Source organism: Paenibacillus rhizoplanae, from assembly GCF_042684125.1.
GTDB classification, from domain to species: domain Bacteria; phylum Bacillota; class Bacilli; order Paenibacillales; family Paenibacillaceae; genus Paenibacillus_AQ; species Paenibacillus_AQ rhizoplanae.
Window position 1 is genome coordinate 118,585 of sequence record NZ_JBHUKY010000054.1, and the last position, 57,671, is coordinate 176,255.

A 57,671-nucleotide genomic window follows, 5' to 3' on the forward strand; every position below is an offset into this window, starting at 1 on the left:
CCAGATCACCGGGATTGCAGATGGCCAGGGCCAGATGCGCCAGCCCATCCTGCGAGCCCATCAGTGACACCATTTCCTCCTCCGGATCTACCTCTGCGCCAAATCGCCACTGCATCCATCTCGCCGCCTGATTACGGAACGCCGCACTCCCCTTGGATGACGGATAAGCATAGCTATCCTCCCGAAGCACCGCTTCACTTAACGTCTGACGAATCTCGGGCAGAGGCGCCCGGTCGGGGCTGCCAATTCCAAGATCGATGATGTCCATTCCAGACTGCCGGGCCTCGGCCTTCCAGGCAGCCACCTCAGCAAAGATCGATGATCCCAGATGAGCCAGCTTGTCTGATCTCCATTTATGCTGCTTGCTGCTATGAATCAATGGACTCCCTCCAGCGTATGTTTTTTCAATGCAGTTTCCACTTGATAGTATAGCACGGGTCAAGAACCTTGAAGCGGAGAAAGCATAGACGAAACCTCCATGAGGATAATAATTCCATTAAAATTATATTATTCTAGCAAAATCACTCTATTTAAGGTGACAACTAGTGCGAGAAGTCATATAAAAGTTGATCTGAAGTGAAACAGCGTATAATTTATGTTATACGCTGTTTTTTTCGATGTTATTATCCGCCTTCATAGCTCTCTTTTTTAATTCGCTGTCAATCATATGCAGGAGCTCTTTTATGATGACATCAATCTCCTTGCCGTTCGTATTCAGCTTTTGTGTATTCATTTCTTTGTAATTTGCTAACCTGTTAATGCTATTTTCAATTTCACTCTCGCTCCTCTCATCCTGACGCATACGCTTTATCAATTCTTCCTCAGAGCACATTAACGTGACTTTTATTAGCTCATATTCATTTCCTTTTAAGCCTGCAAGAATTTCATCGAATATACTTTCCTTATGAATCACCCAAGAGAAGAAGACATACTCGAACATGGAATTGTCAAGGTACTGATTGAGCATATAATGGATGTTATTCATTACCATCGTTTTGTTCTCTTCGGTAACCTTCCAGGGGTTCATTAGCCAGCACCAATCTCCATCAAGCCACACTGAATGTTGTAATTCTTTATACAGCTTACTGACAATCGTACTTTTTCCGACTCCCATGGTTCCGTTTACGATCACAAGCTTTTTCATAATGCCCTCCTTCGAATGATTTTTCAGCTGAATAAAGCATAGGATAGTGTATTACAGATGAAAGTGGGAATTCACATGTCCAAGAATAAGCGTGGCAAAGCACTTTATACCACCCCTTCCCGGGCCAGGGGCACCTGTCCGATCTGCGGGAGCACCCGGATCAAGCTTTTGTATTTCGGCAAAGGCCCGGAGGGTGAGAAGCTGACGGTCTGCAAAAAATGTGACGGTAAGCAGCAGCAAGCGGTCTGAATTACGGTGTAACTTTAAATGTACCATACAAAAAAAACGGCCTACCTCCTCCTTCAGGAGAACAGCCGTTTCTTTGTGTCTACTGAAACCCCGATTTCACCCACAGCTTGGAGATATCCAGAAATCCGAAGGAACCGGGTTCCAGTCCGAACAAGTTCTGACTTAATTGCGCCTTTTTATTCATATGACAGCCATACAGTACCCAGCCGTTATCTCTCAGCTTGCCTTCGGCCAGCTCCAGTACCTCTGCCCTCTCCCCGGCGGCCAGCCGGGCGAAAGGCTTCAGCACCTCTGTCAGCTCAGATTTCTGGCTGTCCAGCAGCAGGTGATGCAGATAATTGGACTCATTGCGAAAATAATTGATCATCCCCCACTGCCAGTCATCCTCCAGCACTTCTTCGCAGATCACAAGATCCGCATGGTTCACCAAGTCCGGCAGATCATAATCTGCTAAGGGATGCAGCTCAAGCTGTAATCCAATCTTCCTGCAGCGCTCCTGCAGCCAAATCGCCTCATCCTGATCCTCTTTACAGGGCCGGTAGGCCAGCTTCACTACCTCTCCTCTGTATCCGCCTTCCTCAAGCAGCGCCCGCGCTTCCTCCAATTGCGGCTCAGCAAACTCATACTTACTGCTCTGCCAGGGAAGGAAGCTGTCTGCCGGCATAATCCGATTGCCTCCCAGCTCACGGATCAGCGCAAGCTGATTATAGAGGATACGCATAGCCTGCCGGACAGCGGGATGATGGTGAACGCCTTCTTTTCGAAAATTAAACAGCATGTACCTGCACCCGACAGCCGGATAATCGATACTGTGGCTCCTCCCTTCTTCTGCTGCGGCCACACTGCTCAGACTGGTACTGGCACCCGTCAGCTGATATTGACGTACCCCCGAGGCTAGATGCGGCAGGTACCAGATCTCGACCCGGTCCAGCAGAGGGCGGATTCCATAGTAAAGATCGTAAGCGCTGAGTACAAGCACATCCTGGCTCAGATCTAGTACCTGATAGGGCCCCGTGCCGACCGGATGCGCTGCGAAATCCACATCATACGGAACAATCGACATATAGATCGAGCTGAACAGATGCAGGAAGAACAAATTAGGCTGCACCAGATCAAACCGGATAACGTAATCCCCTTCCAGCTCCACATGAATGATATCCTCAAAATGACAGATCGCCGGACTTTTAAGTCCGATCAGACGCTGGAGGGTTTCTTTTACATCCCGTGAAGTCATCATCCGGCCGTGGTGGAATCGCACCCCCTTGCGCAGGTAGAACAGGTAACTCGTACTGCTCTCGTTAGCCTCCCACGTGTGGGCCAGCCCCGGCAGGAAAACCCCGTTCTGTGCATCATAGGTTATCAAGGTACTGCAAATATGCCCCAGCAAATAAGTCTCAAAAGCGGTGTATACGCTAGCCGGGTCCAGCTTCTCCATCGCACGGTTACGGGAGATTCGCAGCACCTCCTGCCCGAATGTGGAGCCGGTTTCGCTCCAGAAGCCCATTTGCTTATCGAGAACCGCCAGCAGGCGCTCTTTGAGCGGCTCGTTAACCGGGTATTGACCAATTAATTCGATGGCAGACTTAATCCGGCCTTTGCTGACCAGCTCCTGAAACCTCTCCTCCAGCACCTCATCTATATGACGCAAAAAAGTCATCTGCGAGCGGTTCCCTCTCCCTCTTCCGGGTATCCAGGCAATTAGCTGCTGCTCCTCCAGCTTCCGCAGAATAAACTTCACATTACGCGGTGTGCAGTGTAGGATACCGGTCAACTGCTCAATCGTCACTGGAATCGGCTGCTGAAGGCTATATGCGGGAGACAGAGCTGCGGCCAGACAGAGATAATGCATGCTGCTGGTGTCCATATGATTAACCTCCCTTTAAAAGGTGAAAAGTTACATGTAATCCTTACACTTTTATTTCCCCCTTTGTTCTATACAATTATACTTAATCATTCGATAAGAAGCATGCTTCAAATTCAAAACATGGACTAGGAGACAGGGATTCAAATGAAACAACATCTGCGCCACATTCACCCGCTGGCCTGGACCATCATCATCGGAACGATGTTCGGCCGGCTGGTTACTTCAATGAGCATTCCTTTTCTCTCTATCTATCTCACGCAGGTGCTTGGCGCTTCCGCTACCCAGACGGGGTTGACGGTGGCCGTCAGCTCGCTGGCAGGGGTAATGATCAGCTTTTACGGCGGTTATATCTCGGATGTGATCGGGCGCCGGATCGTCATGCTGGTCTCGGTATTCGGCTGGGCCTGCGTATTCTTCGGCTTCGCCGCAGCGCAGCATTTATGGGTGTTTTTCTTGGTGAACACGCTCAACGGACTGTGCCGCGCCGTATTTGAACCGACTTCACGGGCATTATTGTCGGATATCACCCCTCCAGATCAAAAATTACTGGTCTACAACCTGCGGTATGCGGCAGTGAATCTGGGTGTGGTCTTCGGCCCTATTATCGGCCTCCAGCTAGGCTCCGCCAAGTCCACCTTCCCGTTCATGATCGCCGGGATCGTCTATATCGCCTATGGCCTTGTTCTGTTCCTGCAATTCTCGGTGCACCGTGCCAGCCTGCCTGTTCATGGAGAAGCCCGGACGCCGAAGCTGCTCGATGCGCTCGCCGTCACCGGAAGAGACAAGGTGTTTCTGCCCGTGCTGCTGGGAACCATCTTCTGCGTCCTCGGGTATGGACACTTCAGCTCTACACTGGCGCAATTTCTGGCGATGAACACCCATTTCAGCAATGGCAGCCAAGTTTTCTCTTATATGCTGTCGCTTAATGCAGTCACGGTGCTGGTCGTACAGTATCCCATCGTGCGTACAGCCAGCAAGTTCGCGCCGATTATCCCGCTCATTCTGGGCAATGTCTGCGTAGCGCTTAGTCTGCTGCTGTTCGGGATGCCCGGAGGGGTTCCCCTGCTGATGTTCAGCGTGGTCCTGTTCACTGTCGGGGAGGTCCTGCTCTTCACGATGATGGATATGCTGATCGACCGGATTGCCAAGCCGGAGTGGAAAGGTACCTATTTCGGCACGATTGGCTTCAATAATATTGGCAGCGTCATGGCGCCTATTCTTGGAGGATTGCTGCTGGATCAGTTCGGCGCTCTGAATGGGCCCGCTGTATTCGTACCGCTTGCGCTGACCACCGCGCTCGGCCTTCCTTTCCTGATTACCGCGCATAAAAGACTCCGCATCCGGGAGCTTTCCGAAGCAAGTGCGCAGCGTGAGCTTGGTGTGTGAGGTATTTGAGACGAAAATAAACCCCAGACCTGCTGTAAAGCGGGTTTGGGGTTTATTAATACATACTTATCATTGTTTTTAACTCTTGTGATCGTCAATAAGTTAACATAATAATTATTATGTTTCAAATAATGATTATACTGCAACTAAACGCCGCTGCCTAGCCGAATGTAATCGGTTTTCCGACTACATTCCCGCTCCGCAGCTCTATAATACAACCCCATCCCGCTTCAGCTGTTCCTGCAGCTGCGGGATGTCAAGCGCCTGTGGCTTCACCCCCGCAGCCGCAGCGAGCGCCGCAGCTGTTCCGGCCGCCTGGCCCGTGGCCATGCAGCTTGGCGTCAGCCGGGTCGTGGCCAGTGCTTCGTGCGAAGTCGAGATGCATCTGCCTGCGGCCAGCAGATTGGACACATTGGCTGAGAGCAGGCAGCCATACGGAATATCGTATGCGCCGTCTCCGGCGATGAAGGAGGCTGTTACCCCCTTGCCTGACGGATCGTGAATGTCGATCGGGTAGCCGCTGCGGGCAATGACATCACTGAACTTCCGGCCTTCTACGACATCTTCTTGGGTCAGCTGGTAATAGCCTTTGATCCGCCGCGATTCGCGGATGCCGATCTGCGGCGCAACCGCTGAGATTGAGGCCCGTTCGAAGCCCGGAACGTCGCGCTTCAGAAACTCGGCCATGAGCAGCACCTGCTTGCGGCCCTCCTGTTCCGCCAAGGTCAGATCCTCCGCACTCGTTGCGTCCAGCCCCTGGACGCGGGTGCAGTTGATCAGCACCTCGTCGTCTGCAGGACCGGTAAAGAACAAAACCTGATCGCGGTTGATCGGCACCTCAGCCCGCTTCCATTGCGAGTAGAATCCGCTTACCCCGGTGAGCGGCAGGTCCGGCAGCTCGGCAATCGGCGTTTTGCTGTAGAATTCTTCGGGATGGCTGATCATATAAGCTTTGACCTTGTGCAAATCGACGCCGCGCATTCTGAACTTCATCGTCATCGGCTGGGAGCGGCTGTCCCCCTCCCGTCCCTGCAGCGTTTCGGCCCCGGACAGCTTGGCTACGTCGGCATCTCCGCTGCAATCCACGAAGATGCGCCCTTTTATAGGCGTACGCCCGGATTTATTAGTCACTACCACATGTTCGATCACGCCGTCACTGACCATCACCTCATCCACAAAGCTGTGCAGAAGCAGCTTCACTCCCGCTTCACGCAGCATATCTGTAGCTACCACTTGATAAATCTCAGGATGGTAAGGCGTCAGTGTATGCACGAAGCCGACCGTATCCCGCAGGTGGCCCGGTGAACCGCCGTTTGCCTGCAGCCGGTCTACAATTTCCTGGGCGATGCCCTTGATAACCTGCTCGCCACTATCCGTATGAAAGGTCATCCACGGATAGACCATAGCAGCGGTGGACATTCCGCCCACGAACCCGTAACGTTCAATGAGCACCGTCTGTGCCCCCAGCCGTCCGGCGGCGATGGCCGCCGTGATTCCTGCCGGGCCTCCCCCCACGACAACGACATCTGCCTCTATTACAGGATTCATATCATCTACTCCTTTTCAGTGTGTGCTATTCCTTCAGCCCCGTCATAGCTACGCCCTCGATGAACCGCTTCTGTGCCATGAAGAAGACGATCAGCAGCGGCACGGTTGCCATAACGGTGGCGCTCATCAGATAATGCCAGGAAGTGCCCACTTCATCTGTAAACAACGATAATCCCAGCGGCAAGGTCATCAGTTCACGCGTATTAATGAAAATAAGCGGGTCGAAGAACTCATTCCAGATGGACACGAACGTGAAGATCGTCAGTGTCGCCATGCCGGGACGGGCAATCGGCAGCATAATTGTCCAGTAAATGCGGAACCGGCTGCAGCCGTCAATCATCGCCGCCTCCTCAAGCTCAGTGGGTACAGTAATGAAGAATTGCCGCATCACGAAGATTCCGAACACGCCGCTTGCGCCGAAGATCGGCAGCAGAATCAGCGGCAGATGCGTGTCAATCCAGCCCAGGTCGCGCATGAACAGGAACATCGGGATCGCCGTCACTTCATGCGGGATCATCATGGCGCTGAGCAACACCAGAAACACGGCATTTCTGCCGGTGAAGGGAATTTTGGCAAAAGCATAACCGGCCAGCGAAGCGAAAAACACCGTTCCCGCCACGACGACAAACGAGATATAGACGCTGTTAAAATAGAAGCGGTGAAACGGGATCAGTGTAAAGACATCCACATAATTCTGAAACTGGAAGACCGGCGGAATCAGCTGTGGCGGGTAGGTAAAAATGTCCTGCGGCCGTTTGAAGGAGGTGGACAGCATCCACAAAAACGGAACAAGCATAATCAGCGATACCGCTGTTAATGCAGCATACACTCCTGCTACAGACCACTTTCGGCTGGGCTTAAGCGTCGCTCTCATTGAATACCCACCTCTTTCGCAGCTGCCACTGCAGCAGAGTCAAGATCAACACGACAAAGAACAACACAAATGCCAGCGCTGAAGCGTAGCCCATCTGGAACAGCTTGAACGCTTTTTCCCAAATGTAATAGACCAGTACCTTGGTACTGTTACTCGGCCCGCCCTGGGTCATGACATAGATCTGGCCGAATACCTTCAGCGAGCCGATTACGGTCATCACCACGGTCAGAAATACGGTTGGCGTAATCATAGGCAGGGTCACGTTGAAAAAGGTTTTGGTCTTACCTGCCCCGTCCAGCTCAGCCGCCTCATATAACGAACGCGATACCTGCTGGATCGCTGCGATAAATAACACCATATTTAGGCCCACGTTCTTCAGTACACTTGTCACGATAACGGCCGGCATCGCCAGTCTCTCATCATACAGCCAAGCTGCCCCTTTAATGTTGAACAGCATCAGCAGCTGATTGATCAGCCCGGAATCGGTGGCGAACATGTACTTCCAGACGATGGACCATACGATCAGCGAAGTCATTACGGGAACGAAGATCGCGGTACGGAAGATGCCGATGCCCTTTAAGCTCCGGGATAACAGCAACGCCAGCATCAGAGCCAGCACAATGTTAAACGGCACCAGACCCAGCGTGAAATATGCCGTATTGCCGAAAACCTTCCAGAAGAGCGGGTCCACCGCAATATCCTTGTAATTATCCAGACCGACGAACCGGTGCTCGCCAAGCAGCGGCCAGTCATTTAAGCTCATATAGAGCGCTTTCCCCATTGGAAATAACAATAATAACGTGAAACCAAGCAGCATTGGCGATATAAAAAGCCATCCAGTCACCTGTGCCTCGCGGGCAAGCGGACCCTTGTTTCGTCTCTTGACCTTTCTGTTCATGCCGGAATTCACCGCCCCCTAGCTCAATTTGTCTATTGCACCACGGAACGAGCTAACCGCACGCCGCAGCTCATCTTCTGTCTTGCCCGTCACCACTGCACCTAACATGATTGCTTTCACTCCCGCGCGCTGTAAGGACGGTACATCTCCTGTAACCAGCTTACGCTGGGAAGGCACCAGCACAGGAAGACCGGAATGGTCGGCCAAATACCGGTATTTCAGCAGGTCTGCGAAGCTAAGACCCGTACCGTATTCGCTGCCAGGCACAATTGAAGCTTCAAGCGCCGTGATCCCGAACTGCGCCCCCTCCCGAACCTGACTGAGATCATAGGTGTCATTAATGGCAAAAGTCCGGTCCAACCCATGGTCCTCCAGCATAAAGGACGGCAGATGATGGGCATAGATCGAATAAAAATCGAACCCGAGCGGAGCAAGCCGCTTAATCTCTTCCTCCGCCACACCCTCTAAACTGCCTGAAGGCACTACACCAAAGGGACCGTCAAAGGCAGACCGGATCTCGCTAAAAATATCCTCATAGCTGTCAAGTGGACCGAAGTGCGTACCACTGGCCCGGTGCCCGACATTAAAATGAACCTTCAGAGCATCCGCGCCTTCCTCAAGCGCTGCCTTCGCCAATCTCACATCATTGGCAGGAAGGCTGATGATCAAGGACAGGCCGCTGTGCTCCAATCTCTGTTTCAATTTACCCATGGTTTTCGCTCCCTTGCCGGGCGGTCCGTCAAGCCGGATGCTCCATGGTCCCGCACACCGGTTGACGGCCCCTTGCCCGGAATCTTATTTCAAAATGGCCTCGACATCGGTCTGCATCTGCTTCATGTTGTCCTTGGCGGACGCTGATCTGCCGAACAGGCGGTCAAAGCCTTGCAGCACCGCATTATCGATATCCTGCCAGCGGATGTGGCCCGGAATGATACGCGCTTTAGGCATTTCATCGATAACAGCTTGCACGATGTGCTCGGCTGGCGGGTTGTTCGGCTGATTCAGGAACGCATCAGAATTGAGCACAGATGTGCGCGGAGGTACGAAATATGTGGATGTCGCCTCAATGCCTGACTGACTGGCGAACAGTTTGAGCAGCTTTTTGGCTTCCTCCGGATGCTTACTGTCCTTGAACAGCGTATAGCCTGCTTGGCCCAGCATCGGAACACTGCCGGCGGAGCCGGACGGCATCGGCGCAATGCTCCATTCAAACCCTGTAATGTCACGCGCTTTCGAGACATAGCTGTAGTTGTCGAAGAACATTCCCAGATTCCCTGCATCGAAGCTGATCTGTTCGCCTGCTTTCGGGTGGGATTCGTCCTCGTACATCATCCGCTCCAGCAGTTCCATGGTCTCCACGCCGTACTGGTCATTCCAGGTGAACGCGGTCAGATCCTCATTGAACGGGCCGCTTCCGTAAGACCAGGCGTACGAAGACAGAATGGCCCAGGTCTTCCAGTCACGAAAGAAGTTCGCGCCATATACCCGGCCTTGCGCGTCTTTGACAGCAATCGCTTTGGCGGATTCCTCAAAGGTCTTCCAGGTCCATTTTCCTTCGGAGGCCAGCGTATTCGGGTCGGTCAGGTTCGCCTTGTCGAACAGCGTCTTGTTGTAGAACATGACCACCGGCGGGGTCGAGAATGGCAGGCCAAGTAATTGATCCCCGTCCCGGAACAAATCGAGCGTGCTCGGAATATAATCGTCCAGATTAAAGGACGCATCGTCTTTGAAGGAGGAGACGTCCGCCAGAATGCCGTTGGCCTTGAACTGCGGGATCATCCGCTCCGATACCCAGGCGATATCCGGAAGGGATTTCCCTGCGGCCAGCACGGATATTTTCTGCTGATAATCCGTGAATGGCACCGAATCCATAGTCACCTTAATGCCCGGATTGTCTGCTTCAAATTGGCTGATCAGCTTGTTGTACACATCCATATGCCCTTGATTGCCCCACATCAGAAACTTTAACTCCACATCTTCCTGTTTCCCGGGACTCTCGGCATTTCCGCTTGCTGCCGGCTTGGCACAACCTGCCATCAAGCCCAGCAGCATGGCTGAAAGAAGCACTACTCCTGCTTTTTTCATGAATATCCCCCTTTGATATGTTAGTTTTAATGACTCTTTTAGTATAAAGGAGACTCATCTGACGGATAAATCACCCAGAATACAGGAAAGGTTCGTTTTGTTTATGATTTATGTTAGATTAATTAACGTTTCATTCCTAATGATTAAATTGATTGCGGTACTCTCCCGCCGTCACCCCTGTCTGCTGTTTGAACACCAGCATGAAATGCTTCGGGCTTTGATGGCCGGAGAGCCGGGCGACATCATAAATTTTGAGCTGGGTATGGCTGAGCAGCCATCTCGCACGTTCCATCCGGGAATCGGTTACATAGTCTGAATAATTGCAGCCCGCCTCCCCCTTGAACAGTTGGCTCAGATACGTAGCGTTCAGATTGACATGGGAAGCTACCGTCTGCAGCCGCAGATCACCGTCAATATGCAGTCTGACATACTCCTTAACATCCCGTATGATCTTGCGTGTATCCCCTCCGCTCTCCACCCGCAGCGGGCCTGGCGTCTGTTCCAGGGAAGATATGCCATGACGCTTATCGAGCAGCAGACGAGCTTTTTCCATCACGCTAACCAGCTCGTGACGTTCTACGGGCTTTAACAGGTAATGGAGAACGCCGTATTCTATGGCTTTTTGGGCATATTCAAATTCGCCGTATCCGCTCACAATGATGACGAGCAGCCCGGGGTACATCGACTTCACCTTCGCGGCCAGCGCCAGTCCGTCCATTTCCTTCATACGGATATCGGTAATCATCACGTCCGGCAGCTCGGATTTTAAGTACAGGAGCGCCTCCCGTCCACCCGGCATTTCAGCCGTCACCTCGAAAAAGGGCGCCGACCGGCTAATCAGCTCGCGCATCCCTTGTCTAATCACGATTTCGTCCTCTACGAGCAGCACTTTATACATCCTCTTCTCCCCCTGATTCCGGTATCGTTATCGTAATGGTCACGGCCAGTCCTTGCCCCGGACTTCCGTCAACCGTGAGGCTCCCGCCTTCCCCGTACAGCAGCTTGATCCGCTGGCCGATATTGCGCAGCCCCAGACTCTCCTCCTCGCTGCGCCTGAGCGAATCCATGGAAGGATCTTGTTCGATCTCCCGGTTCAGCGCCGTGAGTTCCTCTTCCTCTAAGCCGTTCCCGTCGTCGCGCACGGTAATCAATAGCTCGTTGTCAAAACGCAGCGCTGACACCCAGATCGTCCCTTCTTCGCGCCCGGCGATCCCGTGATCAATAGCATTCTCCACCAGCGGCTGAATGGTGAGCTTCGGAATGCGCAAATGCAGTACTTCTTCTTCAATCTCGTTATGCACCGTCAGCTTACCGCCGAAACGAATCTGCTGGATACGCACATAGGAGTCTACGAACGCAATTTCCTCTCCCAGCGATACAAGCCGGCCGGCCTTGTCAATCGTATAACGAAGCAGCTTGCCCAGTGCGGATACCATATCCGATACCTCATCATGCCTGCGCTGGACGGCCATCATATTAATTGATTCCAGCGTATTATAGATAAAATGCGGGTTGATCTGACTCTGCAGGGCGGACAGCTCAGCCTCCTTTTCCCGGAGTCCAATCACAAGCACCTCATGAAACAGGCGGTTGATTTCGTCCATCATCTTGTTGAATCCGCGCCCGAGCTGCCCGAATTCATCTCCCCCCAGCGGACTGACCCGCATGTTGAAATCGCCCCGCTCCACCCTGGACATATTGCTCTTGAGCTCCACCAGAGGGAGGGTGATCCGGTACGATACCGCATAAGCCAGCAGCAGCACTGTCACCAGGCAAAAGAGGGCAAGCCATAACGTGAAAATCATCATCGCGCGTGATTCCTTCAGCATGACTCCAATGGGGGTCAGGCCGATGACGGACAAGCCCGAATACGGGGACTTATGGCTGATAAACAAATAATCTGTGCCTCCCAGCCTCTCCCGCTCCCCGCCGTGCAGCTCCTTGATCCGCCCGGAGCCCATAAGCTCGCCGTAGGCCGACTGCCCATTATCCGGCTTTTGCTCATACAGCAGCCGCTGGTCTCCGTCCAAGATCATCAGGTTGGTAGACTCTTCAATCTTCAGCTTAGAGAAGACGGAGCCGAAGGCTGACTGCTTAGCGTCGATAAGGATGTAGCCCAGACGCCTCAGCGTTCTGGGTTCCTTGATCACCCTTGCTACCGAAATATAGGATGAAGGGTCGGTTCCAGCATAATAAGATGGATGATGCGGAGGAAGAATGATCCACTCGCCGTCCGACCGCTTGAGTGCGTTGAACCATTCGTCATGCCTGCCATCCCACGAGGTGTTGACCGCCAGCGGCTCCACGTTGGAGAACAGGGTTCCGCTGTTGCTCAGCAGGTGAATGCCCCGGATTTCCGGACGATCGTAGGCCTGTGCGGAGGTATATAGCTTCATTTTCTGATAATCGTCAGACAGCGCCCATGTGCCTGAGCCCATAGGACCATCGTATTTAGCCAGAATAGATAACACCTGTTCGTCATACAGAGGCATCAGCGACAACCGCTCCAAATCCTTGAGCAGTCTGTCCAGATTAGCGTTGGCCTGTCCGGCGACATCCACCGTATATTGCTTTGTCTTCTCGTTCAGGGTGGAGGAGAAATGACGGTACGTCACCATCCCCTGCACACTTAACGGCAGCAGCGTCAGCATGGTGAACAAGAGCAGCAGTCTGGTGCGCATTTTACTTCTTCTCAACCGTAGGATCAGCCCCCGCAGCATCTCAAGTCCTCCTTTTGTTAAGTAATCTGACATCTAAACCTCTATACAGCTTATCGTATATTGTTCCGTAATTGAATTCTATCCTCTTGTGTTTGGAAAAGGTACGGTTCAACAAAGTCAATAAACCCCAAACCTGCTGACAAGCAAGGTCTGGGGTTTATTATTTCACTCTTCGATTGTAGATAAGTTAACATAATATTGATTATGTCACCCTAAAAGCAGTTATACATTTTATCCCACATTCGTACTTGATTGCTGACGTACTCTCTTAGCTCCGGCGGTCCTACAATTTCAGCATGAACCAATAGCGGCAGCACCCTCGCACAGGCCGAGCTATAATCATACATATTTACCGTTACCAGCACTGCTTCTCCATCAGATTCGGTATTCATGACCTCAAGCCCCTGCAATATCTGCTCATTGTTAACACGAGTACGGATGTCCACCGGATAGAACTCCCGCGCTCTGCTGGTCTGAACGAAGGCTTGCTCTGCTTGTTGCCAGTATGCCTGGAGGGAGAACTGCTCAGGGATGGCATAGGTCTCGTCCAACAAAGTAACGGCAGTGAACCGTTCGCATTTGAATGTTCGGACCCCACCTGCTCGCTCACAATAGGCGGCAAGATACCACTCCCCCTGCTTCACGATCAGTCCATAGGGCTGCAGCTTCCGCAGCGAGCTCTCTCCATTCACCTTAAGATAATCTGCCGTAATCTTCCGCCCCCGCCACACCGCCGTGCGCAGAGTCTCAAGATATGGCACCGCTACCTGACCGCTCCACCACGGCGTATCATCGAACAGAAACCGGCGCTGCGCGGTACGGATATCCTCCTGGTAGGGTGCGGGTAAGCTTGCTTCCAGCTTCAGGAGCGCACTTTTGAGCAGCAGACTGGTCTCTCCTGAACCGCCCGCCGGCATTCCCATCCCGGTCAAAAACAGCTGGACCACCTCTTCCCCCTGCAGCCTCCGCAGATTCACCGTATAGCCTTCCATGAGCGAAATCCCGCCGTTCGGCCCGGTGGTGCTGACCAGCGGGATTCCAGACTCCGCCAAAACATCGATATCTCTGTAAATGGAGCGGACGGACGTTTCGAGGGCGATAGACAGCTCGTTCGCCTTCATTTTGCCCCGGGATTCAAGTAGTAGAAGTATAGCAATCAGTCGGTGCAGCCGCATGCGTCTCCCCCAAGTCTTATTATTCGTTATTTATTCTTGCCACTCTGTTGTCAACAATACTGCGTTAAGATGAATGTATCAAATGTAAGGAGCTGCTGCAAATGAATATTGGCATATTGGGAACTGGATTCGGGGCGTATCACGCTTCTCTGCTGAAGCAAATGGAGTTCGTGAACCGGATTGTGGTCTTCGGGAGAAATGAGGCCAAGCTGCTGAAGCTGAAGGAAGAGCTGGGGGTAGAGATCACAACGTCCATCGAGGACCTACTGTCTGATCCCGAAGTGGATGTCATCGATCTCTGTTTGCCTTCTGCGCTACATAAGACCTATGCGGTAGAGGCGCTGAGACGGGGAAAACATGTATTTTGCGAGACGCCGGTTGTTCTGGAGCCTGAAGAAGGACGGGAGCTACTGGACGCCGAACAGCGGTATGGCCGCAGAATCCTCGTCAATCAATTCATCAAATTCGATTATGCCTATGAATATCTGGAACAGGCTACCCGTGAATCAACCTATGGCCAACTGCTGCATGTCAGCTTCCGCAGGGAGACCGCACCGGTGTGGGGAGATCTGGGCCTGTCCGCGATCGCTGCCAATCTGATGATTCATGACCTGGATGCTATCGCGTGGCTGCTGGACACCCCTCTACCCACTTCCGTCTGGGGGACCTCTGGAGGTGTGGACGGTCAGGCGCTGGTTCATGCTTCTTTCGCTAACGCTGGTGCTAGCGCGCAGTTAACCGTCTCTTCACAGATGCCTGAAGCGTACCCGTTCACGGTTGGTTACGAAGCGTATTTCGAGCGCGGCAAGCTGGTATTCCACGAGACCAATGCTGCGGACGGAGAGGTTGAAGCCAACCTGACCAGCTATACTTCTGAGGGTAAGACGGCGATCCCGGTAATGCCCAACAATCCTTATGAGAAAAGCCTGCGCCATGCCCTGCTCTCTTTGCAGAACGGGACCATCTCCCAGCTATCATTGCAATCTGCGCTGAAGTCCGTGGACATGGCCTCTAAGCTGACGAATCAGCTTACAGCGGGCACAGTAGCTTTGTGATTATGCCGCCCAGTGGGGTTGACAGCGAAGACCTGATTTGGCAGGGGTTAACCTCTCTTTTTCCGTCTGTTAGTTGCTAAGTTAAGATAAAGGTTTGGGTTTAGGTGTAGTAATGAGGGGGAGCTGGTATTTTTGTTCCTCCTATTGTGAAATTTTCATATGTTGAAATATTGTAATTAGTAAATGCAAAGTTAGTGTGTTTTCGTTTCGCGACACGCTTTCGTTGTCTTTTTTGTATATAAGGTAACATAATATTGATTATGTTACCTTATTACCTGCTTATCCCTTCGACTTAACGCGTTGCTGCTTCAAAGCACTCCTGCTCCACTTCGTTTTATCACCGCTAGCCCTCACTACTCCTCTCCCCTACTCGCCTGCCGACATCGTATGCGCGAAGCGCTCCAGCTTAACCATGGACAGCCCGCCTCCTGTCTTGTGCTCCTTGCCTTTTACCATACGTATAACCCACTTATCCAGCGCAGATATCCGGTCCGGATAGATCTCATCGCCCATTATCTCCCTGGCAAGCGCCTTGTTGTAGATGATCTCGGGATACGCCTGCTTAAGCTCCTGCTCTCCCTTCTCCCCTGTCATTCCTGCACAGATGAACAAGCCCAGCCGTTTGGTTAAAAGCTCCTGCTTGTGCCGGGCTGTGAATGCAGCCATCTCCTTACGGATTCTGCCATAGTAGATGGAGCCGCCTAGGATTACTGTGCCGTAGCCAGTTAGATCCGGCAACGGGCCAGAGCTCAGATTCACCACATCGGCCGCGTTCAGCCTGGCTTGCAGCAGTAATGCGGCTTTTTCGGTACATCCGTATTTGCTTGCATACACGATCAAGATCCGATTGCTCACTTAAGTCCGCCTCTATTCTATAGGTAATGGGCTTGCAGGGGGTGCGGGTTCCTGCGCGTTGCGCAGTACAAGAATGAGACACCAGATGACTGCCAGATTGAACATTGGAAACAGGATCAACTCTACCATGGAGACATGAACTCCTGCCCTCAGCATCCCAATCATCATGGAGGATATGGAGGTCAGCAGGGTTGCGGCTTTTACCAGAACAACAGGAGCCAGAAGGTAACCGTAAGACTGTCTGCGGACGAGCAATGCCCCTGTTAGCACCATGAGCGGAAGCAATACTGCTAAATCCAGCGCCTGAATCACCAGCGTGGTGTAATGCTCAAGCAGAGCAGGTACGGTTCCATCCCGCCAGCCGCCGGCAATCCGGCCCAACCACAGCATGATAATCAGGAAGGCGATCAGCAGCAGGATGAAGCCAATGCTTACCGCCGGAAGCTGCGTCTTCATCAACACCCCCTCCCGCTCCACCGAGCGAAAGACCAAAATAAATGCAAATAAGCTGCCCGAGAAAAGCAAGACGTAGACCAGAAACAGATCATTATACATGGCCAGAAAACAGTATGAAGCATAGGTATAGGTGAAGTATCCGAGCGCTCCGGCCAGCAGCAGCCGCCCCCGGATCGTTCCTCTGAGACTCAGCAGCAGGGATACGAGCAGCAAAGGAATGCCCACCACTAAAGTAACGCCATCCTGAGCGATGGCCTGGGCTGCTGCGGACAAAGAATCATTCTTGTAGATGCCGGTACCGTACAATTCAATCTGTTCTCCCCGGATGGAGGTGAAGATGGGATGGCTCCCCTCATTCTCAGATCCTTCACCTGAAAATAGCCCGATGCCTGTCGCAACAACACCGAGCACTATCACCATCCACGTTAAAAAGCTAATGGTTCGTCTATGTCTCACCTTAATCCCCCGATCCTTGTGCAATATGCACCATGGCTTCTATGTGCCGGTTAATCAGAGCCTCCTTTTGCTCATCAGGCAGATTTCCCTCCACCATCAGCCTCATAATCAACCCGAAGGCTGCGCTCCAGATGATTTGGGCGGTGAGTTCAAGCTCCCTCTGCTCACAGGAGACCATCCCGCTGAATTTACGGAGCGTATCACAGAGACCCGCGATCCCGCTGCGTTCCAGGGCTGCTCCCTGATGCAAAACCCCGGTGTGGCTAAGCACGGACGGCGAATCATTCAGCATCATACTCCGGTACTGTGAGCCTTCTGCGGTTGTGACCTTAATGAACTGTCTCAGCGTTCGTCTTAAGCACTCTTCTGGAGATGTTTCATCCGGTGAAGCTTCCGATCCGGCAATCAGTCCGCCCATTAGCTCCCGGTAGCCCCGCTGAAGAAGCTGCTCCACAATCTCCTCTTTTCCCTGAAAATAGTGATAAATAATACCGGCCGAATACTCCATCCGTTCAGCGATTCTGCGGATCGACAGCTGCCTGATCCCCTTCTCCGCCAGCAGCTCGCCAGCCGTAGTCAGAATGAGATTACGCATTGCTTCGCGCTCCTGCTCTTGTCTCTCTGCTTTACCCATGATCGTTAGACTCCTTCTGTTAGGGTGTTGCTGTTCCACCGGATTGAACACTGTAATGTTTTTGAACATCGTTCAATATAGATTATAGACGCCGGAACTTGGAAAGGTTGTGATTATTTGTACAGCAAAAAAGCCTGAAACCCCGCAGGTGTCTCAAGCTTTCGAGCTTCGGCAGGTGCTCTGCCTAATCAATACTAGCGATCTTCCACTCCCCTTGCTTATTAGGCAGCAGGGAAATCTCATTGTTTCTCTCAGTAATATAGCCCTCAGAGGTCATCTGCGTAAACTCCACATAGAAGGCCGCACGTTTGGCTCCCTCGACAGGAATTCCGACTACGGTCAGTTTATGGAAACGGTAAACATTCTTATGATCCAGTAAGTACTGTAAGTTGTCATTAAGTAGCGGTGAATACATCGTGGCAGCGAACTTCTCTTTGTCTCCGGCGGCCCAGGCTGCAATACAGTCCAGTGTCTCCTGGAGCGCTTGCTTGTTGCCCGGACTGGAACCTACATCAGGGACCTTGAAGAAGACTCCGGGCTTAATAGGCGGTTGCTTCTCCATATATTCAATACTACTCAGCATGGATGTGAAGAGTGGAAGCAGCGCATCCCGTTGCTCATCTTGAATATGAATTTCGGCCCGGTAAGAATCCTTGTGGGCTGTGAAAATAAATGCCTCAACCCTCCGGTCCCCCTCCACCCTGCTCCCTTCATATTCCTTGAACTTCAACAGTTCCCGATCTGTGCCCGGTTCAAGCTTCCCGCCAGTTACATCCTTCTCAGAGCTTAGCATAATTAACGTAATATAGTTATGCTTGTCCGCAGTTCCCCACGCCGTTCTGCCATCCTGTTCAAAACGGATCATCGTCTCCGGCAGAAACACCCCGAGCGGTAAAGTCTTGTCTGCGGAGTAATCCGCTTGAACATTGACGCCATCCAGCTCGTAGCCACTGCCGCTTCCTGTATACTCCCGTACTTCGGGAATCAGCGACACGGACTTAACAGCAGGTACGGCTGTTGCCGACGGAGTCGGAACTGCGGTGGCAGGAGCAGCTATTGTAGCCGCAGCGGCTGCGGGCGATGCTGACGGCTGATCCGTACGCCCTCCATCCGAAGAACCCTGATCCGCAGCATTGCTGCAGCCTGTGCTGATTGCTATTGCAACTGCTATACAGCCCGCTCCCCATATGCTTATTCGCTTGGACAATCTAATCACCTCAGTTACCAGACGCCGGATACGATCCAAAGTTGCGCTGAAGTCTGACAGGAATAGGTAATTTCATTTCTTAACCCTGTTAGAATTTAATGTACTGAAGTATTGACTGGGATTGCCTTGGCGGGAGTTGAACCGCTCCTGGAATTCACCGCCGGTGTAAGCTCCAATGACCCGGTGCCAGAAGTCCCGCGCAGGGGTGTTGGCACGAATCTGTGACACCTTCCAGCTGCCGGGGAACATGTCGAACAGCCGGTGTGCCGCCCAGGTTCCTACGCCGCTGCGCCGGTAGCGCTGCATCACAAAAAACTCCGTCATATAGAACTCGCCCTCCGGGTCGCGCAGCAGACGGTCGATCAGGGCAAAGCCTGCGACATTGCCGTCTACGGTGAACAGGTAGACAAATTTATTTTTACCGCTGTTCCAGTAAGCCTCCAGACCGGGATAAGAAGGGAACAATCCTTCACGGTCCACCTGTAGCTCCAGATAGCGGGTAAAGTCATAAAAATAGAACTGCATCAATCTGCTTATCATCTGCTTCTGCTCTTTAGGAACCAGCTCGATTCCAAGTTCCATTAAGATTCACCTCTGCCGTTTTCGTTTACTACCCATCATATAACTTTGTCTCATCAGGAGCAAGGCTAGTCCATTTCCCGCAGCAATTCCAAGCCATTCCCCGCCAAAAACATGGTAATATAAAAGGACAGCCCTCCCCCTTAGGGGAAACTATAAAGAAGGTGAAGAACATCAGTATTCAAAAAGCGACCGACCGGGCAAACCTGGATCAGCGGCTGCCGCAGATGCCCTGGTTTGTCCAGCAGTTTATCGATTATAAACGGCCGGATTTGTCCCCTTCCACGCTGCTGGAGTATATCCGGGACTATGAATCCTTTTTCGGCTGGCTGCGGGGTGAAGGTCTGTCTGTAGCGGCCAGCAATGCTGACATCACTCTGCTTGAGCTGGAGACCCTGCATATGGACAGCATTGTCGGCTACCGTCTGCACTTAACCACCCGGGCTGAGAATGCCAATTCGCGGGTGACCGTATCCCGTAAACTGTCTGCGCTGCGCTCCCTGTTCCATTATCTGAGCCAGATTGCTGAGGATGAGAATTTCTACCCGCTGCTGAAGCGTAACATTATGGCCAAGGTTGAGATCAAGCGTATTCACAAACCGAAGGACACCGCCGCCAAGCTCAAAGGTAAAATTCTGGAGGACGAGGAGCTGCTGGAGTTCGTAGGCTACATCTATGAAGGCTATGGTACAGATGTGGAAGCCAATAAGCAGGCTTATTATTCTTGGCAGCTTAACCGTGAACGGGATGCCTGTATTGCCAGTCTGATCCTCAATTCCGGCCTGCGCGTCTCCGAGGTGGTTAACCTGAGCGTGGATGATGTGGATGTCAACAATAAGCTGCTCTATGTATTCCGCAAGGGTCATAACGACGAGACCTTCAAGACCCCGGTCTATTTCCGGGAACAGTCGAAGGATGATCTCAGCTTGTATCTAAGCCTCCGCCAGAGCAGGTACAAGACGCCGAAACGGGAAAAAGCCCTCTTCATTGCCCTGCCCAACGGCAGCAAAGAAGGCAAACGGATGACCAAACGGGCGATCCAGGAGATGATCATCAAATACGCCAAACGGTTCGGCAAGCCTTATCTGACGGTGCATAAGCTGCGGCACTCTTTTGCCACCGATTATTATCTGCAGAACGATATTTACCGGACAAAGGAACAATTGGGCCATGCCTCTACGGAGACTACCGAGATTTATGCCCATCTTACAGATAAAACGATGTCTGATGCGATTGAACGCCGTCTCGACAACGAGCCGCCGCAGTAGGCTGCATGGACTACTAAATTAATGACATTAATTTTTGGAGGAATACGTTTGTTAGACAATCATTCATCTACTGAATTTCCTGCGAATCCCGGACTGCCGGAGCTGCAATCGGATTGCCTGAACTGCTTCGGGCTATGCTGTGCAGCGCTTCATTTCTCTGCTTCCTCAGACTTCGCCATAGACAAGCCTGCCGGACAGCCCTGTCCCAATCTGCGGGAGGACTTCCTCTGCGGCATTCATACTGAGCTAAGAGTAAGCGGCTTCCGGGGATGTACGGTGTACGACTGCTTCGGGGCCGGGCAGAAAATCTCCAATCTGACCTATGGCGGACGCGACTGGCGTCAGGCTCCCGAGACTGCTGGACAGATGTTCGAGATTCTTCCTGTAATGCGTCAGTTGCATGAGCTGTTATGGTATCTGCACGAGGCACTGACACTGCGCGGGGCCGATACCCTGCATGATTCGCTTATCAAAATGCTGGAGCAGACGCAGGCCCTCACCCTGCTCAGCCCGGAAAAGCTGCTTCAGCTCGAAGTGCCTGCGCACCGCGCTGAAGTCAACGAGCTGCTGCTGCGTGCCAGCGAGCTAGCGCGCACCGCTGCCCGCAAGCAGCTCGCTCCGGCTCCGAAGCGCCAGAAGAACTATGGCCGCGGGGCCGATCTGATTGGGGCCAAGCTGCGCGGGGCCGACCTCCGCTGTCTCAGCTTACGGGGCGCGTATCTGATCGCTGCGGATCTCAGCGATGCTGACCTACGGCACGCCGATCTGATTGGCGCGGACTTCCGCGACACGAATCTAAGCGGAGCTGATCTGCGGGGCAGTCTCTTCCTGACTCAGGCGCAGCTGCAAGCAGCCCAAGGCAGCCCGTCCACCAAGCTGCCGGAATCCTTAAGGCATCCGGAGCACTGGGCTTGAGGAGAATAAACCGGATGATGTTCTATCCGGTTTTTTGTTATGTTCAGATGGTTGGTTCAACGTTTCCCCCTTGCCATTTGCCTGCCGATGTTTTATATTGACATGACAGTAGGTCTAAAATAAATGAGGTGAACGGATAAGATGACTCCCCGTACGAAGGAACAGAACGAAGATATCCGGTTGCGGCGGCTGGTGCAGATCCGAAAAGCAGCAGCGGACGTATTTTTGAATAAAGGGCCTTTATTAGAAATCCGGGATGTGGCTGCGGCGGCTGGTCTCGGTTATGGTACGGTCTATCATTATTACAGCAACAAGGGTGATTTGCTTCACGACTTGTTATGGGATGCGCTCGACCGGGCCGGGGAATGGCTGAAGTCCCCGCCTATGGCAGAGCCGGAGCTACCGTTAAAGATCCCGCTGGGGGGATCTGTCGCCGGGGTGCGGCTGTTACAGCTATGGGCGGAGGATCACGCTATCTATCTGCTGTGTAAGCAGGCTGGTGAGGGATTCCCTTCCCTGCCTGACGCCCGCTCTTCCCCGCTCACTGCCGAGTTCCGCCGGGAGGTGCTGACCCCGTTGTCTACGATGCTTGGTAGCGGACTTACGGCGGACTCTCTATCTGCCGGCGGGGAAGCAGCCGATCCGCAGCATGGATTGCAGCACACGGAGATGCTGTTAGCTGCTCTGGTCGGCTGTGCTGCATTGTCCCTCCGCCGAGGGCAGCTGAATGAAGACGCAACGGAGATCGTCAGAGTTCTGAAACTATAAAAGACAGACACTATTGAAAGATTAAGGAGCGAATGCACATATCATGATTATTCTTAAATCCCCCAGAGAAATCGAAGAGATGAAGCAAGCCAGCCAAATTGTTGCCGACTGCTACCGTGAGGTGTCCAAACACATTGTACCCGGAATCACCACGCTTGAAATTAATGATTTTGTGGCAAAACATATCACCAAGCTTGGCGGCAAGCAGTTCACCAAAGGCTACAACGGATTCCCTGCTGAGACCTGCATCTCCATTAATGATGTGGTAGCACACGGCATTCCAACCAGCAGACGGGTCGTGAAGGAAGGCGACTTGCTGAAGCTAGACATTGTTGCGGAATACGGCGGCTGGTTCGGAGATTCGTGCGTGAGCTACGCTGTCGGTGAGATTGGGCCGGAGGCGCAAAGATTAATGCAGGTAACGAAGGAATGCCTCGATCTGGGAATCGCCCGGGCTGTCCCGGGAGGACGGCTGGGTGACATCACATCGGCCATTCAGCAGCATGCCGAAGCACACGGTTATTCGGTCGTGCGCGATCTGCTGGCGCATGGCATCGGACGAAGCCTGCATGAGGAGCCGAGCTACGTGCACATCGGCACCGCAGGCAAAGGCATCCGTCTCAAAGAAGGCATGGTATTTACGATTGAGCCCATGATTAACGAAGGCACGTACCAGATCACCATCGACGATGATGAATGGACAGCAAGAACGGCTGACGGCAAGCTATCCGCACAGTATGAGCACACGATTGCCATCACCGCAGATGGACCGCTAATTTTAACGGCCCAGTAATCTTTGTAGTAGACGTTAACACACATAGGCTAGATCTTGTTGTGCTCTTAAGAACCTAAAACCCTCCCTCCTCTGTCTATCAGAGAACTGGAGGGTTTTGTTTGTTGCCTTTGTGACCGGGTTTTGCGGATACGGCATTGGATGCTGTCGCACGATTGGATGGTACTGCTTGTTGGCTGCTGGTTAGTGTTTTGAGTTTTCTATTGTGAATTTTTCATATGTTGAAATTTTGGAATTCAACTGATACTATTGGATAATTGGTCCTACGGTCCCAATATTCCTTGATCTTCTACTTGATCTTCTAATAATTGATTTTTATCAATTGTTGTTGTTGTGAATTTTTCATATGTTGAAATTTAATAATTAATATTAATTAGTTGTACAGGCTACAATTAGATGATGAAATCCATCCATCCATTGTCGCATCTCACTTTTAACTGAATTCACCCTCTGATCTCACCCGGCAGCTTCAGCACGGTTACCTTGTCCCCGGCAGACAATTGTCCGCTGTCCGGCGGGATGACGATCAGACAGTCGCTGTCTTTGATCGTAACCGTAACGGATGACTCGTCCACAGCGGCTGGATAAGCATAGAGCACTGCTTGGCGGATCTCCAAGCGGGCGCGGACATAACGGGTGAAACTGTTGACCCGCTTATAATCCTCACCCAGCACCGCTGTCCACTCCGGCAGATACGGCTGGGCCGCACCCTGCATCAGCCCGATGACCGGACGGGCAAAGAGTTGGAATCCTACGAAGCAGGCGCCCGGATTGCCGGATAAGGCAAGCAGGATGCTCCCGCCGCGAACGGCTGCCGTAGTGACGCTGCCGGGGCGCATTGCTATTTTATTGAACAGCATCTCTCCGCTCTGCTCACGGACCAGATCCCCCATAATATCATAATCCCCGACCGATACGCCGCCGGTAGTAATCACCAGATCATAGCTCTCCAGTGCCATCTGTACCTTACTGCGGGCCAGCTCCAGATCATCGATGATCGCACCCAGCATCACCGGCTCTCCGCCTGCCTCCCGGATAAGCGCCTCCAGCATGGGAGAGTTGCTGTTACGGATTTTGCCCGGAACTAATGGCTCGTCCACCTCCAGCAGTTCAGTCCCGGTAGCGAAGACCGCCACCTTAGGTCTGCGGCGGACAGGAACCTCCGGCACCCCGAGCGCTGCCAGAACAGCAATTTCGCCAGCGCCGATTAGAGCCCCTTCAGGAAGCACTGGATCACCTGTACTAAGCTCCAGCCCGCAAGGGGTAATATGCAGACCCCTCTCTTGCGGCTTGCTGATACCGACATAAGTGACTCCGCCCTCTATCCGGCTCTCCGTAGCCTCCATCATAATTACGGTGTCTGCGCCGCCAGGAATCTGCGCTCCCGTCATAATGCGCGCAGCAGTGCCAGCCGTAATCTCTCTTGAGGCTACTGCGCCGCAGGGTATGACATCGATGACTTCAAGCCACACTGTGTCAGGGGCTCCTGCCGCTAAAGTATCTGCCGCAATCACTGCAAAGCCGTCCATGCTGGAGCGGTCAAATGCCGGATAGGGATGTGGTGCAGCAACAGACTGAGCCAGATAACGCCCGCTGCTGAGATGCAGAGGTACAGCTTCCTGCGCAAGCAGCGCAGCATAAGGCATTAGCCTGCCTTGAGCCTCTGTAACTTGAAGCGCTGCGCGCTGAAATTTATCATTACTGTATTCGTTGTTATATTCCTTGTTATGATGCTCTCGGTTAGTCACTGTTGAATTCACTCCTTCTGCTTCTCCGGTAGATTGCTGCTCATTAAACCAATTACGCCCTATTCTAACATGAAGGCATAACAAAAGGGATGCACAGGCCTGTAACAAGCGCATGCATCCCTTATTCAATCCCGATTCTATTCAGCTGTCAGCAACTACGCCCTGCTCCAGCTCAGCTTAAGACGCGCGGATCACTCTCACATCAGCTGAAAGGATGCTTTCACCCTCATAGAGCATGAACCGTCCATTCTGCCATTCCACACGCAGGAGCCGCGAATCATCCGACTGGTATTGCCAGACATGCTGCTCCCCGCCGTTCATATAAGGCGTCTGCCCGGTAACGGCGGCATACCCTTCATATTCTTCCTCCAGATAAAAGGTCCGGTCATCCAGCTCCAGGGTAGCCGGGACCTCGGAGGGACTATCCAGACGCCCGTCTATCGGGTGATACAATCTGTATTGCAGCTCTTCCCGCTCTTCTATATATAGATAGGCGATCCGGCTCCCGTCTCGCAGCGTCAGTACAACAGCATTACGGCCGCTCGTCTTCGTCCGGCCCGTCACTTCATAGGTGACCAGGGAGACCTCACAGATATCCCCGGGAGACAGGGTCAGCATGCTTGCGGGCGCTTTAGGCGCCTCCGGCTTCGAGAACAGATTGCCGATTCTTTTCCAAAGACCCAAAGCCATCATCCTCCTACAGATTGGTACGATAATCCTTCTTATCCGCGAATAAAAGCGGCAATAATCAATGCCCCCGTCACATGCAGCGAGCCTGCCATCAGACCGTAGCCGACCTTGCCAAGCTGAGTGCCATGATCCAGTTCAAGGTTCCCCCACCGGCTCAGGAGCTGCTCTACCGTCTTCTCCAGCACAAATAACAAGACAAAAGATACTATAGAGACGATAAGGGCGGTCCCGAGCCGGTTCGCCGCAGCAATGGATGCCGATAAAATATAGCCTTGTGACAGCAGCTTCAACACCAGCCGGGTAGTCACGGCCATATTCCCTGCCTTCAGCTCTTCCATATCATTATAACGGGTAAACAGCGAATCCACGAGCATCAGCACACACAGCAGTACTGCGCCGCTGACCGTCCATACTACCATGGACACCAGGGTATCGAAATCCATTACTCCAGCCCCCGCTTGTTCATATTTCCTAACAGGTAAGACAAACATAAAGCGAAGGAGAAACCGCTGGTTCTGTCTCCCCTTCGCCTGTGGACAATTGCCTGAAGTCCGGCTTATGCCAATATGTTATTGTTTCTCGTATTGCTTCATCAGCGCAGCCAGCTCATCTTCAACCGCCTGGTCTTTGCCCAGCTTCTCGAACTCATCATCCAGCGATTTGTTGCCCGAGCTCATCTCGTTGCTGGCTTCCGCCTGTGCTTCGGCCTGCAGCATCTTGTCTTCCATCCGTTTGAGTCCGGCAGAAGCAGAGTCGGAGCTGAAGCCGCTCATTGCTTTGTTGATTTCGGTTTGCGCCTTCGCAGCATTGTAACGGGCAACGAGTGTCTCCCGCTTGTTTTTCATCTGGGTAAGCTGTTTGCGCATTTCGTCAAGCTTGCCGCGCAGGTTGTCTGCGGAAGCCTTGTTCTGGTCGAAGCTGGCCTTGTACTCCACAAGCTTGGCTTCTGCTGATTTCTTCTCTTCTAGAGCACGGCGGGCCAAATCAACATTACCTGCCCCGGCAGCCGCATGGGCTTGCTGATTACGCTTATTCACTAACGCTTCCTGTTCTTCGTACAACTGTTTGAATTTCTTCTCAATAGCGATCTGGGCAGCTACCGCTTTCTCAGCATCCTCCAGATCCTCCGTCATGTCACGAATGTACTGGTCGGTCATTTTAACCGGATCTTCTGCTTTATCAATAATCGCATTCACATTGGACATGGTCAGATCACGCAATCTTTTAAATATAGACATCGTTCATTCCTCCAAAATATAAGTTAGTGGTTCAATGGTATCTATTACGCAGGGAGAAGGGGATCGTTTCAAAAATTTGTTTCAGCCTTCTGTACTAAATATTGCTCCACCTTATCATTCACAATGTTCACGACCGCAAGGATGCCCTCTGTGCTCAGATCGTCATAGTGAATGCCCATCACAACCGTGACTGTCCGGTTCAATGCGGCAGCGGCCTTCAGCGCAATGGCTTCACTGATCGTATGCTCCTTATGATGGGGAACGGCAGAGGTCATCACCCGCGCGAGGTCTCCGTCCATGTACGCCGTGCTTGCCGCACCGATATGGCGCACTCCCCCGGTAATCAGCAGCAGCAGATCACGGCCCACCTCTGTCTCGGACAGCACAATATCGTCAGGATGCACCGGATTCATTGTCAAGCAGAACTCCCCCTCCCTTTATATTAACCATAGGCTGTAGAGATCTCTCACTCTGCGGCAAAAAGATCATTGTAAACCGGCTTGCTGCCTATACAATACCACGGATCTCATCCAGTGAGGAAATATTCTCTTCCTTCATAAATTGCTGCAATTCTAGGGCAAGCGTGCTGCCCGCCCGCAAATTCATGAAGTTATAGGTTCCAACCTGTATTACAGTCGCTCCGGCCATAATAAATTCAATAATATCTGTAGCCGAAGTGATGCCGCCCATACCGATCACCGGAATAGTTACCCTGCGGGATACCTGATGCACCATACGCAGAGCCACCGGCTTAATCGCTGGTCCCGACAGTCCCGCATAGAGGTTATTGAACACACTGCGGCGGCGGCGGACATCAATCTTCATCCCTGAGATCGTGTTGATCAGAGATACGGCGTCCGCGCCCTCTGCTTCGCACATCACAGCCATTTCTGCGATATCCTCGGCATTCGGCGACAGCTTCACGGCCAGCGGCAGACTTGTAGCCGCCCGTACCGCACGGACCACTTCCTGGGCTGCCGGAGTCTTTATGCCAAAAGCGATCCCGCCCTCCTTCACGTTCGGGCAGGAGATATTCAGCTCAATCATATCCACGGCCGGATTTCCGGCCAGTTGCCGGGCATCCGCATCCCGCTGGATCAGCTCCGCACCCAGTACGTAATCCGCCAACGTGTTGCCACCCAGATTCACAATACGTGCAGTATCCAGCGTCTCCCAATAGGGCAGCTCCTTGGCCAGAAAAGCCTCTACTCCCGGATTCTCAAGCCCTACGCTGTTCAGCATGCCGGAAGGCGTCTCATAGACGCGGATTCCGGGATTACCGGCTTTGGCGTGAAGCGTAAGCCCCTTGCCGGAGATGCCGCCAAGCAGGGACACATCATATAACCGGCCATACTCACGGCCGAAGCCGAAGGTGCCGGAAGCCATCACAATCGGGTTCTTGAAGGATACACCGGCAATCGTTGCAGTTGTATTAATCATGGAACAATACCTCCTCAGCCAGGAAAACAGGACCGTCTGCGCAGGCTTTGCGTTGCCCGTCCTTGCAGGAGACGCTGCAGACCAGACAGGCTCCGATTCCGCAGGCCATCCGGTTCTCCAGTGACAGATAGACGTCGGGGCGCTTACCCGCAGTGTCTGCGGCTATGCCCTTGAGCTGTGCCGCCTTCAGCATCGGATGCGGGCCGCAGACGAAGATATGGTCATACGCAGAGAAATCCACGCTGTCCAGAATCAGTCCGCCTACATCAACGGTCAGCTCAGCAGCCAGAGGACGGAAGGCTTCGGTACGGAAAGACTCGCGGCTGAAGCCGAGATAGATATCGCTTCCCGGAAGCTTCTGCGCACAATAATAAAGCGGAGCAATTCCGATCCCCCCGCCCACTAACGCTACCTTTCCTTCTACCTGCGGGAAGCCGGTACCGAACGGTCCCTCCAGCTCCAGCGGATCGCCCGGATTCAGTCCGGCAAGGATCTCTGTACCTTCGCCCACTACGTGATACAAGAATTCAACACCGTTATCATTCACCTGATGTATGCTAAGGGGTCTTGACAGCAGCGGATAGGCTCCCCATGCCCGCAGCATGTAGAACTGACCCATCTCCCCGCTGTTCCCCCCTTCAACTACCAGGTGGTATACTCCTTCAGCCAGCCGCTCATTACTAATCACCGTCGCCACGTTATCAAGCTCCTTCAAATTTAATCTTATTAACCATGCCTTAGAAGGAACTTAAAATCTGTGACATTATTCACAATTACAGCCCTCTATTTCTTGTTCCAGATTCCGCGCACATAAGGTGCAGGCAGATCAGACGAATCAATCCCACCCAGCGCCTCAGCAGCATGAAGTGCCCAGTACGGGTCACTTAGCAGGCCTCTGCCTACAGCTACAAGCTCTGCCTTCGCTTCCGTAATTACCGCCTGCGCTTCTTCATATGACTCCAGACGCCCTACAGCGATAACAGGGACCTGTAATCCACTGCGTATGTATTCGGCAAGCCCCACCTGATAAGCCGGTCCTGCATTCGGGCCGCCATTCGAGCCTATCGGCCCCTCTCCACCCGAGGATACATGGAACAGGTCTACGCCTGCCTCCTTGTAGCGGCGGCAGAATTCCAGCGCATAAGCTTCATCATAACCGTCCTCCACATATTCCTTGGCGGAGACCCGCATGATTAGCGGCATCTCAGCCGGGAGCACCTCACGCACTGCCTTTACTACCTGTTCCCCGAACAGGATGGGGTCTTGGCCATATTCATCATCCCGGACATTGGAGAGCGGGGAATGAAACTGGTGAATGAGGTATCCATGGGCTCCATGCAGCTCTACGGTATCGAATCCCGCTTCAATTGCGCGCCGCGCCGCTTCCCGGAAGGCGATAATCAGTTCCGCAATCTCTTCACGGCTAAGCGCCTTAGGCACCGCATAGGTGTCATCGAACGGGATGGCCGAAGGTGCAACCGGCGGAGCGGCATCCACGGCCTTGCGGCCGGCATGTCCGAGCTGGATGGCAACCTTAGCTCCATGGGCATGAACGGCATCCGTCAACCGCTTGAACGCCGGAATCTGCCCGTCCTCCCAGATCCCGGTGTCCCGGTTCGTAATCCGTCCATCGGGGTGAACTCCGCTCATCTCTACAATAATGAAGCCGCTCCCGCCGACAGCCCGGCTGACATAATGCACATAATGCCAGTCTGTGGGAATCCCGTCCTGCTTCTCAACCGCATACTGGCACATGGGCGGCATGACCACCCGGTTCTTCAGGGTCAGAGCCTTCAATTCATAAGGTGCAAACAAATCGGTCATTCTTGTCGCCATCCTTCCCGTATCTAACATCTATTTCAGTATACAACGATTTGTGGATGTGATAAATCTTTGAATGCTCTGCTGCCTGTACGGCATAAATTCACGGCTGCTTGGAAATAACAATCCTTATATTCTAAAATAACCGGACCCGTGGTTGGAGGAGGCATCGTTCCGATGAAACTGGCAACATTCCGCCGCATTGTGCTGCTTATATCCGTTATTGTCCTGGGTCTGCCCGTCACTTCACCGGCTGCAGAGCTTGTGTCAGCCTCCGCTGCACCAGCAGGAGCGCCTGCGCCAATGCCAGTGCCCGCACAAGAGATCCTGACACCTTCCCTGACACAAGCTTCTATTGAAGAGGAAACGGCGGTGCCTGCCGGATCAGCAGCCTCCCAGTCTTCAGTAAGGCGCCATAAAAAGAACAAAGGCCTCTCCCTCAGCCAATTGCTGCGCAAATACCCGGAGACCCTCAAGACGCAGGGTCCCCGCCGTAAAATGATCGCTCTCACCTTCGATGATGTGCCTGATCCGCGATTCACACCGCAGCTCCTGGATGTGTTGCGCAAATATAAAGTCAAAGCCACCTTCTTCGTGGTCGGCAGCCGTGCGGAGAAGCACCCTGCCCTGGTGGCGCGGATGATCCGCGAAGGCCATGCCATCGGCAACCACTCCTATAATCACCCCCAGTTCAGCAAGCTGAGTATGAATGCCTTCCGCATCCAGATTATCCGGACGGAGAATATTCTGCAGCTGCTTGCCGGCTACAAGCCGAAGCTGATTCGTCCGCCGTATGGCGACATCAACGAGCCGCAGCTGAAGTGGGCGAAATCGCATGGCTATAAGCTGGTGAACTGGAACGTCGACTCGCTCGACTGGAGAGGACTGTCCAAAAATCAGGTCAAGCATAACATCCTCTCCCGGGCCGGCAGAGGGGCCATCATCCTTCAGCACGGGGGCGGCGGCAGGGGCAGTAACCTGCAGGGTACGCTGCAGGCGCTTCCCGAGATCATCGGGAGTCTGCGTAAGCGCGGGTACAGCTTCGTGACGGTTCCCCAGATGCTCCAGGTCAGCAAGAGCAAATAATCGCTTGGTTAGCAGGGTCATTCTACAAAAAAAGGAAACAAAACCGGCGGAAGCAGCCTGGTCTTGTTTCCTTTTCATTAATACCTGTTACGCTTGCAGTGGTGCAACTTATCATTATCGGTTTATTCAATAATATATAGATGTACATACTGATAACCAAAATCGGCCACAAAGCTCTGGCTGCCCGGAATGAAGATATCAATCCGGTTGCCCTTGATTGCACTCCCCTTATCAGTTGCGGTAGCCACGAAGGCTTCCTTCGGCAGGCCCGGATGGGTATAGCCGGTTACGAGTACCTTCGTGCCCAGCGGAATCACGCTAGGATCAACGGCGATCGTCCCCAGCTTAAGCGTATTGCCGAAATAATCGACCGCGCCCCACTTGCCATTCTCGCTGGCTGCGGAGGAATACGCGGAAGCCTTGACCTGCAGCACTTTGGCATAATTGAATTCTTTGCCCCAGGCTTGAACGGTGTTGGTTGCCTGCTGTACATTTAGAGCTGGAGCTTCTGCAGCCTCTACAGCTTCAACCGCTGCTGCCGTAGTATTGGCTACTGCGACAGTCTTGGCTTGAACATTGCCAGGAACGGTGAACTTCAGCCCGGGATAGATATTAAGCGCAGAAATCTGCGGATTTGCATTCATAAGCTCTTCAACGCTTATGCCATAATGATTGGATAGCGTATAATAGGTAGTAGCCTCTCCAGCAATATGTACGCTGTCGGCTTGAGCGGGAGCTGCGTGAAGCAAGGTGCCGAGTCCCAGTACAGCCGCCAGGGCGGTGATGGCTCTGATCTTGAATTTCATGAATAGCCTCCTTCATTGGTGATGCCCGTTTGTAAACTAACAGTAATGAATATATCACAACTTTGTAACCATTGGCTATGTTTTTGTGGCAATTGGAAATAATTATCCCTAATACAGCGTTATCAGGGATGTAATTATTACATATTCTTAATCATTATGAAGGGCTTCAGCAGAAATATGCCATGTTTCCTGAATATTCGCAAAAATTTTACACAGTTTTAACATTTCTCGCTTAAGCAAATAGTAGAATGAAAGAATACGATTATCTTAAGTAGACATGAAGCAACCTTGGAGGGTCCATGAACGTGAATACAGATGAGAAAAAAATCAACACCATTAGTCCTGCAACAGCCTATCTTAACCGTGACTTAAGCTGGATCGAATTCAACCGCCGGGTGCTCAGCGAGGCACAGGACCCGGAGAATCCGCTGATTGAGCGGGCTAAATTCCTGGCCATTGTGTCCAGTAACCTGGATGAGTTCATCAGTGTGCGGGTAGCGGGCATCCAGGATCAGATCCGGGCGGGGTATACCAAAAAAGATTTCACCGGCTACACCCCCTCCGGTCTCTACAAACGCCTCAGCAAACGGGTCAGCAAAATTGTCGCCGACCAATACCGCGCATTCAAGGATATTTCACGCAGTCTTCATAAAGAGGGCATTGTTTTCGTTGATTATGAGGACTTAACGCCTGCCCAGGAGCTGTCAATAGAGGAATACTACCGTGATATTATTTTCCCTGTGCTGACCCCGATGGCAGTAGACCAGAGCCGTCCGTTTCCGCTGGTTCACAGCCAGTTCATCTATCTTGCAGTGGTGCTGACACGCAAGAACAGCCAGGAGGAAGATCCGTATTTCGCTATTCTGCAAATACCGTCCAATCTGCCGCGCTGCATTCCCTTGCCGCACCGCTCTAACAGCAAGAAACGGCAATTCGTCTTCATTGAAGATGTGATCCGCCATCATATTCAGACCTTATTCAGCGGTTATGATCCTGTAGCCGTCAATGAATTCCGCCTGACCCGCAACTCCGACCTGACGATTGATGAAGAAGGCGCGGAGGATCTGCTGGAGGAGATTGAGAAGGAGCTCCGCAAACGCCGCCGCGGCATCCCTGCCCGTCTGGAAGTGCAGAAAGGCATTCATCCCTATGCGCTGGAGCAGCTTCAGGCTGAATTCGAGCTGGAGGACTTCATGTTTGAGATTGAAGGCCCGCTCGATCTCGGCTTCCTGCGCAGCTTCGCCAGCAGCCTGAAGGGCTTCTCCTATCTGAATTATCCACCTGTCGAGCCGCTGTATCCGGCGGAATTCGAGGAGAATGAAGATTTCTTCGAGGTGCTCAGTGAACGCGATGTGCTGGTCTATCATCCTTATGAATCCTTCGATGCCATGGCGGATTTCATTATCCAGGCCTCCGAGGATGAGCAGGTAATGGCCATTAAGATGACGCTATACCGGGTCAGCGGGAAGTCTCCGCTCATTGCGGCCCTCGCCAATGCTGCCGAATCCGGCAAGCAGGTTACGGTGGTCGTGGAGCTGAAGGCCCGCTTCGACGAGGAACGTAACATCGCCTGGGCGCGTAAGCTGGAGCAATCCGGCTGCCATGTCGTCTACGGCTTGGTCGGTCTCAAAACCCATGCCAAGGTAACGCTGATCGTCCGCCAGGAAGGCTCTGAGCTGCGCCGGTATGTTCATGTGGGAACAGGCAATTATAATGACAGCACGGCCAAAGCCTATACTGACCTCAGCCTGTTCACCGCTAATCATGAGATCGGGCTGGATGCCTCAGAGCTGTTCAATCAGATGACGGGCTACTCCGCCAACTACAACTGGAACTCCTTCATCGTTGCACCGACCAATATGAGTCTGTCGCTGCAGAAGCTGATTCTGCGCGAAGCTGATCATGCCGCCGCAGGCCGGCCTGCACGGATTATCGCCAAGATGAACTCCCTGTCGAACCAGGAGGTTATAGATTATCTCTACAGCGCGGCTCAGGCAGGAGTATCCATCGACCTGATCGTCCGGGGAGTCTGCTGCCTGCGTCCGGGAATTGAAGGCCTCAGTGAACGCATTACGGTGCGCAGCATTGTGGACCGCTTCCTGGAGCATTCACGCATCTATTACTTCGAGAACGGCGGCGATCCCGAGGTCTACCTGTCCAGTGCTGACTGGATGACTCGTAACCTGACCCGGCGGATCGAGCTGATGTGTCCGGTGAAGGATAGCGGTATCCGCGATCAGATTGTCAAGATTCTGGATCTGTCGCTGATGGATAATGTCAAATCCAGCTTCCTTCAGCCGAACGGATATTATGAACGGATCGACGACAAAAAGGCCCCGCTCCGGAGCCAGTTCGCCGCTATGGATGTTACCCGCTGGAAGGGAAGCCGAGCTTTACCTTCACCGACCAAGCATTCCTGAAGGCTTTGAGCGCATTCTCAATGTCCTCCAGGCCGATAAGCACCTGTCCGCCCTGAAGCTCCAGATCCAGCGTATGATTATGCAGACGGGACTTCAGCCCGCTGACAATGCCGATCTCGGTGCTGTCCAGCGCGATACTTAACTGCACTAATGTACCCAGCTTATGAATCCATTCCTCGTCGGAAGGCAGCAAAATGTCCTTATGTATCAGGGACAATTTCTGCTTCCGGCTTTTTGTGCTGTAGGAAGCAATGTACGCGCTAAGAATCAGCTGGCGGTGGGTCAGTCCGCGGATGGGTGAATTCATGAGCCAGTAATGCGTGTGCCGCTTGGATTGATAGTAGTTAATGTTAGAGCCTGTCCGGTGCAGCATAATCGCTACATAGACCAGCATCTCATGCTCCGCCCGGTCCCCTTCCCGCTCAAAGGCTCCCAGCAGGCTCAGCGCCAGCTTGTTGATATGATCCAGGTGACGCTTCGAGGTGCGGATATCAAAGCGGATAATGGTGTCCAGGCTGTATTCCAGCGCGCTGTCACGCACCGGCTGCTCCGGCTCCAGCAGATCATGCAGCATGCCTTCACGCAGGCCTTCTCCGCTGATCAGTGCCCGGCTGGCCCCAATGTAATGATAGACGGTATGGAAAATAATCAGCCCGGACACGATGATATCCGCCCGGCTTTTGGACAGCCCGTCCAGGTCCTTGCGCTTCTCAAACGGAGTGGCGGGCAAAACCTCCATGAACCGTTCGATCGCCTCATTCTCCAGGACATAGCCATGGGAATTAGGCAGCGAATAATCCCGGTTCCTCTGATCCAGCTTAGCCATTGACCGCAGTGTTCCCCCCAACCCGTACAGCGGAAGCCCTGTGCCCGTCGTAAGCCAGTCATGCTCTACCAGCCTGCCGGTTACATATAATTGCAGCTTGCGGATCTGCTCCGCATTCCAGTTGCCGCCCTGGCTGAACATCTGATTCGTATTGACCGCACCGAACGGGAAGGAGATGCTCTGCTGATAACGCCGTCCGCGGAATAAGGTGACCTCGGTACTGCCCCCTCCAATATCAATCACGAAGCCATCCTGAACGTCAAAAGCATTGATCACCCCAAGGAAGCCGAAATACGCCTCCTGATATCCGCTGACCACTTCAATCTGGATGGATGAAGCCTCCGACAGATAGCTGATGATCTCCGCTGAGTTCGCTGCATTACGGATGGCGGCGGTGGCGCCTGCGCGGATTTTATCCACCTCAAAATCTTCACAAATCTCCTTAAATTGCTGAAGAACAGGTATGATCGTATTCATATCCTTCTTCTCCAGCCTGCCTTCCTTCGTAATCTTCTCGCTCAATCGGGCAGAGTACTTACATTCCTTGATGATTTTGTAGCCGCCTGCCTGTGTTGTATCATAAATTACAAGTCGTATGGAGTTGGAACCAATATCAATAATGCCGATCCGGCAAAGATCATCTCTCATCTGTATGTACTCCTTTTCATGTAGATTGATCATTTGTATACTATATCACCCATTGTGCACTCCGCCAAAATAAAATAACCCCATATGATGGGGTTATTAGCCAGCCTTCTATAATACTTTGCTGAGAAAATCGCGCGTGCGGGCATGCTTGGGCTTGCCGAACACCTCTGCCGGTGTCCCCTGCTCCACAATCACTCCGCCGTCCATGAATAGGATACGGTCCCCCACTTCACGGGCGAAGCCCATCTCGTGCGTTACAATCACCATGGTCATGCCATTCACGGCCAGCTGCTTCATAACCTCCAGCACTTCACCGACCATCTCCGGGTCCAGCGCCGAGGTCGGCTCGTCGAACAGCATGACATGCGGCTGCATAGCCAGCGCCCGGGCAATCGCAATCCGCTGCTTCTGTCCGCCGGAGAGCTGGGCCGGATAAGCATTGCGTTTATCTTCAAGGCCTACAGTACGCAGCAGCTCCATCGCGAACTTCTCCGCCTCAGCAGCCTGCTGCTTCTTCACCTTGAGCGGGGCGAGCATAATGTTCTGCAGCACGGATTTATGCGGGAACAGGTTGAATTGCTGGAACACCATGCCCATTTTCTCGCGGGTCACGTTGATGTCATGCCGCTTTGCGGTAATGGATTGACCCTCGAAGCTGATCTCGCCGCCTGTAGGCTGCTCCAGCAGGTTCAGACAGCGTAAAAAGGTGCTTTTGCCCGATCCGCTGGGGCCGATGACGACAACGACCTCGCCCTTGTGAATATTCAGATCAATGCCCTTCAGGATCTCCAGCTTCCCAAAGCTCTTCCGCAGGTTCTTAACCTCGATCATCCGTGTTCAGCCTCCGTTCCAATATACCCAGCAGCTTGGATAGTGTGAATGTCAGTACGAAATACATGATTGCAATGATAACATAGGGAGTTAGACCCTCATACGTAATCGTTGTAATGGTCTTAGCCTGAAAGAACAGGTCTGCAACCCCGATCATAGACACGATTGAAGATTCTTTGATGATGGTAATAAATTCGTTACCGATGGCCGGCAGCACGTTCTTAATCGCCTGTGGCAGCACAATGTAGCGTAGCGTCATCCCCTGCTTCATGCCGAGTGAACGCGCCGCTTCAACCTGACCACGGTCCACACCCTGAATGCCTGCGCGGAAAATCTCCGCCAGATAAGCAGAACTGTTGATGGTTAATGTAATCGCACCGGATTGAATAGGCGTAAACTCAAGTCCAAGCTCCGTCAACCCGTAGTGAATCAGAAACAATTGCACCAGCATCGGCGTCCCGCGTAAGAATTCCACCCATGCGGTAGCGATAAAGCGCAGAATTCTCCATTTGGACATCCGCAGGAGCGAAACCAGGATGCCAAGTACGAAACCGAAGAATACCCCCAACACCGCCAGCAACAGTGTGTACTTCAGACCGGATAAGAATAAATTGCGGTACTCATAAGCCATATCGAATACATTCATTGCCCTCAAACCCTCCTCTTCTCAAAAAAATAGAAAACGGCGGATCACCGCCATTTTCTGCATTGTAGAGCATGATCCCGCAGCCAGCTGCGGGTCTATACTTGATCTCTGCTAACCGTTATACACGGGTTCGCGTGTTATTTGCTCTCAGCAAGCTCGCTGGCTGCCGCTACAAATTCATCAATCTTGCCTTCGGAGTTCAGGCGGCCGAGTGTCTTATTCACTTGATCGAGCAGCTCGGTGTTACCCTTCTTCACACCGATGACATAGCCGTCATCTTCAACCTCCGGCTTGGCATCGGTGATCACGAGGCCCTTGACGTTCTTCACAAAGGACTTGGCAACCGGTCCTTCCATGATGGAAGCATCCACCCGGTTCGACTGCAGCTGCAGGACGATTTCGGAGATTTTGCTAAGGGAAGTCAGCTGTGCGCCTTCGATGCCCTTGGCGATATCCTCCTGGATGGAACCGGTCTGAATTCCGATCTTGGCGCCCTTCAGTGCGTCCATGTTAGCGAATTTGTCCTTGTCGGCTTCACGCACTACGACAGCCTGCTCCGCCTTGTAGTAGATGTCCGAGAGACCTACAGCCTCAGCGCGTTCCGGTGTCGGGCTAAGTCCTGAGATCACCATATCGATCCGGCCGCTTGCCAGCTCATTCAGCAAAGAGTCGAACGGAAGATCCTTAACCTCCAGCTCCTGGCCCAAATCAGCGGCGATCTCCTTGGCAATCTCGATATCGAAACCAACAATCGTATCTGTACCTTCAACCATCTTGTGGAATTCATATGGAGGAAAGTCTGCGCTTGTACCCATAATCAGCTTCTTGGCCGGCGCCTCCGTGCTTGCAGCACCGCCATTTCCGCTTGCTGCGGTATTGTTCTTATCGTTATTGGAGCCGCATCCGGCCAAGAGTCCTGCTGCCAGCAGCAGTCCCATAGAAAGTTTACCCCATTTGTTCATTTGTCCCGTCTCCCCTGTTCTATTTAGTTTCTCTCTACGATTCCGTCCCATTGACCGATTTATTATAAATCACTTCGCATGAATATGCAAAGACAATTTTGTGACAAAAACCTGTTACGGCGACAAAAAAATGCACATCCTAAGAAGGTGGTATATAATACTATCTACTATAGATTATCTCCAATTGCCGCACGAATCATTACAGCTTCCACCCAACTTACAGGAGGTGCTACTATGCTGCTTGAAGCGATGTACCATGTTCCCCGTGACAAATGGGCCTATGCCTATGATACTGAAACGATTCATCTGCGTGTGCGCACCAAACGTGATGATGTGGACTACGTAGTCGCCCTTACCGGCGACAAGTATGATTGGCAGCATACCTCTTATGACATTATCATGGAGAAGGCCGCCTCCGATGACAAATTCGACTACTGGGAAGCCGCAGTCCGGCCCAAATATAAGCGGCTTAGCTATACTTTTCGCGTGAGTAAGGGTATGGAGACGGTCTATCTGCTTGATAACGGTATTCGCTCTGAGTGTCCTCCGCCGCCGAATCACTTCTACGAATTTCCCTATATCCACGGGATCGACTTGTTTCGGGTTCCTCCCTGGGCAAAGGATGCCGTGTTCTACCAGATCATGACCGAGCGTTTCGCGAATGGCAATCCCCTGATTAATCCGGAAGGCACGCAGCCCTGGGGCGGCAAGCCCGAGCTGAATAATTTCTTCGGCGGCGACCTTCAGGGCGTGCTGGACCATCTGGATGATCTGCAGGAGCTGGGCGTCAACGCCCTCTACTTCACGCCGCTGTTCGTCTCCCCTTCCAACCATAAATATGACATTGTGGATTACCGGAGAGTCGACCCGCATTTCGGCGATAATGAGCTGCTGAAGCAGGTCGTCGAGGAATGCCACAGACGGGGCCTGCGCGTCATGCTTGACGCGGTGTTTAACCATTGCAGCGACCAGTTCCCGCCCTTCCAGGATGTTCTGGCCAAAGGGGAGTATTCAGTCTACCGGGACTGGTTCCATGTGAACTCTTTTCCGGCTGAGATTGTGGACGGTATTCCCACCTATGACACGTTCGGCTTCTACAGCAATATGCCGAAATTCAACACCGCCAATCATGAAGTAAAATCTTATCTGCTGGAGGTGGCCGAATACTGGATCAAGGAGATCAAGGTGGACGGCTGGCGGCTGGATGTGGCCAATGAAGTGGACCATCACTTCTGGCGCGATTTCCGCAAGGTGGTCAAAGCCGCGAACCCGGATGCCTACATTGTCGGCGAGGTGTGGAGCGACTCCTTAACCTGGCTGCTCGGCGACCAGTTCGATTCGGTGATGAACTATCCCTTCTCAGGGACGGTGCTGGAATTCTTCAACGGCGGGATGGACGGCATCACCTTCGGCCACCGGATCGGCGGCCTGCTCATGCGTTATCCGCAGCAAACGAACGAAGTGGTCTTCAATCTGCTCGGCAGCCACGACACCCCCCGCCTGCTCACCGTGCTTGGTGAAGACAAACGGAAGCTGAAGCTGACGGTCGTGTTCCTGTTTACCTTCATGGGCACTCCCTGCATTTATTATGGCGATGAGATTGGCCTGACCGGCTACGAGGACCCGGATTGCCGCAAATGTATGGAATGGGATCAGGGCAAGCAGGACCGCGAGCTGTATGACTTTTACCGGATGATGATTAATCTGCGCAAGGAGAATAAGGCGCTTCGTGAAGGCCGCTTCCGGATTCTTCAGGCCTATGAGCATGACCCGTGCATCGTCTATGAGCGTGCAGATGAGCTGATTCACTTCACGGTCTGGATGAACAATTCATCGCAGCCCCGCACGCTCAGCCACCCGATGGAGACCAGTGACTGGCTGGATGCGCTCACCGGTGAAGCGGTAGTCCCCGAACGCGGGATGATGAATGTGGCGCTGGAGCCGTACGGGTACCGGATTCTGTTCCGGCATATTATGGAGGAGGGATCTAATGATTGAACGTGAGCAGCAGATCAGACACTACTTTGATACTTGGATCAACAAGGACAACTCTATATTGAGCACCATCTTCGATCCGAACATCGTCTACACCGAAAGCTACGGCCCTCAGTATCGGGGATTAGACACCCTGTTATTGTGGTTCGAGGACTGGAATTCGCGTGGTACGGTGTTAAGTTGGACGATCAAGCAATTCATCCATCAAGGCCATATGACTGTGGTTGAATGGTACTTTAAGTGTGAGTATGATGCCGTGACCGATGCATTTGACGGAGTCTCCTTAATCGAATTTAATCCTGAGAACCAGATAGTGTGTCTAAAAGAATTCCAATCGAAAATACCGCATTCTTATCCTTATACATGACTTTATTTTCAGGAAAACGTACTATAAGGCACATATAAGCTTTAAACACGTCGCATGGTCGTCGCTGCGGTGAACATTTGGACTTCCGGCCGCTGTTGTCTGCAGATTTCTTGATTTTCATACCGCTGTTAGCGGGTGGAAATCCGCAGACAAAGGCGGTCGCTACCGCTCCTCCAGTTCCAAATTTCCCCTCCGCTCCTTTTGCCTTTTGTTATTTTTTTTAATATGTCCAGCGATCCTCAGCTTCGTCATACGTCCAGTTCTCGACCTTTCCGGCATTCGCTTTCCAAGCTGCCGTGCTTTTTCCATGTGCGGCTGTAAACAGCGGGTGTCGGTCGGTCTTTGCTGTAGACTGTAGGCTAAAATAAACTGGTTTTCGGTCCCGATCTGTACATTTCACAAAGTCCGCTCCAGTAAAATGTATTTTTCGTCAGCCAGAAACTGGAGCACGGCGGTAAATACGGTTTCGAGAACGGTCTTCATCCGCTGGGAACGGAAACGATTCAGCGTGCGGAAATCGGGTCCCTGCCGCCCAGCTAGCAATATAAAGGGAATAGTCTCTCGTACCGCTTTGGCGATTTGACGAGAGGAGTAGATGCGCTGGGTGTACGCGTAATTAATGACTTTGGTGAGCATTTTGGGGTGGTAGCTGTCACGGCCGCCACCGGGGTAGGCCGCGTCAAAGATGGCGTCGTCGAGCCGATGGACAGCGGCATTTACGACACGAACGAGGTGATGTTATAGAATATCTTCTTCGAGGTCCATTGGCAAGCAAAGTTGGTCCATAGACTATAGAATGTACAAAGAAATCGCTCCTTTTGAAATGGTTGGGTGGTACCTCCATTTCACCAAAAAGGCAATTTCTTTTTTTGTTTGTTGAAAAATGTGTTTTCGTATCCCGCTTAAACAGCGATTGGAACAACGGTCCGTTCGCGGAGCGTCCACCCAAGTGCCCACGTTGATGCCACTACAAAACAAAGGGCGTCCCAGCCATTTCATGGCTTATGGGACACCCCCCTTTCCTTCCTAAACCTTACTGCCTCTATTCCTCAGCATCAACAGTAATCTTGTTATAAATATCAATATACTGCTGAGCGGATACGTTCCAGCTGTAGTCGCCGGAGAATGCGTTTTTGGTTACTTTTTTCCAGTGCTCGGGCTTGTGGTAGAACGAAACGGCACGGCGGAGCGTGTACATCATATCATGGGCGTTATAGTCCTTGAACGTGAAGCCGTTGCCTTCTCCGGTCTCCTCTTTGTATGCCTGCACGGTATCGTTCAGCCCGCCTGTCTCACGGACCACCGGAATGCTGCCGTAACGCAGCGCCAGAAGCTGGCTGATGCCGCAAGGCTCAAATTTGGACGGCATCAGGAACATGTCGCTGGCAGCATAGATTTTGCGGGACAAGGCATCACTGAAGGTAATCTGTGACGACAGCTTGGTCGGATAACGCCACTGTGCCTCACGGAACCAGCGTTCGTAGGCCTCATCCCCCGTCCCGAGCAGCACGAACTGAATGTCATCGTAGTACAGCAGCTCATCCATCACGCGGGTCAATAAATCCAGTCCTTTGGAATCCACCAGACGCGTAACCATAGCTACCATAGGAATATACGGTGCCACCGGCAGTCCAAGCTCTTGCTGGAGTCCCAGCTTGTTCTCGGCTTTTTTGGCCAGGTTGGAGCGGTACTTGGTGAAGATAGCATTGTCACTGGACGGATTATAGCTCTTGGTATCAATGCCGTTAACAATACCGCTCAGCGCGTCAGAGCGCGCAGTCAGGAGGCCATCGAGACCATACCCGTAGTACGGGGTCCGAATCTCATCCGCATAGGTCGGGCTGACCGTCGTGACATGATCACTGTAGACAATCCCGCCTTTCATGTAATTCACGTTCCCGTAGTACTCGACGCCAAGGAAATAGCTGTCATCCAGACCTAGCAGCTCACCCAGCACCGTATACGGGAAGACTCCCTGGTAAAGGAGATTATGTATGGTGAATACCGTACGCATCTCACTGTAGAACGGATTATGCCGGTAATGCGCCTGCAGCAGCAACGGAACAACCGCAGCATGCCAGTCATGGCAATGGATCACATCCGGCTGGAAGCTAATGGCCGGCAGGCATTCCAGCACCGCCCGGTTGAAGTAGGCGAAGCGCTCACCGTCATCCATGTAGCCATAAATCCCGTCACGGCCGAAGTAATACTCATTGTCGACAAAATAGACGGGAATCCCTTCAAACACGACCTTTTCGATCCCGCAATACTGATTGCGCCAGCCAATCGGGACCTCCAGTGTAGCGACATGCTCCATCTGTGCGGAATACTTCTCAGGAATCCCTTTGTATTTGGGCAAAATCACCCGGACATCGACTCCGGCTGCTTTGAGGGCCTTCGGCAAGGCGCCGATGACATCGGCCAGCCCGCCTGTTTTGATAAATGGATGGGCTTCCGCCGCGGCAAATAGTACTTTCATTCCATTCTCCCCCTTAGGATAGTAGCTTATTCGGACATTTCCTGCCCTTAAACGGTCTTGCGGCCTGTCTTCTTAAGCACCAGGAAGCCAAGCGGCGGCAGGGTCAGCTCCACACTATTCACCTGATTATGCCACTCGGTCTTGGTGCTCTTCAGCGGCTCATTATGGAAGCCTGATCCGCCGTATTCGAGGGTCTCCGAGCTGAATAATTCCTCATATACGCCCGGACGCGGCACGCCGATACGGTAATGACGGCGCTCTACCGGCTGGAAGTTGATGATAATCAGCAGCGTGTCCACCGGACGTTTGCCTCTGCGGATATAGGATACGATACTCTGACCGCTGTCATCCGCATCGATCCACTGGTAGCCCTCCAGGTCATGATCCAGCTCCCACAACGCTTTCTCGGCAAGGTATAGCTTATTGAGCGCAGCCGTATAGGCCAGCATCCGCTGGTGGCTCTCATAATCCAGCAGCAGCCAGTCGAGCTGCTCCTGATCCTTCCATTCAATGAATTGTCCGAACTCTCCGCCCATGAACAGCAGCTTCTTGCCCGGATGGCTCATCTGATACCCGAGAAGCTGGCGCAGACCGGCGAATTTCTGCTCATAGGACCCGGGCATTTTGTCCAGCAGCGACTTCTTGCCGTGCACCACCTCGTCATGTGAGAGCGGCAACGTATAGTTCTCGGCATAAGCATAGCATATCGGGAAGGTCAACAAATTATGATGATTAGGGCGCGAATCGAAATCACGTTCTATGTAGCCCAAGGTGTCATTCATCCAGCCCATATTCCATTTGTAGTTGAAGCCCAGGCCCCCTTCATGCACCGGCGAGGTTACGCCCGGCCAGGCACTGGATTCTTCCGCCATCATGAGCGCCTTCGGATAATACTGGAAAATCGTCTGGTTGAGCTGCTGAATGAACCGGATGGCTTCCAGATTCTCCAGCCCCCCATGCTCATTCGTCCGGTACTGATGGTGTTCCTTCTCGAAATCAAGCCGCAGCATACTCGTAACCGCATCCACACGCATGCCGTCAATATGATACTTCTCGAACCAAAACAGCGCATTAGAGATCAGGTACGACGAGATTTCCGGCTTGCTGAAGTCAAAGGACAAGGTACCCCAGCCCGGCTTCTCCGCCAGCATCGGATCGGCGTACTCATACAGCGGCGAACCGTCGAACAAGCGCAGACCATGGGCATCCTTCGCGAAATGAGCCGGAACCCAGTCCAGAATGACCCCGATGCCTGCCTGATGCAGCTGATCGATCAGATACATTAGATCCTGCGGTTCCCCGAAACGGCTGGTAGCTGCAAAATAACCAGTTCCCTGGTAGCCCCAGGACAGATCATAAGGATGCTCCGCGAGCGGCATGAACTCCACATGGGTATAGCTCATTTCGCTCAGGTAAGGAATCAGCAGACTGCTTATCTCTCTATAAGTATAGAGCTCTCCGTCCTCCTTCTGCCGCCAGGTGCCCAGATGCATCTCATAGATGTTCATCGGTGCCTGGTAAGGTCCCTTGCTCTTCCGGCGCCAGGCGGCATCCCCCCATTTGTAGCCGTCCAGGTCCGCCACGACGGATGCTGTTGCCGGACGTACTTCTGCCTTGAAGGCGTAGGGGTCTGCCTTGAGGAAGCTTGTCCCATCCGCCCCTATAATCCTGTATTTGTAAAAAGTTCCCGGCTCTATACCCGGAAAAAAACGACTCCAAAATCCTGAATCGGGTATCTTATATAACGTATCAAGATCGGATGTTCCATCCCAGCTGTTATGATCACCAGCCAGTCCTACATATGCCGCATGAGGAGCCCACACGGTAAAGCGAACACCGGCTTGCCCTTCTTGGACGGCAATGTGCGCGCCAAGCATCGTATAGCTGCGATAATTCGTGCCTTCATGGAACAGATAAATATCTTCAGATGACGGGAGGTTTACTGTTTTTGATAAATCGGCCAAATCATCACCACCTTTGTATATAGGATGCACCTTTTACATTACCCGAATATGCAGCATTTGAAAATGATTTTGCGAGTAAATCCGCCGATTTCTGAATAAAGAAAATGTTTATGTAATTTTTCTTGATTCACAGCAATATAATTCCCCTATGCCGTTTCAAGCGCCCAAAGCGCGTGTATATTACAAGCATTGACAAAAAAATGGGAGGGATACAAATGAGTAAAAAAGAATGTATCGCCATGCTTCTGGCAGGCGGAGAAGGCCGCAGACTGGCCCCCTTGACTACCAGCATGGCTAAGCCTGCAGTCCCTTTCGGCGGACAGTACAGAATTATTGATTTTCCCCTCAGCAATTGTGTGAATTCCAAGATTGATACCATCGGAGTACTTACTCAGTACGAAGCAGAGTCTTTGCATCAGCATATCGGTGAAGGCGAGCCCTGGGGGCTGCACAGCCATAGTGACCGGGGTGTGAAGCTGCTCCCTTCAGGAGTTGAAGGCAGAGACAGCTATACAGGCACCGCCGATGCTATTTATAAGAATATAGAATATATTGACAGTCAAAATCCGGAGCATGTTCTTATCCTGTCGGGAGACCATATCTATCACATGGATTACCGCAAAATGCTCGATTATCACATCGCCAAGTCCGCAAATGCCACCATTTCGGTAATGGAGGTACCTTGGGAGGAAGCGAGCCGCTTCGGTGTGATGAACGTGGATGAGGATTTCAAAATCTCCGAGTTTGCCGAGAAACCAAAGGCTCCGAAGAGCAATCTGGCCTCCATGGGCATCTATCTGTTCGAGTGGGCATACCTCAAGGCTCATTTGGTGCGCGATGCGGCAAATCCGGACTCCGGTCATGATTTCGGTAAAGATGTGATTCCGTCCATGCTGGATGCAAGCGATGAGCTGTTCGCTTACCGCTTCAAGGGCTATTGGAGAGATGTGGGTACGGTCAGCAGCCTCTGGGAAGCACATATGGATCTTCTGCAGACAGAGGATGGCTTCAAGCTCGACAACTCCCGCTGGCCGATGTACAGCCGTGCACAGCGCACCAAGCTGGCCGCGATCAGACCCCGGGTTCAAGCTGCTTCGGCAGATTGTCTGATACACGAGAGCTGCCAGCTCGAAGGCAGCCCGCAGCGCTCTGTCATCTTCGGCGGTGTGGAGATCGGCAAGCAGAGCAGAATCAAGCAGAGCGTGGTGATGCCGGGTGCCCGCATTGGGCGCGGTGTTATGATTGAACATGCCATTATCGGTGAAGGTGCAGTGATCAAGGATGGTGTTGTAATCAAAGGCAGTGCAGATAACATTGTCGTTGTCGGCCCGCATGAGATTGTCGCAGCCAAACCGCTGGTCCGTACCCAGCCTTCCCGCCTGCTTCAGGAGGTCTATGAGAAAACCGGCCGTCTGCGTGCGGAAGGAATGCCTTCATAACAATAGTTCAGCCCTAAGGGCTGCTACATACAAAGGGATACAGCTCCGGTCCGTCCGGACGAAAGCTGTATCCCTTTTGTATAAATATAAGAAATTATAGGTTTCACACGATAACTTATCCTTCTATTTCTCGCTGAAACGGGTGCCGTCCCTGAAAGGACGGCAAGGCCGTTTCCACTTGGCTTACTTATCAAGTTATTGGTGGATTGCTCACGCGAGCATTCCCCTGCTGGCTATCGTCAAGCGGCAGAATGACGGTAACCTGAGTGCCCTTGCCCAGCTCGCTGTCCATTTCCAGCTTACCGCTATGAAGCTCCACGATCTGCTGGGAGATCGCCAGCCCCAAGCCCGTCCCCCCGTTAAGGGCATCGACCTGGAAGAAGCGGTCCCGCACTCTGGACAGATGCGCTTCGCTGATGCCAATACCGCTGTCACGGACGGTGACAGTCATCTCGGTACCCGACAGGCGCTCCGCTGACAGCACGATACTGGAATCCTCCGGCGAGAACTTCACCGCATTGTCCACCAGATTGAGGAAGACCTGCTTCAAGCGGTTGGCATCCCCCTTGATGAAGATCGTCTCCTCGCATTCCAGCAGCAGATGAATCCGTTTCTTCTCGGCCTTGGCCCAGATATTGAGCAACGTCTCCTGTAGCAGAACCTTAATATCCACCTGCCCCATCGACAGCTTCATTTCATTCTGCTGCAGCTTCGAGAAGTCGAGAATCTCTTCCACCAGCCCGATCAGCCGGTCACTCTCCCTGGAGATAATTCCGACGCCAAGCTTCGTCTCTTCAGGGTCATAACCGCCGGAGACCAAGGTCTCGCTCCAGCCTTTGATGCTGGTCAGCGGAGTGCGCAGCTCATGGGAGATCGAGGAGATGAAATCATCCTTAATCTGATTACTGCGGACAATCTCGTCCGCCATATAGTTCAACGTTGAAGCAAGTGCCCCGATCTCATAACGGTAATCACCTTTGATCCGGGTCGTGAACTTGCCCTTGGCCATCTGCGCCGACACTGCCGTAATATTATTGAGCGGACGCACAATTGAATTGGCAAGACCGAAGCTGAGCAGCAGCACGATAATCAACACTGCTACACCGATGCCAATGGAGAGCAGGGTGAGATTGAGCAGATTGCTATTGACCCCTTCCATCGAGGTCAGATAACGCAGGACATATGTGTCATGGGCGGTGATCTGCACCATCTTGGATACGGCCATGACATTCTCATTGGTGCCCGCCTGACGGCCCACCCAACGGCCGATATTACCGCCTACTGCCTCAGGGACATCACTGGTCGTGATCGTCCGGTCCGGCTGGAACCCGGTGGAGCTGGTAATGATATCTCCCTTGAGTGTCAGGACCTCCAGCTCGGTAAACTCCACATTAAATAATTTGAGCAGCTTCTCCAGCTGGGCCTGCGACCTGTCTTCCGAAAATTCATATTTCACCAATGTCTCGGCCACACTGATATGCGTGGTGATTTTGCTGTAGATACTGTTGTAATAATAGGTGCGGATCGACAGCAGGAAGATCGTCTCAACCAGGAGAAGCGCTACAAAGACTACCAGAATATAGTGCAGTACGATCTGTCTGCGCATCCCCTTCTTGATCATTGTACCTGGCCTTTCCATTTATAGCCGTGCCCCCATACTGTCTGCAGGTATTCAGGCTCCGATGGATTATTTTCGATTTTTTGGCGCAAGCGGCGGATATTGACGTCAACGATCTTAGGGTCACCCATATATTCCTTACCCCAGACATGATCCAGGAGGGAATCACGGCTGAGCGGCGTATTCTCCTTCTCCAGGAAGAACTGCACCAGCGAGAATTCCGTTGGCGTAAGCTCTATGGCTTCCCCGCTCCGCTTGAATTGCTTGGAAATCAGATCCAGGGTGAAAGGGCCCGATTGGAACGATACCTTGGCCGACTGCTCGCGGTGAACATTGACCCGGCGCAGCAGCGACTGGATACGGGCAATCAGCTCAGTTGGACTGAACGGCTTGCTGACATGGTCATCTGCTCCGACGGACAGCGCATAGACCTTATCCTGCTCCTGTACCTTGGCCGTCAAGAAAATAATTCCCAGCCGTTCATTGGTCTCCCGGATGCGTCTGCAGACCTCGAACCCGTCGATGCCGGGTACCATAACATCCAGCAAGGCAATATCGATATCATGGATTGTGCTCAGCTTATGCAGTGCCTCATGGCCGTCCGCCGCCTCCAGCACTTCAAAGCCGTTGCGTTTCAGATTAATGACAATAAAACTGCGGATGGACTCTTCATCCTCCAGTATCAGTACTTTACTCATCGATACCCTTCCTTTCAATAGAGGATTTGATTCGTCCGTCCTCTCCTCCAATTGTACTCTGTTCTAGGTCTCCCCGGTACCCGATCATTTTATCCAGATCGCGTCCGAGCAGCTTCCAGCCGGTGTTCTTTACGTTGTCCCACTCCGCTGGCGAGAAGAATGAGACTTCGGCTACGGTCTCTCCGGTATCCGTCATAATGAATTTGAGTGATTTGTTCTGCACAGACTTGGTGTCCACGGTTACCCGCTCCTGCCATTCGGGAGCAAAGTTAATGGTGAACCGGTCCAGCGGATCATTATAGAGCTGGGTACTGAAGGTCAGACCTTCTTTGCCGTCCCATTTGTAATAGGAATTGAAATACGGAATGGTCTCAGGGTCAAAATACTCCCAGCCCTTGGGAGGAACCAGCATGCCAATCTCAATAATCCCATCCAGATCAATATCCTCGCTGACGATTTTGCGGTCCTTGAAGGTACGGACATCCCCTGGAATGACCACACGCAGCTTGTTATTCTCCATTACAACTAAGGTTGTATAAGCGGAGCGCGTATCCACAGCAGAATCCAGGACTATACCTTCTTTGTTCGCAGCCACTTTTCCTGAGACAATATTGTAATAACCATTGAAATACGGGTCCAGATCGTCGAGTTCATCCAGCACCTTGAAGCTGTCGTCATACTGGTAGGTAGTTAATGTAGCGAATTCATTACGCTTGAAGTACACCACGGTAATATCCACAATTCCGTCTTCATTCAGATCATCGATGATATATTGGGTATACGGCTTGGTAAGAATCTCTTCCAGCACTCCCCCGGAATAACTGTAGACAACCATGCCCTTCACGCCCTTCTCTTCCCCGCGTGAATAACCGACAATAATGTTGAGCTTACCGTCACCAGTTACATCCTTAAGATCTACAGAATCCAGTATATTACCGTCACCGTCAAACGTAAGCTTCTTGACCCAGGACTCCCCCTGCTTCTCCAGAATCATTCCGTGATTAACCACGGCTTCATTCTTCGTCTGGTAGAACACAAGCGTCTCCATCACGCCATCCCGGTCCAGGTCCTCCGTAAAAATAGAGCTATTATCATCATTGGCCGGACGGGTCAGGGTGCCATCCAGCGCCTTCAAGGAAGAGTTGATGGCTGCCATCAGCGAAGCCTTGTCCGCAGGCAGCTGGGGCACCCTCATCTGGGATACCGGATCGCTGATAAAGGTGCAGCCCGACAAGGCAAACAGCGACAGAGCGGCTGCGGCAAGCCCTCCCAGCAAACGCATACGCATATGCATATTCAACTTCATTTACGCTCTCCTTACTGAACGCCTGGCCTTACTTCACAAATGCAGCCGCTCCTGTGAAGTCAGCCGGCGTCCTTTGACATCATGCTTGATTCTTCCGTCCTCCAGCACCCACAGACGGCTGGCATAACGCTCAGCCAGCTCGATCGGCAGCACCGTAAGCACGGTAAGTCCTGTCTCCTTGCACAGATTGCGGAGGGTCTCCAGCACATTCTCCGCTGTCTTGGGGTCAAGGCCTGTCACCGGCTCATCCGCCAGGATGACCTTGGCACCGTGGACCAATGCCCGGGCAATCGCCACACGCTGCCGTTCGCCGCCGCTGAGCTGGCCGGACTTCAGCTTGGCCTTGTCGAGCAGACCCAGCAGATCGAGCTGGTCCATCGCCCCCATATAATCATCGGAACGGACCATGCCTGTAGCCATCCGCCACAGCGGCGTCTGGGAGGCCTGTCCGATCAGCACATTCTTCAGTGCAGTACGGTTCGGATTCAGCTCCGCGTTCTGCTCCAGATAGGCCCATTCCCGCCGGATCTTGCGTTTGCCGGCGAAGGGGCTCTTCATAATATCCTGCCCATCTACCCTGAAATTCCCTCTGTCCCACTTCTCATGCAGGGCCAGGCAGCGCAGCAGCGTTGACTTCCCGCTGCCGCTGGCTCCCAGCAGCGCTACAAATTCTCCCGGTTCTAATTGAAATCCGATATCCTGAAGCACTGGTGTTTTATCTTCCCCGACCGCTTTGGCCAAATGTTCAACTGTAATCATAGGTCAGCCTCTCCTGTCTTCGACTCTACTCTATAGTGTACTCTGAAAGCGGGATCAAATTCCATGCGAGCATTCGTTCTTATTCTACCTCATATCGTCTTCCGTGGCGAGAATAATAACCCTGCCAGCCCAAATACGATATACAGGCCGCCCATCACGGCAAACACGCTGCCGCCCCAGCCGAATTGCAGCAGCAGCCCGCCGATGCCCGGCCCCGCTATACTTCCCAGACTATAATGGAAGGAAGCGACTACGTTGGCAGCCGGAAGCAGCTTACGCGGAAGGATATCGGCGGCATAGCTTAACCCTAGCGAGAAAAAGGAGCCGACTAGTCCCCCTGCCACCATCAGCAGCAACAAGGTCAGCAGGAAATGGTCACCTGCCAGCGGAAGGAGCGTGAAGGCCAGGCCTCCCCCTGTCCCGGCAGCAATCAGGATGGCCTTACGGCCGTGCCGGTCGCTCCATATCCCGAGCGGCAGCTGGAGCAGCAGGCCCCCGATGCCCGCAAACGGCAACAAGGCGGCAATCTGGTCTGCGCTGAAGCCGATACGCAGCCCGTATACCGGGAAGCTGCTGTTCAGGCTGGCCTCCATGTAACCGTATAGCAGCGCCGGGATCAGCGCATACCAAGCAAGCCGGTAGCTCCGGCCGAACCTGCTCGCCTGTCCTTCACTATGATCCATAGCCTCCGGCCGGGAGTCCTTCAGCTTGAAGCCCACAATCAGCAGCACGATCACGAACAGCAAGGCTGTAATCAGGAACGGTGCCGGCTGCCCGAACCGCAGCAGACTGATGCCCAGCGGCCCCAGGCTGAAGCCCAGGCCGTAGGACATCCCATAGAGGGACAGGTTCCGTCCACGGTGCTCCGCCGGTGTCATGAGCAGCACCCAGAGCTGCGCTGCATAGTTGACCGCTGAATCGCCGATCCCGACAAGCAGGCGGAGCACGAACCAGACCTTCACACCTGTAAGCAGCGGGAACAGCAGCAGCGATACCAGCACCAGCGCGAGGCCGGACGCGATCAGCTTCTTGAAGCCGATGGCGCCAAGCACCCGCTCTGCAATCAGGGTCATGGCGAACGATCCTACATACAGGGCAGCTGCGTTAAGTCCGTTCAGCGAGGACGAGACGCCTTTTTGCTCCAGCAGAATGGATAAGACCGGCAGCAGCATCCCCTGACTCAATCCGGCCAGAATAATCACAGCAATCAAAATCAAATAATTCATTCTACCGCTCTGCGCAAGCGGCATCGGTGTGGAAGTAGGCACGAATAAATCCTCCTATGTAATTCTGTGATGACTGGAACCTTGTGTCTATGCGGCAAACACCGAACATTATAGTGGACAACCTTCTTCAAAACAAGAGATAATATATAGAAGTGACTGATTTTCTGGAGGTGACCCGGCTTAAATGAACTATGAACTCAAAATTGATGTTTCCCCCGTATACGAACTGCTGGACAGTTTCATGTTATATGTGACTAAGAAATGGACCTCTAATCTGGACATCGGCACCGACTGGATCAGGGATGTGGACGGCCGCTTCACACCCGCGCAGCTGGCTGCACTGAAGCAGGCCGCCGAGTGGCCGTTCGAAGATTATGATGTACTCTACGCCTGGGCCTACAGCCGGGGCGAGGCTTCCAAGGTGCTGCAGTTCCTAGCGGAGCTGGAGAGCTCATCTCTGGAGGATTGCCTCCGGCGCACCGAGCCGTTCTTCCATAACTTCACTGCCGAGGAATGCGCGCGGATCAAGAACGGGTACATGCCGCTTTTGCGTATATGGTATGAGCATTATTTCCGCCATGTCGAGCATACCCTGCTTCCGCTCCTCATTGAAGACGCCTCTGAGAAAAAAATGCTGGAGAGCAAAATGGACATGGTCCCGCTGATCGAATATGCTTCCGGCGGGATTGTCATCGAGGACATTCCCGGGCTAAAAACAATTGTCCTGCTGCCTACGGTGCATAACCGGCCGATTAACACATATTGCTTCTTCAAGAACCTGATGCTGGTGCAATACCCGGTAGATGTTCCTTCAGACAATGAGGAGGAGCCACCCACCGTGCTGCTTCGTTTAACACAGGCTCTCTCTGATCCTACCCGGCTGAGACTGCTGCGCTTCGTGGCGAACGAGCCGAAGACGCTGTGGGAGATGCAGTCCGAGCTGAGCCTGTCCCGGGAGATGCTGATGCATCATCTGCTTAGTCTAAGAGTCGCCGGACTTCTGCGGGTCCATCTGCGCGGTGAAGGCACCGAACGCTACAGCATACGCCCTGACGGGGCCTCGGAGCTCCAGATGTTTCTGGAGTCCTACATCCGTATCTAACAGACCAACTTAGGAGTGAACCTCATGAAGTATTTGACCCAACAAGTGATCTTTGATCTCGACGATACCCTGGTGCATTGCAATAAGTATTTTGATCTCATTCTTGGACAGTATTTCGAGCTGATGTCTGACTGGTTCAGCGATTACCAGCCTACGATCGGCGAACTGCGCAGCAAGCAGGTGGAGATCGATGTCGAGACTGTCAGCACAAGCGGCCTGGCCAGCGACAATTTTCCGAAATCGCTGATTGCCACCTACCGTTATTTCTGCAGCAAATATAACCGCAAACCGGATGCCTTCGAGGAACGCCAGCTGATGAAGCTGGGAATGAGCGTGTACGACCAGGAGGTGGAAGCTTATCCCGGCATGGTAGAGACGCTGGATACTCTCAAGCAGGACGGCCATTCCCTCTACCTATATACCGGCGGCGACGACACCATCCAGCAGCGCAAAATCGCCCAAATGAAGCTGGACGCCTATTTCGATGACCGCATCTATATCCGCCAGCACAAGAATGTGGAGGCGCTTGAGAATATCCTGACCACCTACCCGTTCGACCGCAAAACCACCTGGATGATCGGCAACTCCCTGCGTACGGATGTACTGCCCGCGCTGACTGCCGGGATCAACAGCATCTATCTGAAGCAGCCGACGGAGTGGCTCTACAATCTAATTGAGCTGGAGCGGGAGATGCAGCAGTCCGTCATGACCATCTCTGCCATTCACGAAGTCCCTCCGGTGATCCGCACCGCTGCGCTGCGGGAGCATCACGGCTGATGGACGGCTTCATCTGGATCAGGCGATTGTTACAAATGGCATAGGCAGCCTGCCGCCGGTATGATTATACTATTTGAGTAGATTTTCACACCGTGCAGGAGGCTGGCCATGAATAACAAAGCTAACCGTTCCAGGAATACCCCGAATCACGGGCGTCTGCTCCATATGCTGCTTGCTGTGATTGCTGTGCTGCTGATCGCCCTTCTTGCTTTCTTCCTTACACAGAGCAAGTCATCCGGTACTGAGGCGCTCGATAATCTCCCCAACTACACCGATGTGAAGGGCAAGATCGTGGTGGACGGGCTGAAATACGAGAAGCAGCCGCATCTGGGCAGCGAAGCCGCCAAAGTAAAGGTGATCGAATTCGCCGATTTCAAATGCCCTGCCTGCAAAAATTGGACCGCCTCCTACCTGGATACGTTCATCAAGGACTACGTTGACAGCGGGAAAGTCCAGTTCTACTTCATGAACTTTGCCTTCATCGACCGGGACTCTTACCTGGCCGCCAGTGCTGGGGAAGCTATTTATCAGCAGAATAACGAGAAGTTCTGGGAGTATCTCCACAAGCTCTACGAGAGCCAGGGCGATGAGAGCCAGATCTGGGCAACCCAGAAGTTCATCCTGGGGTTCGTGAAGGACAATATTGCAGGGATTGACCAAAAGCGGTTCGAGCAGGATCTGAAGAACCATACGTATATGTACGATGTCAAAGAGGACTTCAAAATCGCCGGAGCCTACGGCGTCAACGGCACACCAAAGTTCATGGTGAACGGCGTCCTGCTGCCGGATTCCTCTTATGAAGGCTTAAGTGCCGCCATTGAAGCGGCTTTAAGTGAAGCTAAGTAATTACTATTGTATTAAAAGACTATTAAAAGAACGCCCCGGCCGGGAAAAGATGGCCGGGGCGTTCTTGTATGAATGAATTATTCCACGGCCAGCTGGCCGGTATCCATATTCTTCAGCACCAGCTTGCCTTCAAGCGGCGCGCCGTCCTCACCGGTCAGCTTCAGCTTCCCGGTTCGGCCCTTCTCAATCAGGGCCTTCACCTGGGTGTCGGTGAGCGTGCGCCCGTGATTCTCCTTCCAGATCACGAAGGCACAGCCCTCCTTATAATGGGAGCAGCCGTATCCCTTGCGGCCCATGAAGATCATGCCGCCGCAGCCGGGACGCGGGCAGGAGCCGATAACCTTCGGCCCGGTATCCCCGCTCTTCCCGGCAGCCGCAGACGCCGCGCTGCGCGGTTTGGCCGCTGCCGGCTTGCGCTCAGCCGCCTTGGACTCGGCGGTCTTGCGCGGCGAAGCAGCCGGGCTGCGGCCCTTGCCGCCGCTGTTCAGCGAAGGCGTATCCCCTTCGAAGGAGGTCTTAGCGGCGCGCGACTGCACGCGGACCTTGTCTACAATCATCGAAGCGAACCGCTTGACGTTCTCCATGAATTGTCCGTCCGCTGCGGTGCCGCGGGCAATTTCATTCAGGCGGCGCTCCCACTGCCCGGTCATTTCCGGGGAGGTCAGCAGCTCCACACCTGCCCCGCGGATCAGCTCAACCGCCGTCCGCCCCTTTTGGGTGATGGCGATCTTTTTCCCCTGCATCTCTACATAGCCGACATTCTTCAGCCGTTCAATTGTAGCAGCCCGGGTCGCCGGTGTGCCTAGCCCTGAATCCTTCATGGCATCGCGCAGCTCTTCGTCCTCAATCTGCTTGCCCGCGCTCTCCATCGCCTTCAGCAATGTTCCTTCGGTGTAATGCTTCGGCGGCTGGGTATCCTTCTCCTTCACAATCGCATCGCTGCAGATCACTTCACCCTCCGCTTGAACCGAGAACGGCTCGTTCACTTCAAGCTCCTCTTCCTCCTCGTCCTCCTTGCCTTTGCCCTTGGCCGGTTTGGACTTGTCCTTCTTCTGGTCTGCGTAGATCACCTTCCAGCCGAGGCTGAGCAGCTCCTTGACCGTAGTCTTGAACTTCTCGGCTTCGACTTCGGTGATCACCGTATGCACCTTGTATTCCGCAGCCGGATAGAACTGGGAGAGGAAGCGGCGGACGATCAGATCATAGAGCTTAGCCTCATCCACACTTAGACCGTTCGCTCTACGGTTCGTCGGCAGAATCGCATGGTGGTCCTCCACCTTGGACGGATTACAGATAAACTTGTTGCCTTTATGAACCAGGTTGGAGTTCGCACCCTTTACCCAATCGTCATACTGCGTGCCCCGAAGGGCCGACAGCGTCTTGTGCATTTCAGGAATATTCTGCTCTGTGACATAGTTGGAGTTGGTACGCGGGTAAGAGATCACTTTGTGCTTCTCATACAGCGCCTGGGCGATATCCAGTGTTTTTTTGGCGGAAAAGGCATATTTCCCGTTCGCCTCACGCTGCAGCAGCGTCAGATCGTACAGCTTATTCGGATATTCCTTGGTCTCTTTGACCTCATAGAGAACAATCCGGGCGGGCTTGCCTTTGACCTTGGCTGCAAGCGCCTCTGCCTTCGCTCCATCCGTTAACCGGTCGCCCTGCCACATTCCCTTATAGGTCAGCTCATTCTGGGTGAAATACCCTTCCACCTCAAAGAACTTCAACGAGGAGAACGCTTCAATGGTCTTCTGACGGTCATAGATCAGTGCCAGCACCGGGGTCTGCACCCGGCCTACAGAGAGCAGCACATTATGCTTGGTGGTAAAAGCGCGCGAGCCGTTCATCCCGATCAGCCAGTCCGCCTCGCTGCGCGCCCGGGCTGCTTTGGTCAGATTCTCGTATTCCGACCCGTCCTTCAGCTCCTGGAAGCCCTTGCGGATCGTCTCCGGCGTCAGATCGGAGATCCACAGCCGCTTCACCGGCTGGTTCAGCTCCAGGTAGCGCTGGATCAGCGAGAAAATATGCTGGCCCTCACGCCCGGCATCGCAGGAGTTCACCAGCAGATCGCTGCGCTTCGCCAGCTCCCCGATCACCTTCAGCTGATCCATGGTGCGTGCGTTAGGCAGCAGCTTGAACTCCTCAGGAATGATCGGCAGATCATTAATGTTCCATTTTTTATATTTATTGTCGTAGGCTTCGGGCTCTGCCAGGCCAATCAGATGCCCAATCGCCCAGGTGATGATGTACTGCTCCCCTTCCAGATAGGAACGGTAGTTTTTGGCCTTCGGTTCTATTGCGGCGGCGATATTCCGCCCCATGTCCGGTTTCTCCGCAATAATGAGTGTCTTCAACAATAATCGCTCCTTACCCTCGGTTCATTACAAAAGTTGTCCAGTAGTCTATTATACCATTCCTGGACCCCAAAATCCGCTGCTCATTATCCAAGATAGCGGCTCCACGCGACATTCCCTCTATTTTACCAGAGCTTCAATTCAAGCAAAAGCAGTACCCGGTGCGGACTTCAGACTGCTTACGCGCAGGACGGCCTCCCCAATATCGATTACTTCCTTGTTACCCGTTCTGCGGTCCATGTATTCAATCCTTTGCTCTGTGGCCAGCTTGCCGACCACCAGCGCAACCGGTATACCGATCAGTCCGGCATCCTTGAATTTGACCCCGGCCCGCTCATCGCGGTCGTCCAGCAGGGAATCGATGCCCAAGGAGGTCAGCCGTGCATACAGAGCTTCGGACAGCTCACGCTGCGCTGTATCTTTGACCGACATCAGCAGAATATGAACCGTGAATGGAGCCAGACCCTGCGGCCAGATCAGCCCTTGGTCATCGTTGTTCTGTTCAGCCACTGCGGCCAGCAAGCGGGAGATTCCGATGCCGTAGCAGCCCATTACCATAGGCTGGGTGCGGCCGTCTGCATCCAGGCAGCCTGCCCCCAGCTTCTCACTGTAGACCGTGCCCAGCTTAAAAACATGCCCTACCTCGATGC

General features: G+C 52.9%; 53 protein-coding genes and 1 pseudogene (2 of these 54 only partly in view). 15 read left to right on the forward strand and 39 right to left on the reverse strand.

Translation table 11 applies throughout. The features are described from left to right. Together ACFSX3_RS24125 and ACFSX3_RS24130 are read right to left on the reverse strand one after the other, a co-directional pair. Positions 1-379 carry the beginning of an aminotransferase class I/II-fold pyridoxal phosphate-dependent enzyme gene (locus ACFSX3_RS24125; RefSeq protein ID WP_379256458.1) on the reverse strand. The gene continues 842 nt to the left of window position 1, outside the view, so only the first 379 of its 1,221 coding nucleotides appear in the window; it begins with the start codon at positions 377-379; its stop codon lies off the left edge, out of view. 219 nt (positions 380-598) lie between these two features. After that, on the reverse strand, positions 599-1,144 hold the full coding sequence (locus tag ACFSX3_RS24130) for an AAA family ATPase (RefSeq protein WP_209989908.1): 546 nt from the start codon (positions 1,142-1,144) through the stop codon (positions 599-601). Positions 1,145-1,219: 75 nt separating this feature from the next. On the opposite strand from ACFSX3_RS24130, the gene ACFSX3_RS24135 reads away from it, so the two are divergent. After that, complete coding sequence (locus tag ACFSX3_RS24135) at positions 1,220-1,393, forward strand: hypothetical protein (RefSeq protein ID WP_200869554.1); 174 nt, start codon at positions 1,220-1,222, stop codon at positions 1,391-1,393. A 79-nt stretch (positions 1,394-1,472) separates the two neighbouring features. Here ACFSX3_RS24135 and ACFSX3_RS24140 read toward each other — a convergent pair whose 3' ends face one another. Then, the gene (locus ACFSX3_RS24140) at positions 1,473-3,257 is read right to left on the reverse strand and encodes an ABC transporter substrate-binding protein (RefSeq protein ID WP_209989905.1); all 1,785 of its coding nucleotides are present in this window, start codon (positions 3,255-3,257) and stop codon (positions 1,473-1,475) included. Between the two features lie 144 nt (positions 3,258-3,401). Between ACFSX3_RS24140 and ACFSX3_RS24145 the strand changes: the two genes are divergently transcribed. Then, the gene (locus ACFSX3_RS24145; protein ID WP_209989902.1) at positions 3,402-4,643 is read left to right on the forward strand and encodes an MDR family MFS transporter; all 1,242 of its coding nucleotides are present in this window, start codon (positions 3,402-3,404) and stop codon (positions 4,641-4,643) included. Between the two features lie 207 nt (positions 4,644-4,850). On the opposite strand, the gene ACFSX3_RS24150 is transcribed toward ACFSX3_RS24145, so the two are convergent. The 8 genes from ACFSX3_RS24150 to ACFSX3_RS24185 form a co-directional block, all read right to left on the reverse strand. Next, complete coding sequence (locus ACFSX3_RS24150) at positions 4,851-6,191, reverse strand: FAD-dependent oxidoreductase (RefSeq protein WP_209989899.1); 1,341 nt, start codon at positions 6,189-6,191, stop codon at positions 4,851-4,853. Positions 6,192-6,216: 25 nt separating this feature from the next. Next, positions 6,217-7,065, reverse strand: coding sequence for a carbohydrate ABC transporter permease (locus tag ACFSX3_RS24155; protein WP_209989896.1), 849 nt, complete (start codon positions 7,063-7,065; stop codon positions 6,217-6,219). Beyond that, positions 7,049-7,963, reverse strand: coding sequence for a carbohydrate ABC transporter permease (locus ACFSX3_RS24160; RefSeq protein WP_209989895.1), 915 nt, complete (start codon positions 7,961-7,963; stop codon positions 7,049-7,051). Before ACFSX3_RS24160 ends, ACFSX3_RS24155 begins: the two co-directional genes overlap by 17 nt. A gap of 18 nt (positions 7,964-7,981) precedes the next feature. Continuing rightward, positions 7,982-8,674, reverse strand: coding sequence for a hypothetical protein (locus ACFSX3_RS24165; RefSeq protein WP_209989892.1), 693 nt, complete (start codon positions 8,672-8,674; stop codon positions 7,982-7,984). 84 nt (positions 8,675-8,758) lie between these two features. Then, positions 8,759-10,048, reverse strand: coding sequence for an ABC transporter substrate-binding protein (locus ACFSX3_RS24170; RefSeq protein WP_209989890.1), 1,290 nt, complete (start codon positions 10,046-10,048; stop codon positions 8,759-8,761). A gap of 136 nt (positions 10,049-10,184) precedes the next feature. Then, complete coding sequence (locus ACFSX3_RS24175; RefSeq protein ID WP_209989888.1) at positions 10,185-10,946, reverse strand: response regulator transcription factor; 762 nt, start codon at positions 10,944-10,946, stop codon at positions 10,185-10,187. Further along, a complete protein-coding gene (locus ACFSX3_RS24180; protein ID WP_379256453.1) occupies positions 10,939-12,768 on the reverse strand; it encodes a cache domain-containing sensor histidine kinase in 1,830 nt (609 codons plus the stop codon). The genes ACFSX3_RS24175 and ACFSX3_RS24180 overlap by 8 nt, the downstream gene beginning before the upstream one ends. A 212-nt stretch (positions 12,769-12,980) precedes the next feature. Next, positions 12,981-13,943, reverse strand: a complete 963-nt coding sequence (locus ACFSX3_RS24185; protein ID WP_209989881.1) for a helix-turn-helix transcriptional regulator — start codon at positions 13,941-13,943, stop codon at positions 12,981-12,983. Between the two features lie 101 nt (positions 13,944-14,044). Between ACFSX3_RS24185 and ACFSX3_RS24190 the strand changes: the two genes are divergently transcribed. Beyond that, positions 14,045-14,998, forward strand: a complete 954-nt coding sequence (locus tag ACFSX3_RS24190) for a Gfo/Idh/MocA family protein (RefSeq protein ID WP_209989878.1) — start codon at positions 14,045-14,047, stop codon at positions 14,996-14,998. A 366-nt stretch (positions 14,999-15,364) separates the two neighbouring features. Here the strand turns inward: ACFSX3_RS24190 and ACFSX3_RS24195 are convergent, their stop codons facing one another. From ACFSX3_RS24195 to ACFSX3_RS24215, 5 genes are all read right to left on the reverse strand, one after another. Further along, a complete protein-coding gene (locus ACFSX3_RS24195) occupies positions 15,365-15,853 on the reverse strand; it encodes a flavodoxin domain-containing protein (protein WP_209989875.1) in 489 nt (162 codons plus the stop codon). Between the two features lie 12 nt (positions 15,854-15,865). Further along, a complete protein-coding gene (locus tag ACFSX3_RS24200; RefSeq protein WP_209989873.1) occupies positions 15,866-16,765 on the reverse strand; it encodes a hypothetical protein in 900 nt (299 codons plus the stop codon). A gap of 1 nt (position 16,766) precedes the next feature. Continuing rightward, entirely contained in the window at positions 16,767-17,399 is a 633-nt protein-coding gene (locus ACFSX3_RS24205) for a TetR/AcrR family transcriptional regulator (protein ID WP_209989870.1), read from the reverse strand. 184 nt (positions 17,400-17,583) lie between these two features. Next, complete coding sequence (locus ACFSX3_RS24210; protein ID WP_379256452.1) at positions 17,584-18,606, reverse strand: hypothetical protein; 1,023 nt, start codon at positions 18,604-18,606, stop codon at positions 17,584-17,586. A gap of 72 nt (positions 18,607-18,678) precedes the next feature. Beyond that, positions 18,679-19,188: a GNAT family N-acetyltransferase gene (locus tag ACFSX3_RS24215; protein ID WP_209989864.1), complete on the reverse strand. Its 510-nt coding sequence runs from the start codon at positions 19,186-19,188 to the stop codon at positions 18,679-18,681. Between the two features lie 170 nt (positions 19,189-19,358). On the opposite strand from ACFSX3_RS24215, the gene xerS reads away from it, so the two are divergent. The 4 genes from xerS to map all read left to right on the forward strand — a co-directional run bounded on the left by xerS (position 19,359) and on the right by map (position 22,929). Next, entirely contained in the window at positions 19,359-20,453 is a 1,095-nt protein-coding gene (gene xerS, locus ACFSX3_RS24220) for a tyrosine recombinase XerS (RefSeq protein ID WP_209990235.1), read from the forward strand. 48 nt (positions 20,454-20,501) lie between these two features. Continuing rightward, the gene (locus ACFSX3_RS24225) at positions 20,502-21,368 is read left to right on the forward strand and encodes a pentapeptide repeat-containing protein (RefSeq protein WP_379256451.1); all 867 of its coding nucleotides are present in this window, start codon (positions 20,502-20,504) and stop codon (positions 21,366-21,368) included. Between the two features lie 141 nt (positions 21,369-21,509). Continuing rightward, on the forward strand, positions 21,510-22,136 hold the full coding sequence (locus ACFSX3_RS24230; protein WP_209989857.1) for a TetR/AcrR family transcriptional regulator: 627 nt from the start codon (positions 21,510-21,512) through the stop codon (positions 22,134-22,136). A gap of 43 nt (positions 22,137-22,179) precedes the next feature. Continuing rightward, complete coding sequence (gene map, locus ACFSX3_RS24235; RefSeq protein ID WP_209989854.1) at positions 22,180-22,929, forward strand: type I methionyl aminopeptidase; 750 nt, start codon at positions 22,180-22,182, stop codon at positions 22,927-22,929. A gap of 443 nt (positions 22,930-23,372) precedes the next feature. On the opposite strand, the gene ACFSX3_RS24240 is transcribed toward map, so the two are convergent. The 8 genes from ACFSX3_RS24240 to ACFSX3_RS24275 all read right to left on the reverse strand — a co-directional run bounded on the left by ACFSX3_RS24240 (position 23,373) and on the right by ACFSX3_RS24275 (position 29,869). After that, entirely contained in the window at positions 23,373-24,677 is a 1,305-nt protein-coding gene (locus tag ACFSX3_RS24240) for a molybdopterin molybdotransferase MoeA (RefSeq protein ID WP_379256450.1), read from the reverse strand. Between the two features lie 177 nt (positions 24,678-24,854). Next, positions 24,855-25,361 (reverse strand): DUF4178 domain-containing protein, encoded by a 507-nt coding sequence (locus tag ACFSX3_RS24245; RefSeq protein ID WP_209989849.1) that lies wholly within the window; start codon positions 25,359-25,361, stop codon positions 24,855-24,857. Between the two features lie 38 nt (positions 25,362-25,399). Beyond that, the gene (locus ACFSX3_RS24250) at positions 25,400-25,810 is read right to left on the reverse strand and encodes a DUF350 domain-containing protein (protein ID WP_036695415.1); all 411 of its coding nucleotides are present in this window, start codon (positions 25,808-25,810) and stop codon (positions 25,400-25,402) included. A gap of 126 nt (positions 25,811-25,936) precedes the next feature. Further along, positions 25,937-26,605, reverse strand: coding sequence for a PspA/IM30 family protein (locus ACFSX3_RS24255; protein ID WP_209989847.1), 669 nt, complete (start codon positions 26,603-26,605; stop codon positions 25,937-25,939). Between the two features lie 68 nt (positions 26,606-26,673). Then, positions 26,674-27,018 (reverse strand): prenylated flavin chaperone LpdD, encoded by a 345-nt coding sequence (gene lpdD, locus ACFSX3_RS24260; protein WP_209990232.1) that lies wholly within the window; start codon positions 27,016-27,018, stop codon positions 26,674-26,676. A 94-nt stretch (positions 27,019-27,112) separates the two neighbouring features. Next, positions 27,113-28,045 (reverse strand): dihydroorotate dehydrogenase, encoded by a 933-nt coding sequence (locus ACFSX3_RS24265; protein WP_209989844.1) that lies wholly within the window; start codon positions 28,043-28,045, stop codon positions 27,113-27,115. After that, positions 28,038-28,742, reverse strand: a complete 705-nt coding sequence (locus ACFSX3_RS24270) for a dihydroorotate dehydrogenase electron transfer subunit (RefSeq protein WP_209989842.1) — start codon at positions 28,740-28,742, stop codon at positions 28,038-28,040. The genes ACFSX3_RS24265 and ACFSX3_RS24270 overlap by 8 nt, the downstream gene beginning before the upstream one ends. Before the next feature lie 86 nt (positions 28,743-28,828). After that, positions 28,829-29,869: an NADH:flavin oxidoreductase/NADH oxidase gene (locus ACFSX3_RS24275; RefSeq protein WP_209989840.1), complete on the reverse strand. Its 1,041-nt coding sequence runs from the start codon at positions 29,867-29,869 to the stop codon at positions 28,829-28,831. A 174-nt stretch (positions 29,870-30,043) separates the two neighbouring features. Here ACFSX3_RS24275 and ACFSX3_RS24280 point away from each other — a divergent pair, with 174 nt between their 5' ends. Further along, positions 30,044-30,952: a polysaccharide deacetylase family protein gene (locus tag ACFSX3_RS24280; RefSeq protein WP_209989837.1), complete on the forward strand. Its 909-nt coding sequence runs from the start codon at positions 30,044-30,046 to the stop codon at positions 30,950-30,952. A 122-nt stretch (positions 30,953-31,074) separates the two neighbouring features. On the opposite strand, the gene ACFSX3_RS24285 is transcribed toward ACFSX3_RS24280, so the two are convergent. After that, positions 31,075-31,758 (reverse strand): 3D domain-containing protein, encoded by a 684-nt coding sequence (locus ACFSX3_RS24285; RefSeq protein WP_209989836.1) that lies wholly within the window; start codon positions 31,756-31,758, stop codon positions 31,075-31,077. Between the two features lie 299 nt (positions 31,759-32,057). Here ACFSX3_RS24285 and ppk1 point away from each other — a divergent pair, with 299 nt between their 5' ends. Continuing rightward, positions 32,058-34,178 carry a polyphosphate kinase 1 gene (gene ppk1, locus ACFSX3_RS24290; RefSeq protein ID WP_209989833.1) on the forward strand — a complete coding sequence of 707 codons (2,121 nt, stop codon included), beginning with the start codon at positions 32,058-32,060 and terminating at the stop codon, positions 34,176-34,178. Here the strand turns inward: ppk1 and ACFSX3_RS24295 are convergent. From ACFSX3_RS24295 to ACFSX3_RS24310, 4 genes are all read right to left on the reverse strand, one after another. Next, positions 34,126-35,652, reverse strand: a complete 1,527-nt coding sequence (locus tag ACFSX3_RS24295) for a Ppx/GppA phosphatase family protein (RefSeq protein ID WP_209989830.1) — start codon at positions 35,650-35,652, stop codon at positions 34,126-34,128. The two genes, ppk1 and ACFSX3_RS24295, sit on opposite strands and share 53 nt — an antisense overlap. A gap of 108 nt (positions 35,653-35,760) precedes the next feature. Next, a complete protein-coding gene (locus ACFSX3_RS24300) occupies positions 35,761-36,483 on the reverse strand; it encodes an amino acid ABC transporter ATP-binding protein (protein WP_209989828.1) in 723 nt (240 codons plus the stop codon). Beyond that, the gene (locus tag ACFSX3_RS24305) at positions 36,470-37,129 is read right to left on the reverse strand and encodes an amino acid ABC transporter permease (RefSeq protein ID WP_209989825.1); all 660 of its coding nucleotides are present in this window, start codon (positions 37,127-37,129) and stop codon (positions 36,470-36,472) included. The genes ACFSX3_RS24300 and ACFSX3_RS24305 overlap by 14 nt, the downstream gene beginning before the upstream one ends. A 137-nt stretch (positions 37,130-37,266) precedes the next feature. Further along, positions 37,267-38,091: a transporter substrate-binding domain-containing protein gene (locus tag ACFSX3_RS24310; protein WP_209989823.1), complete on the reverse strand. Its 825-nt coding sequence runs from the start codon at positions 38,089-38,091 to the stop codon at positions 37,267-37,269. A 234-nt stretch (positions 38,092-38,325) separates the two neighbouring features. On the opposite strand from ACFSX3_RS24310, the gene ACFSX3_RS24315 reads away from it, so the two are divergent. Together ACFSX3_RS24315 and ACFSX3_RS24320 are read left to right on the forward strand one after the other, a co-directional pair. After that, positions 38,326-40,089 carry an alpha-glycosidase gene (locus tag ACFSX3_RS24315; RefSeq protein ID WP_209989821.1) on the forward strand — a complete coding sequence of 588 codons (1,764 nt, stop codon included), beginning with the start codon at positions 38,326-38,328 and terminating at the stop codon, positions 40,087-40,089. Next, complete coding sequence (locus tag ACFSX3_RS24320; RefSeq protein ID WP_209989819.1) at positions 40,082-40,453, forward strand: nuclear transport factor 2 family protein; 372 nt, start codon at positions 40,082-40,084, stop codon at positions 40,451-40,453. Before ACFSX3_RS24315 ends, ACFSX3_RS24320 begins: the two co-directional genes overlap by 8 nt. A gap of 408 nt (positions 40,454-40,861) precedes the next feature. On the opposite strand, the pseudogene ACFSX3_RS33325 reads toward ACFSX3_RS24320, so the two are convergent. The 3 genes and pseudogenes from ACFSX3_RS33325 to glgB form a co-directional block, all read right to left on the reverse strand. Further along, positions 40,862-41,239: pseudogene (locus ACFSX3_RS33325) on the reverse strand (transposase); the annotation flags it as partial. A gap of 256 nt (positions 41,240-41,495) precedes the next feature. Then, positions 41,496-42,932, reverse strand: a complete 1,437-nt coding sequence (gene glgA / locus ACFSX3_RS24335; RefSeq protein WP_209989817.1) for a glycogen synthase GlgA — start codon at positions 42,930-42,932, stop codon at positions 41,496-41,498. A 47-nt stretch (positions 42,933-42,979) separates the two neighbouring features. Further along, positions 42,980-44,896, reverse strand: coding sequence for a 1,4-alpha-glucan branching protein GlgB (gene glgB / locus ACFSX3_RS24340; protein ID WP_209989814.1), 1,917 nt, complete (start codon positions 44,894-44,896; stop codon positions 42,980-42,982). 215 nt (positions 44,897-45,111) lie between these two features. Here glgB and ACFSX3_RS24345 point away from each other — a divergent pair, with 215 nt between their 5' ends. Continuing rightward, complete coding sequence (locus tag ACFSX3_RS24345; RefSeq protein WP_209989812.1) at positions 45,112-46,335, forward strand: glucose-1-phosphate adenylyltransferase; 1,224 nt, start codon at positions 45,112-45,114, stop codon at positions 46,333-46,335. A 190-nt stretch (positions 46,336-46,525) separates the two neighbouring features. On the opposite strand, the gene ACFSX3_RS24350 is transcribed toward ACFSX3_RS24345, so the two are convergent. The 5 genes from ACFSX3_RS24350 to ACFSX3_RS24370 all read right to left on the reverse strand — a co-directional run bounded on the left by ACFSX3_RS24350 (position 46,526) and on the right by ACFSX3_RS24370 (position 51,966). After that, on the reverse strand, positions 46,526-47,956 hold the full coding sequence (locus ACFSX3_RS24350) for a sensor histidine kinase (protein WP_209990228.1): 1,431 nt from the start codon (positions 47,954-47,956) through the stop codon (positions 46,526-46,528). Beyond that, positions 47,953-48,651 (reverse strand): response regulator transcription factor, encoded by a 699-nt coding sequence (locus ACFSX3_RS24355; RefSeq protein WP_209989810.1) that lies wholly within the window; start codon positions 48,649-48,651, stop codon positions 47,953-47,955. Before ACFSX3_RS24355 ends, ACFSX3_RS24350 begins: the two co-directional genes overlap by 4 nt. After that, entirely contained in the window at positions 48,644-49,957 is a 1,314-nt protein-coding gene (locus ACFSX3_RS24360; RefSeq protein WP_209989808.1) for a hypothetical protein, read from the reverse strand. Before ACFSX3_RS24360 ends, ACFSX3_RS24355 begins: the two co-directional genes overlap by 8 nt. A 33-nt stretch (positions 49,958-49,990) precedes the next feature. After that, a complete protein-coding gene (locus ACFSX3_RS24365; protein WP_209989806.1) occupies positions 49,991-50,716 on the reverse strand; it encodes a phosphonate ABC transporter ATP-binding protein in 726 nt (241 codons plus the stop codon). 89 nt (positions 50,717-50,805) lie between these two features. After that, the gene (locus ACFSX3_RS24370; RefSeq protein WP_209990225.1) at positions 50,806-51,966 is read right to left on the reverse strand and encodes an MFS transporter; all 1,161 of its coding nucleotides are present in this window, start codon (positions 51,964-51,966) and stop codon (positions 50,806-50,808) included. 160 nt (positions 51,967-52,126) lie between these two features. On the opposite strand from ACFSX3_RS24370, the gene ACFSX3_RS24375 reads away from it, so the two are divergent. The 3 genes from ACFSX3_RS24375 (at position 52,127) to ACFSX3_RS24385 (ending at position 54,667) form a co-directional block, all read left to right on the forward strand. After that, a complete protein-coding gene (locus ACFSX3_RS24375) occupies positions 52,127-53,044 on the forward strand; it encodes an ArsR/SmtB family transcription factor (RefSeq protein WP_209989805.1) in 918 nt (305 codons plus the stop codon). A 24-nt stretch (positions 53,045-53,068) separates the two neighbouring features. Then, positions 53,069-53,821 (forward strand): HAD family hydrolase, encoded by a 753-nt coding sequence (locus tag ACFSX3_RS24380; RefSeq protein ID WP_209989802.1) that lies wholly within the window; start codon positions 53,069-53,071, stop codon positions 53,819-53,821. 108 nt (positions 53,822-53,929) lie between these two features. Next, a complete protein-coding gene (locus ACFSX3_RS24385; RefSeq protein WP_209989800.1) occupies positions 53,930-54,667 on the forward strand; it encodes a DsbA family protein in 738 nt (245 codons plus the stop codon). Between the two features lie 77 nt (positions 54,668-54,744). On the opposite strand, the gene ACFSX3_RS24390 is transcribed toward ACFSX3_RS24385, so the two are convergent. Both ACFSX3_RS24390 and ACFSX3_RS24395 read right to left on the reverse strand, forming a co-directional pair. After that, positions 54,745-57,021, reverse strand: a complete 2,277-nt coding sequence (locus ACFSX3_RS24390; protein WP_209989797.1) for a type IA DNA topoisomerase — start codon at positions 57,019-57,021, stop codon at positions 54,745-54,747. A gap of 141 nt (positions 57,022-57,162) precedes the next feature. Continuing rightward, positions 57,163-57,671 carry the 3' portion of a proline--tRNA ligase gene (locus tag ACFSX3_RS24395; protein ID WP_209989794.1) on the reverse strand. Its footprint extends 1,222 nt past the window's final position, so 509 of the gene's 1,731 nt are visible here — the last part of the coding sequence; the start codon falls outside the window, past its right edge; its stop codon occupies positions 57,163-57,165.

What these genes read in the sequence shown, in the direction of transcription:
- ACFSX3_RS24295 (WP_209989830.1), bottom strand. Translation starts at nt 35,652, where the DNA reads ATGAGAGATGATCTTTGCCGGATCGGCATTATTGATATTGGTTCCAAC.
- ACFSX3_RS24150 (WP_209989899.1), bottom strand. Translation starts at nt 6,191, where the DNA reads ATGAATCCTGTAATAGAGGCAGATGTCGTTGTCGTGGGGGGAGGCCCG.
- ACFSX3_RS24310 (WP_209989823.1), bottom strand. Translation starts at nt 38,091, where the DNA reads ATGAACAAATGGGGTAAACTTTCTATGGGACTGCTGCTGGCAGCAGGA.
- ACFSX3_RS24180 (WP_379256453.1), bottom strand. Translation starts at nt 12,768, where the DNA reads ATGCTGCGGGGGCTGATCCTACGGTTGAGAAGAAGTAAAATGCGCACC.
- ACFSX3_RS24205 (WP_209989870.1), bottom strand. Translation starts at nt 17,399, where the DNA reads ATGGGTAAAGCAGAGAGACAAGAGCAGGAGCGCGAAGCAATGCGTAAT.
- ppk1 (WP_209989833.1), top strand. Translation starts at nt 32,058, where the DNA reads ATGAACGTGAATACAGATGAGAAAAAAATCAACACCATTAGTCCTGCA.
- ACFSX3_RS24185 (WP_209989881.1), bottom strand. Translation starts at nt 13,943, where the DNA reads ATGCGGCTGCACCGACTGATTGCTATACTTCTACTACTTGAATCCCGG.
- ACFSX3_RS24385 (WP_209989800.1), top strand. Translation starts at nt 53,930, where the DNA reads ATGAATAACAAAGCTAACCGTTCCAGGAATACCCCGAATCACGGGCGT.
- ACFSX3_RS24275 (WP_209989840.1), bottom strand. Translation starts at nt 29,869, where the DNA reads ATGACCGATTTGTTTGCACCTTATGAATTGAAGGCTCTGACCCTGAAG.
- ACFSX3_RS24215 (WP_209989864.1), bottom strand. Translation starts at nt 19,188, where the DNA reads ATGGAACTTGGAATCGAGCTGGTTCCTAAAGAGCAGAAGCAGATGATA.
- ACFSX3_RS24350 (WP_209990228.1), bottom strand. Translation starts at nt 47,956, where the DNA reads ATGATCAAGAAGGGGATGCGCAGACAGATCGTACTGCACTATATTCTG.
- ACFSX3_RS24355 (WP_209989810.1), bottom strand. Translation starts at nt 48,651, where the DNA reads ATGAGTAAAGTACTGATACTGGAGGATGAAGAGTCCATCCGCAGTTTT.
- ACFSX3_RS24190 (WP_209989878.1), top strand. Translation starts at nt 14,045, where the DNA reads ATGAATATTGGCATATTGGGAACTGGATTCGGGGCGTATCACGCTTCT.
- ACFSX3_RS24160 (WP_209989895.1), bottom strand. Translation starts at nt 7,963, where the DNA reads ATGAACAGAAAGGTCAAGAGACGAAACAAGGGTCCGCTTGCCCGCGAG.
- ACFSX3_RS24145 (WP_209989902.1), top strand. Translation starts at nt 3,402, where the DNA reads ATGAAACAACATCTGCGCCACATTCACCCGCTGGCCTGGACCATCATC.
- ACFSX3_RS24285 (WP_209989836.1), bottom strand. Translation starts at nt 31,758, where the DNA reads ATGAAATTCAAGATCAGAGCCATCACCGCCCTGGCGGCTGTACTGGGA.
- lpdD (WP_209990232.1), bottom strand. Translation starts at nt 27,018, where the DNA reads ATGAATCCGGTGCATCCTGACGATATTGTGCTGTCCGAGACAGAGGTG.
- ACFSX3_RS24305 (WP_209989825.1), bottom strand. Translation starts at nt 37,129, where the DNA reads ATGAATGTATTCGATATGGCTTATGAGTACCGCAATTTATTCTTATCC.
- ACFSX3_RS24155 (WP_209989896.1), bottom strand. Translation starts at nt 7,065, where the DNA reads ATGAGAGCGACGCTTAAGCCCAGCCGAAAGTGGTCTGTAGCAGGAGTG.
- ACFSX3_RS24255 (WP_209989847.1), bottom strand. Translation starts at nt 26,605, where the DNA reads ATGTCTATATTTAAAAGATTGCGTGATCTGACCATGTCCAATGTGAAT.
- ACFSX3_RS24375 (WP_209989805.1), top strand. Translation starts at nt 52,127, where the DNA reads ATGAACTATGAACTCAAAATTGATGTTTCCCCCGTATACGAACTGCTG.
- ACFSX3_RS24280 (WP_209989837.1), top strand. Translation starts at nt 30,044, where the DNA reads ATGAAACTGGCAACATTCCGCCGCATTGTGCTGCTTATATCCGTTATT.
- ACFSX3_RS24320 (WP_209989819.1), top strand. Translation starts at nt 40,082, where the DNA reads ATGATTGAACGTGAGCAGCAGATCAGACACTACTTTGATACTTGGATC.
- ACFSX3_RS24140 (WP_209989905.1), bottom strand. Translation starts at nt 3,257, where the DNA reads ATGGACACCAGCAGCATGCATTATCTCTGTCTGGCCGCAGCTCTGTCT.
- ACFSX3_RS24380 (WP_209989802.1), top strand. Translation starts at nt 53,069, where the DNA reads ATGAAGTATTTGACCCAACAAGTGATCTTTGATCTCGACGATACCCTG.
- ACFSX3_RS24300 (WP_209989828.1), bottom strand. Translation starts at nt 36,483, where the DNA reads ATGATCGAGGTTAAGAACCTGCGGAAGAGCTTTGGGAAGCTGGAGATC.
- map (WP_209989854.1), top strand. Translation starts at nt 22,180, where the DNA reads ATGATTATTCTTAAATCCCCCAGAGAAATCGAAGAGATGAAGCAAGCC.
- ACFSX3_RS24345 (WP_209989812.1), top strand. Translation starts at nt 45,112, where the DNA reads ATGAGTAAAAAAGAATGTATCGCCATGCTTCTGGCAGGCGGAGAAGGC.
- ACFSX3_RS24360 (WP_209989808.1), bottom strand. Translation starts at nt 49,957, where the DNA reads ATGAAGTTGAATATGCATATGCGTATGCGTTTGCTGGGAGGGCTTGCC.
- ACFSX3_RS24165 (WP_209989892.1), bottom strand. Translation starts at nt 8,674, where the DNA reads ATGGGTAAATTGAAACAGAGATTGGAGCACAGCGGCCTGTCCTTGATC.
- ACFSX3_RS24315 (WP_209989821.1), top strand. Translation starts at nt 38,326, where the DNA reads ATGCTGCTTGAAGCGATGTACCATGTTCCCCGTGACAAATGGGCCTAT.
- ACFSX3_RS24170 (WP_209989890.1), bottom strand. Translation starts at nt 10,048, where the DNA reads ATGAAAAAAGCAGGAGTAGTGCTTCTTTCAGCCATGCTGCTGGGCTTG.
- ACFSX3_RS24135 (WP_200869554.1), top strand. Translation starts at nt 1,220, where the DNA reads ATGTCCAAGAATAAGCGTGGCAAAGCACTTTATACCACCCCTTCCCGG.
- glgA (WP_209989817.1), bottom strand. Translation starts at nt 42,932, where the DNA reads ATGAAAGTACTATTTGCCGCGGCGGAAGCCCATCCATTTATCAAAACA.
- ACFSX3_RS24130 (WP_209989908.1), bottom strand. Translation starts at nt 1,144, where the DNA reads ATGAAAAAGCTTGTGATCGTAAACGGAACCATGGGAGTCGGAAAAAGT.
- ACFSX3_RS24370 (WP_209990225.1), bottom strand. Translation starts at nt 51,966, where the DNA reads ATGCCGCTTGCGCAGAGCGGTAGAATGAATTATTTGATTTTGATTGCT.
- ACFSX3_RS24250 (WP_036695415.1), bottom strand. Translation starts at nt 25,810, where the DNA reads ATGGATTTCGATACCCTGGTGTCCATGGTAGTATGGACGGTCAGCGGC.
- ACFSX3_RS24365 (WP_209989806.1), bottom strand. Translation starts at nt 50,716, where the DNA reads ATGATTACAGTTGAACATTTGGCCAAAGCGGTCGGGGAAGATAAAACA.
- ACFSX3_RS24230 (WP_209989857.1), top strand. Translation starts at nt 21,510, where the DNA reads ATGACTCCCCGTACGAAGGAACAGAACGAAGATATCCGGTTGCGGCGG.
- ACFSX3_RS24265 (WP_209989844.1), bottom strand. Translation starts at nt 28,045, where the DNA reads ATGATTAATACAACTGCAACGATTGCCGGTGTATCCTTCAAGAACCCG.
- ACFSX3_RS24175 (WP_209989888.1), bottom strand. Translation starts at nt 10,946, where the DNA reads ATGTATAAAGTGCTGCTCGTAGAGGACGAAATCGTGATTAGACAAGGG.